This window comes from Sphingomonas sorbitolis (genome assembly GCF_036663875.1).
Classification (GTDB): domain Bacteria; phylum Pseudomonadota; class Alphaproteobacteria; order Sphingomonadales; family Sphingomonadaceae; genus Sphingomonas.
This window is the reverse complement of the sequence record NZ_JAXOJS010000004.1, coordinates 531296-587932: the sequence shown is the minus strand read 5'-3', so window position 1 is coordinate 587932 and position 56637 is coordinate 531296. Positions and strand designations below refer to the sequence as shown.

The window sequence follows — 56637 nt, the reverse complement described above, 5'->3', positions numbered from 1 at the left end:
TGGAGCAACACATGGCGCGCGTTGATGTCATTATGCCCGTGCGAAACGGGGAAGCATTTGTCGAGGACGCCATCCGATCGATGATGGTGCAGACCGAGCGCGACTGGCGGTTGATCGTCCTGAATCATGCGTCGACCGATGCGACCGGGGAGATCATTGATCGGCTGGGGGGGGAGGATCGTCGCGTACAGCGTCAAGATTGTGGTCCTGCCATGACGCTGTCGGATGTCCGCAATGCAGGCTTCGATCAGAGCGACGCACCGTTCGTCCTGCTCCACGATGCCGACGATTTGTCGGTGCCCGAGCGGATCGCGGTGCTGCTGGCCGAGATGGAGCGCCTGCCCCATCTCGTTCTCGTCGGCAGCAATTACGTCACCGTCGATACCCAGCTTAAACCGCTGGGCACGCGCAAGCTGCCAAGCGATCCGGATCGGCTTGCGGTGGCTGCGCTTTTCAGCAACCCGATCGCACAGCCCACCGTGATGCTGCGACGTCTCGCGCTCGACAAGGCCGGCGCGCGCTACGGCAAGACCTTCCTCACGCCATCCGGAGGCCCTGCGCCGATGACGGTGGCGACGCTAGTCGAGGATTATCTGATGTTCGGCCAACTCGCGATCGAGGGGCTGTGCGCCACCGTGGCGGAGCAGCTCGTGCTGTACCGCTGGCATGGCGGCAATACGAGTTCGGTCGGCTTTCAACGCCAGATGGAGCTGTCGCTGGACATCTCGCGTCACCTGATGGCGCTGGTCGCGGCAACGCGGGGCGTGGCGTATTGCGATCCGACTCCGTTCTGCAACCATGGCGCGCGACTAGAGCCCGCGTCCGGTGCGGACCTGGCCGAGCAATGGCCCCCCTTGCGCCAGGCAATTCTGGCGGCGTTCGGCGACACGCCCGGCGTCCGTCGAGAATTGGCCTTCCGCAGCGTTTTGGGGACCCGCAGCCTGCCCGCCATGCTCGCCAGGTTCGCCCGGTTCAGCCTGTCCCACCGACCCGACAGCGATGAGCTCGCAACCATCCGCGCATACGCCGCCAAGACGCTCCGTCGTCGACGAGCGGTATGACAGGTTCGAAGACCGTAGGGACGGAGCGGCGCGGTACGTCGCGGATCGAATATCTCGAGACGTTGCGGGGATTCGCCTGCCTGTTGCTGGTGGCGTTTCACGTCGTCGGCGACAGCCCGATCCGAGGGCTACGGCTGCCCGCGGACCATTGGCTGTCGATCGTCAATCATGCGCTCCACGACGTACGGATGCCGCTGTTCGCCTTTATCTCGGGGACGGTCTTCGCATCGTTCGTACCGAATGCGGGTGCCTGGCGGGGCAAGGTCATGGCGAAGGCCAGACGATTGCTCGTACCGATGGCATCGGTAAGCGCGCTGTCCTGGTGCATCCAGTCGCTCGTGCTCCACAATGCGACGCTGCCATTGTGGCAGATCTTCTTCTTCTCGTACGAACAGTTCTGGTATCTGCAGGCGACGTTCGTCCTGATGGTCGCGATCCTGACCGTCAGCCGGCTCCTGCCAGGCCGCGACCTTGCCCCCTATGCGCTGGCGCTGGTGCCGATCGGATATTTCTATCCGCTGGTATCCGGGTGGCGGCCCGACGTCTTTTCGGCCGGGAAGGCCGTGTATCTCGCGCCCTATTTCCTGCTGGGACTCTTCATGCGTCGGCGTGACCTGCTGCAGGGGATGCGGGGGCTGGATACGCTACCGGGCCGGGTATTGCTGGCGATCGGCGTGTTGGGCCTGATGCTGGTTGGCATCAACGCCGATACCGCCGGCCACAGTCTCATGGGGTCGATGCTCGGCTATACCGCCGGGCTGGCGATCTGCCTGTTGGCGGTGTCGATCCGGGCGCGGGTGTCGTGGTTGGCGTGGATTGGCGGCAAATCCTATCCGATATTCCTGTTCCACGTCCTGTTTGCGGCGGGGACGCGGATCGCGCTACAAAAGATTGCGCCCGGCATGCCGGTATTGTTCTATTTTGCCGGCGGTCTTGGTGCCGGGCTCATCGGACCGATCATCATGGGCGAGGTGCTGATCCGAAACCGCATCACCGCACTGCTGTTCTTGGGCATCCGGTCGCGCGCCGCCGGCAAACCGGGCCTGGAGATGGCGACGCCGCGCTGATCGGCCGCGTAGCGGTACTGCGCGACGGCTGCGAGGTGAGCATGGACTGTGTGGTCAGCGGTGCTGCGTGCGCAGCCGCAGCCGCAGCCGCAGCCGCAGCCGTAGCCGTAGCTGTAGCCGCGGCCGTAGCCGTAGCAGCTTAGGCTAGGGGCGGGGCGTGGGCATGCGGATGGTTGCCGGGTTGCCGACCGCGCGTGCGCCGGGCGGGACATCGCCAAGCACCACGGCATTGGCACCGATCACGGCGTCATCGCCGATCGTGACGGCGCCGAGGATGACGGCACCGGCGCCGACCTGCACGCGGTTTCCCAGCGTCGGTGCATCGAGCGGCCGCCGTTCGCTACGGTTGCCGAGCGTGACGTTCTGACGGAGCAGGCAGTCGTCGCCGATCACGCTGGAGCCATGCACGACGATTCCGCCGAAATGCTCGATCCGCAAACGCCGCCCGATCCGTGCGGTTTCCGGCAGGGAGATACCGCACCGCACCTCGACCCACTTGCCCGCAAGCTTGGTCCATATCCCCCATATCGTGCGAACGATCCCGCGCCGGCGCGCCAGACGGGGCGCCGACAGCCGATAGACCGCCAGCGCCCAGAAGCCCTGGGACAGCCAGCCCTCGCGGTGATTGCGTCGATCTTCGCGGAGCAACGCGAACGGCCCAGGGTTCGTCATTCCGGTTGCGTAGCCTCGGCTCGGACGAAAATTGCCTGGTATCGTCGGTAGGTTCGAACCGAGAACATTACGACAAAGCCTGCTGCCATTATCGAAACTGCGGCGAGATGCGAGATCCCGGTTTGCGCAATGATGTTGCCGAGTGGGATGACCAAGGTGTGACCGACGTAAGCACTCAGCGACAAGGTGCCGAAGACGCAAAGCATCTTGTAGGATCGTCGGGCCAACGTGTCTGTGCCAAGCGTGACATTCGCGGTCGCCGCAATCGGAATCAGCATGAAGAAGATGCCGATATAGGTAACCAGCATCGGATGGGCAGGGTCATAGGCCAAGTTGGTAAACCAGCGATCGACCATACCGGTCGATATGCTCATCGTAATGCCGGCGATGAACAATGCTGCGCCGGCGAACTGCATGGACCGCAGTGAGTCATGCAGAAGCTTGCTCCGTTCAAGCCATATCCCTGTTGCGAACCCGACAAGAACATACGACATCATCTCGAAGAAGCCGTATTTGTCGAGTGTCAGAGACTGTACGAGATGAAGCCACCCCGTCGTGGGCGTGCTCCAGACGCTACGAAGCAATGTCGATATCAGCAGGCATGTTGCTGCGAAAATCAGCGATATGCCAATGGCGTTCTTGCTACGCATCAGCGTGGGAAATATTTCGGGGCCCACGAAAGCTGCAATAAAATAGAATGACAATACTGTATAAAATGCCCGTTGCGGCCAGTCTCCGGCAGGAACCCCTTCCGCAGATAGGGCGAAATATTGCACGACCGCATATGCGATGATGCCCTGACCCAGAAGCCGAAGCGATCGTTTCATTTGGGCTGCGATATACCCCTTACTTTTGGCCTCTCTCGACGTGAGGTTGAAGCCAATTCGCATGCCGAAAATCAATGCGAAACCGGGGGTGCCCAAACGGAATACCGGGTTGGTCAACATACCCAGGATCGGTTTGAGGGATCCGGCGTGATCGATGAAGAAGGGGCCCCAATGCGCCGCAATGACGAGCAGAACCATGAGTCCACGCACCGCCTTGATCGACTGCCTGGTGCTGCCAGCCCAATCGGCATCGGCGACCACGGAAGCCCCTCCGTCGCTCGCGGTCAAGTGCGCGGGCCTGGTCGAGTTCGAGTTCTGCATCATGTCGATTACGTTACTACCCAAGGACTTACTCACCAATTACCGTATGTCGCCCAGAAGGAGCTGGGGACGCCTATGCTCGACCATGGTCCGTCGGGAAGTGTGCTGGAATGTCCCCATCAAGGCGCAGACGACGAACACCAGCATGATGTTTACGACAAGGTAGCCCAGCATGTTGTCGCTCGCCGAGACGACTCCGTAGCAAATGACGATAAGCATTATAAAGAGGCGTTCACCGGGATAGGTAATCCTGAAAAATGGAATTATGATGAGCGCGAGCAGGACATAGACGAACGAAAATAGGAGGAGCAGGCCGCCCTCGAATACCGTTTGGACGTAAACATTGTGGGCGCCGCTACCCGCTTTGTTGGCGAGCTCGAAAAACTGATTCGACGTCGGTGTGAACGATGCCAAGCCGTAGCCGAAGCCGATCTTCCGCTCGATCCAGGGCCAGGCAGCCTGCCATAGATACCGCCGCCAGGTTCCCGAGTCGACTTCGACGAAGTCAGATCCATCGATGTCACCATGCGCAACACTGACAAGATAAGCGTAGCTCATCTCCGGAGCGCCGTTCGCGGCATCCATGACGCGAGCCATGACGCCCGGCACAAGCATGGCCAGGGGCGGAACAAGCAGCAGCGGGATCAAATACAGCGGACGCCGGAACATGCTGTAAACGACGAGGAAAAGTGCCGTCGCACCAAAGGCGGAGCGCGTTCCGGTGAGGAGCAGCTCAACCCCTGCGATGACCAGCAAAACCCAAATCGCGTTTCGCTGCCATCCTCCCCTGACATAGGCGCTGATCTGCGCATGATAGAGGAAGCAGATGTAGATCATCAGGTAGAAGGCGAGGATGTTGGGATGCGTGAAGCTGGCTTCGAGGCGTCCGTTGGTATCGCCCAACGCGGTTTGGATCAGCCCAGTGGCAAGGGGGATCACGCCTGATAGCGCCACTCCAAACGTCAGGTTCTGCCGGCCGAAATAGGGCGCATAATAGAGCGCCAGCAACGATACCGCCGCGAACGTCAGATAATTGAACAGTGCCTGCATGGCTTCCGACGGCGCTGGCGTATGTGCCGCCGCAACCAGGGCTGCGAACAGAAATGGCGCCCAGATAGTTGCCGCCGTTCGAAAAGCCATCTGCGAGCGCCGGTCGACGAGAAATGCGTGAAGCATTACCAAACTGGCCAGCGCCACGAACGCAGCGTTGAACAGAAACCCGGGGGTGAGACTGATTGGGCCAACCTTTATCCGCCCTAGACCAAACAGATGATCTAGCGAGGGGCGAGCGATCAGCATGGGCAGCACAAGGGTGACGAACGGCGGGGTTCGTCTTTGCGGCACGGCGATCATGGAGCGATGTTCCCCCGGTTGCGGACCGGCTCTCACCTCGGTCCGACTCTAGTAAGCCCTGGCTCTTCCAGTACAGGCCATGGCGTTGCGGCGACGGCGAGATACCTCTCCATTGGCGCCGCGTTTTGCATTATCGCTGCGGGGTTTCAAGCGCTCTGCGATCCGTTCGCCGCCAGTCGCCTTCGCTTCGTAGCTAAACGTGCTTGCGACTGCCATCGCCGTGAATCATCCGCCCCGACGCCGCGGATCGCGAACAGGACGAAGAACAGCGAAAGGTTGGCGGACAGGTAATAGAGGATGTTGTCGCTCGCGAGAACGATCGCATAGGCGAGCACCAGGAGAAGCGCGAAGATCAGCTCGCCGCGTCCGAACGGGAGATTGGCCGCGTTCTGCAAGGCGGACGCGATATACGTCCACAGGAAGCCGAGCAGCAGGACGCCGCCGCCCTCGAACACGAGCTGGAGATAGGTGTTGTGCGCGAAGACCTCGCTCTCGCCGTTCGGCAGCAGCGCGAAGAACTGACTCGAATAATGCGGGAACGACGCGAGCCCGCTGCCGAGCAGGGGATGGCTCGTGACCCACGGCCATGCCGATTCCCAGAGGTAGCGACGCCATGTCCCCGAATCGACCGCGACATAGCCCGAATCGGCGATATCGCCGCGCGCGACGCTGACGAGATAGTCATAGGTGAAGACCGGCGGGCCGCTGGTCGCGTCGCTGATCCGGTCGAGTACGCCCGGCACGAGCAGCGCGAGCGGTGGCAGGATGATGAGCGGTATCAGGTAGATCGGCCGGCGCAGGGCGGCATAGAGAAACAGGAAGACGAACATCCCGGCATAGCCTGCGCGCGTGCCGGTCAGCAGCAGTGCCAGCAGGCCAAGCGCGATCGGCAGCCACAGGACCAGACGCGCGCCGGCACTTTGTAGATAGGCGCTGACCTGCGCATGAAACAGGAAGGCGACGTAGATCAGCAGGAAGAAGGCGAGGATGTTGGGATGCGGGAAGGTGCCCATGACCCGCGTGCCGGCGCCGCCGGTGGCGGCCTGGAACAAGGCGGTCAGGATCGGAATGACGCCCGACGCCGCGATCAGCATCGTCAGTCGCTCGCGGCCGATATGCGGTGCCCATGTCAGCGCCAGCAACGACACCGCCGCATAGGACAGATAGTTGAAGAGAACCTGCAGCGCCTGCGCCGGGACCGGCGATCGCGCTGCCGCGATTCCCGCCGCCACTAGCATTGGTGCCCATATGATCAGCGTCGTCACGACCGCGCGATCGGGCGTGCGGTGGACCAGGGCGGCATTGACGGCGATCGCTGCGGCGAGGCCGACGAGCAGCAGGTTGAACAGGAAGCCCGCCGACAAATTCAGCGCGCCGACCTGCATCGTGACGCTGGCAAAGATCACGTCGAGCGAGGGGCGCAACGCGATCAGCGCGAGGATTCCCCACGCAAAAGGCGGCAATCCAGTCGCGATGCCGGGCGGCGTTTTGGCGATACTATCGGAACCGGACTGGACCATATTCATCCTTTGCCACGATGGCACATTGAGATGTTCACGCTTGTACAACACCACTTGCGAGCGACCTGAGGTATTGATAGCGCGTGCGGCGGCCGCGGGCCTGAACTGGAGGTGCGGCGCATGAACGTTGGCTATTTTACTAATCAATATCCTAAGATTAGTCATACCTTCATTCGGCGTGAGATCGCCGCAGTGGAGAATCTTGGGACAACCGTCGAGCGTTGGGCGATCAGGGGCTGGGATGCCGAGATCGCGGACCCGCTCGACGCGGCAGAGCAGCAGCGTACGCGGTATCTGTTGCGAGGCGGGGCGATCCCGCTCCTGACCGCGGCGTTCCTCGAACTGCTGCGGACGCCAAAGGCGTGGTTCGCGGCGTTGCGCCTGTCGTTCCGGATGATGAAGCGGTCCGATCGTGGGCCGCTGCTCCATCTCATCACCTTTCTCGAGGGCGCGATGCTGTCGCGCGGCATGCAGGCGGCCAAGCTCGATCATCTTCACACGCATTTCGGGACCAATGCCGCGGAGATCGCGATGATCGCGTCGTGCTTGAGCGGCGTGCCGTACAGCATGACGGTGCACGGGCAGGGCGAGTTCGATGCCCCCGTCGCGCTCAAGCTGAACCTCAAGGTCGCGCGGTCCGCGTTCGTCGTGGCGATCACCAATTATTGCGCGAGCCAGCTCTACCGGTGGGCCGAGGTCGCCGATTGGGACAAGATCCATGTCGTGCACTGCGGTCTGTCGCAGGCTTTCCTGGAACAGGTGCCGACCCCCGTACCGGCGGTTCCGCATTTCGTGAACGTCGGGCGGCTGGATCAGCAAAAGGGACATTTGATCCTGGTCGAGGCGGTGGCGCGGCTGCGGGCCGCCGGGACGCCGGTCCACGTGACGCTGGTCGGCGACGGCGATGCCCGCGGGCAGCTCGAAGCGGCGATCGCGCGTCTCGGGATCGCGCAGGATGTCACGATCACCGGTTGGGCCGACGAGGCGGAGGTGCGCGCGCATATCGTTGCCGCGCGCGCGATGGTGATGCCGAGCTTCGCCGAAGGGTTGCCGATCGTGGTCATGGAAGCGCTGGCGCTTGGCCGCCCGGTCCTGGCCTCCAACGTCGCGGCGATGGCGGATCTCGTCGTCAACGGTGAAACCGGCTGGCTCTTTTCGCCAGGGTCGGTGGATGCGGTAACGCGGGCTATGGCCGATTGCATCGCAACGCCGGTCGAGACCTGCACCGCGATGGGCGAGCGCGGCCGGGCCTTGATTCGCGACCGTCACGACGCGTCACGCGAGGCGCGCAAGATCTACGATCTGATGACCGCCCATAAGACGGCCCATAAGACGGCCCTTAAGACGGAACGCCGCGCATGACGCTCTTGAGTGCGGTGCTGGTCGTGATCGCGCTGGTGCCGCTTCCGGCGAGCATGCTGCTGGCGGCACAGATGTTGGCTTCGCTGAAGCGTCGACCGGACCGCCTCCAGTCGCGGACGGGAACGGAAACAGGGGCGGCCTGTCCCGCCTTCACGGTCGTGGTGCCGGCGCATGACGAAGCTACGGTCATCGCCGCGACGATACGCTCGCTGCGGGCGCAGTTGCGCCCCGACGACCGACTGCTGGTGGTCGCCGACAATTGCACCGACGATACCGCCGCGATCGCGCGGTCCGAGGGGGCCATGGTGACCGAGCGGTTCGACGCCGAACGCCGCGGCAAGGGCTATGCGTTGGAATGGGGCGTCCGCCACGATCTGGCGCGCGCGACCGCGGTCACGATCGTCGTCGATGCGGATTGCCTGGTCAGTCCGGGGGGGCTGGAGGCACTGGCACGCGAGGCGGCGGTGAGCGGCCGGCCGGTGCAGGGTGATTACCTGCTCGAGGCGCCGGCGGGCGCAGGGCCGGGCACACGCTTCAGTGCCTTTGCGATTCGGATCAAGAACCGGGCGCGGCTCCTGGGTTCGCAGCGGCTCGGCATTCCGTGCGTTCTCACCGGCAGCGGCATGGCGGTTCCGCGCGCGGTACTCGACGACATCCACCTGGGATCGGGCGAGATCGTCGAGGATCTGTTGATGTCGGTCGACCTGGCGCTCGCTGGCGCACCGGCACGGTTCTGCCCCGACGCGCGGATCACCAGTCCGTTGCCGCTCGATCGTGCCGCGGCAGATGGTCAGCGTGCCCGGTGGGAGCGCGGGTATCTATCGGTCGCGCGCCGCTTCGCTTGGCGCCTCGTCGCCGCGGGGGTGCGGCGTCGTTCGCCCCGCCTGATCGCCATGGGTATCGACATCGCAATTCCGCCGCTCAGCCTGTTCGCGGTCGCATTGATGGGTTTGGTCGTGGTCACGCTCGCCGGCATGCTGATCGGCGCGTCACCCGCGGGCTTCGTCATTGCGGCGATCCAGCTCGCCGTGTTTCTCATCACCGTGACGACCGGCTGGCTGGTATATGGTCGAGACCTGCTCGATTTCGGCGACTTCATCGCCTTGCCGCTGAAAATTTTCGCCAAGATTCCTTTTTATGTCCGGCTCGTACGGCGCCCGCAGCAGGGCTGGGTACGGACCGCGCGCGATAGCGAGGATCGCGAACCCTAGTCAAAATCGGGTGGGCTCTGGCGCATCTTCGTCACAGGCGATCGAATAGTAAGAATGGGGCCATGGCGTTCCGGGAAAATTGCCTTAACAGGCCCCCCGCGACTGTCTGGACGGCCAGTTTTCTGGCGTGTTCGATGGCCGCATCGCGCCAATGTTTTTTACGTGCATTCAGACGATTGTCACGAAGTGTCCCATAATGCTGCATCGAGCGGTGAATCGCAGCATGCAAGTTGCCGATTTGTCGCGCCTGGAATATGACGAGCCGAAGGAATGGTGGCTAATGCATTTAATTCGCTCAATGTTATTTGCGGTATTGTTCGCGTCGGGATCGCTCGCCGTGGCGCAGCGGCCGGCCGATCCGGTGGCACCGGCGGGTAAGGTTCAGTCGTCGACGCCTGCTACGGCGACGGCGACGGCGACCTCTGCCGCCCCGCCTGTCACGGCATCGGCAACGGCCTCGGCAGGGGCATCGCCGGGTTCGACGACGGTGTCGGATAGCACGCAGGACGATTATCGACTCGGCGTGGCAGACAAGATCCGCATCATCGTTTTCAATGAGGAAACGCTGTCCGGTGAGTTTTCGGTAAGCGATTCGGGAACGTTGTCGCTGCCGCTGATCGGTGACGTCCAGGCACGCGGCCGTTCGCCGCGCGAAGTCGTCAAGGACATCACCGCCAAGCTGGCCGACGGGTATCTTCGCGAGCCTCGCGTCAGCCTCGATGTGCTGACCTACCGCCCGTTCTACATCATGGGCGAAGTGACCAAGCCTGGCGAATATCCTTACACAAACGGCCTGACCGTAATGAATTCGGTCGCGCGCGCAGAGGGTTTCACCTACCGGGCAAATAAGGGAAAAGTGTTTATCAAGCGCGCGGGAGAGACCGAAGAACGTCGCTATCCGCTGCAGGCTGATTTGCGCGTTTACCCCGGGGACACGGTACGAATTGGCGAACGCTTTTTCTAATTGAGCGGGCTTAGGGGGCGGGTAAAGAGAGGGATACGATGAAGCAGTTTTCTAGGGCGATGGTCGTTGTCGCATTGAGTGCGGTGGCGATGCCGACGGCAGCGAACGCCGTGCGTCCGGTCGTGCGTGCAGCCGAGCCGGACGCATTGGCGGTCCAGTCGGTCATCGCGGCGTTGCGCGGCGTGATGCGTGCACAGGCGGCCAGCGCCACGTCTCAGGACATCGAGGCTGCGCTCGTCTTCGCGCTCGACCAGCAACAGCAACCGGCTCCGGTGTCTCTCACCGCGCTGAACTATCTGCTGGGTAACCCCGACTATGCCCATAAGGTGCGGGCGGCGTTGGTGAACGTGCGCCTTTCGGTGCGGCGTGGACAGCGCGGTACGGCGTCGATCGCCGACGGTGGCGACCCGACGTTGATTGCGGGGCCGATCGTGACCGGCGGGAACGCCGGCGCGACGTATTCGGCACCGAACTAAAGCCAGACGGGCCCGGCCCGCTTTTGACCATCGCGGGGGCAAATGGATCCCGCCTTTGAATAGCGCGGGAGCGTATCATGATTAAACGTTACGCGGCCGCTTGTGTCGGCCTTTCTTCGCTCTGGACGGGGGTCGCCGAGGCCCAGATCTACATCAGCAACGATCCGATCGATGCTGTCGTCCCCTTGATCTACAACCGCGGTCGCAACGAGAGCGTTCTCGATCGACCCAGGCCCGAAGTGAACGCAGTCGGCGTACCGCTCGGCAGTTTTACGGTCCTGCCGCAATTTACCAGCCAGCTGGGGTATACCAGCAACGTTCTGCAGACCGCGGACAATCAAAAGTCCGACGCGTTCGTGCGGTTTCAGCCGCGCCTGCTCGCGAAGTCGAACTGGTCGCTGCACAGTCTGCAGCTCGAGGGCGCGGGCGATTTCGTCCGCTACGCCGACCAGACCGCCCGCAACGAAAACGGCTGGAGCGTGAGCAGCCGTGGTCGCTACGATGTGAACGGCGATATCGCGATCAGCGGGCAGCTCGATACCGCTCGCCGGTACGAGACGCAGTTCTCCGGCGCCTCGCTGGTCAACGTCCTGACGATCACGCCGTATCAGCGCTCGCAGGCCAAGCTGCTGGGCGACGCGCGGTTCGGCCGGATTCGTGCCGTGCTGTCCGGCGACTATACCGACTATAACTTCAAGTCGGTTCGCACGCTCGACAATGTCGAAGTGTCGCAGGACGGGCGTGACCGCAAGGTTGCGCGCGGTGCGGGCCAGTTCGAATATGGCTTGAGCCCGGACGCCGGCGTTTTCGTCCAGCTTGGTTATACCGACACGAGCTATCGCCTGCCGCTGACGTTCGACCAGCCGAGCCGCAGCTCGCACGAAGTGCGTGCACTGGCCGGCGTGACCTTCGATCTGACCGCATTGATGCGCGGTTCGTTCGGTGCAGGGTATATCACGCGCAATTTCGACAGCGCGGCGTACAAGACCGCCAAGGGCTTGACGATCGATGCCCGGCTGGAATATTTCCCCACGCCGCTGACGACGGCGACGCTGGCCGTCAACCGCACGGTTCAGGATGCGACGCTGGCTAGCGGCGGCTTCTTCAACACCACCACGGCGTTTCGTCTCGATCACGAGCTGTTGCGCACGCTGTTGCTGAATTACGCCGTGTCGTACGAAGTCGATACGTATATCGGCATACCGGGCAAGGCCAAGATCGGGCAGGTGAGCGGCGGTGCACGCTATCTCATGAACCGACTGCTGACGGGCAACCTTGATCTGACCTATGCAAACCGCAAGAGCGATTTTGTCGGCGTGAACGGTCCGCGATTGTCCGAATTCCGGGCGCTCGTCGGCGTCGCGATCCACCGCTAAATCACCGCTAATCACGTACGGAGACGTAAACTCATGGTAATGGAACGTCCGGGGGACCTGAATGGTCCTGCGATGCCGCCGAGCGGTGTCGGCGTGATTCGGTCGCTGTCTGGCGCCGTAAAGGCGATGTTCCAGCGGCGCTGGCGGACCTTTGTCGCGGTGGCGGCGACCGTGCTGGTCGTCGGCATCGCGCTCGTCATGATGATGCCCTGGCGGTATGAAGCGGTGGCGCGCGTCAAGATCGACCCGTCGGCAAACGCCGCGCTGGGTCGGATGGACGGTGAGCGCCCCGACCAGAATATCTTCGATACCGAAGTGAACGTCGTCAAGTCGCGCGACGTCGCGATCGGCGTCGTGCGCAAGCTCGGGCTCGCCAATCGGGCCGACCTGACCAAGGGCCTGCCGGAATTGCCGCGCAATCCGACCCCGGAACAAGAGCAGAAGCGGGTCGACATGATCGCTTCGCGGTTGCTGTCGAAGATCTCCGCGGACCGTGACAAGATGACGTACGTCGTCAACATCGGTTACACCGCGGCAGATCGTTTGCTCGCAGCCGAGGTCGCCAACGGCTTTGCCAGCGAGTATATCGCGTACAGCCGCGGCCAGCGAACCGGCGCGGCGTCGCGGGAAACCAGCTATCTCGATCAACGTCTGGCCGCGCTGAATCAGCAGGCTGCGTTGGCGGATGCACGGCTCGCGCAATATCGTGCGCAGGCCGGTATCGTCGGCGGCGGATCGTCGACCGTGACGGATCAGCAGATCAGCCCGCTTGCGGGTCAGCTTGCGACCGCCGAGTCCGAAGCCGCTGCAGCGCAGGCTCGCCTGGCAGTCGCCGGCAGCCAGATTGCGTCCGGCGGCATCGATGCGGTTTCGGCCGTGCTCGATTCGAAGGTCATCGCCGATCTCCGTTCGCAGCGGGCGCAGATCGTTCAGCGTCAGGGCGAGGTGCTGTCGCGGTACGGAGCGCGGCATCCCGAGAGCGTGAAGATCAAGGAGCAGCTTTCCGCGATCGACAAGCAGATCCAGGACGAGGCCAATCGCAACATCGGCGGGCTTCGCAGCGAAGCCAGTGCCGCCGCGGCGCGGGCCGGCAGCCTGCGCAGCGAAATGGGCAAGCTTCGCGGCCAGCAGTCCAGCGATACCCGCGCCTCCGCGCTCGCGGAAACCTACCAGCGTCAGGCCGACGCGGCGCATGCGGCGTATAATCGTCTGGCCGAGCAGGCGCAGACGATGAACCAGGTTGCGCGCAGTTCGCTGACGCAGGCGCAGATCATCGAGTCGGCGGTGCCGCCGTCTGCGCCCACGTCGCCGAACCGGCCGATGCTGGTGATCCTCACGATCATCGCCGCGATCGGTGCGGGCATCGTCGTGATCGGCGCACAGGAAGTGCTGGCCAAGGGACTGTACTCGATCGATGATCTGGAACAGCTTGGCCTCCCGGTGCTCGCGACGATCCCCAAGTTGCGGTCTGGTCGCGGCTCGGCAAAGCATTCGCCGGCAACGTATCTGATCGATCGTCCGATGAGTGCCTATGCCGAAGCGTTTCGCACGCTCCGGCGTTCGATCGGCCCCGCCAAGAGCGTGGCGATCGTGTCCACGCTTCCCAACGAAGGTAAGACGAGCAGCGCGCTGGCGCTGGCCCGGATCTGCGCGATGTCGAAGGAGCGCGTGCTGCTGATCGATGCCGATCTGCGTCGGGCGGGCTTGATCGAAGCAGCCGGCATCAAGCCCGAGCGTGGCTTGGTCGAGTTGCTGCGCGGCGAGGCTTCGCTTAGCGACGTGATCATCCCCGATGCCGTCCCTGGGCTGGATCTCATTCCGGTCGCGAACAGCTCGTTCATCGCCGAGGATCTGTTTGCGGGCAACGCGCTCTCCAATCTGATCGCGTCGCAGATGGATCGCTACGACCGGATCGTGATCGATACGCCGCCGCTGCTGGGTGTCGCCGACGCGCGGTCGGCGGCCAATGTGGCCGAGCGAACCGTGATCGTGGTGAAGTGGGGTGCGACGCCGGAGAATGCGGTTCGCAGCGCGCTGGCGTGGCTGAGTCATGACGGCGTCGATGTCGCGGGTGCGGTCTTCTCGATGGTCGAGATTTCGTCCGAGGCGTATGGCGGGATGTACTACTCCAAGAAATACGCCAACTATTACAATGCGGACTGACCCTTTCGGGGCACAGTCTGCGGCGATCGGTACGCGGCGGGGCGGAGGGGCGGTCCCCCTCCGGCCCTGCGACTATGATGCGCCGTATGCGAGTCACTGGATGCAGCGCGCCGCTATCGCGGTTCTGGTAGCGGCGCTGTGTCTGGCGCTGGTCAATCTTGTCACCGAACTCCGTGTCGCGGCAATGCGAACCGCACTCGATGCGCAGCAATCCGAGGCGGAGGTCGCATGGCCTTGGCTGATCGACGATCGACCCGCCGCGATGCTGGCGCCCCGCACTGCGCTGCTGCGGGGGATGCGGCGGACCTATGATGCGTTGGACGAACCTGCGCCGCGTCGCGCTGCGATGCTGGCGGACGCCGCGGTAGATCTGGCGCGGACGCGGGGCGTTCGGATCTGGTGGGCCGAAGCGGACGTGGCACAGTCGTATCGGGCGTTGCTGGCGGACGGACCGGACTCGCCTGCCGCGGTGGCGGGGCTCGTGCGGAGCTACGAATCGGCACCGTTCCTGCGCGGTGCGGCACCGTGGCGGATACGCTATGGCGCGGCCTTGTGGGCAAAGCTTTCAGCGGCCGATCATGCCCGGATCGTGGACGAGACGGTATGGCTCGCGGGTGCATCGGGGCGAACCTATGGCTATGCAACCGGACTGGTTGCCGGGACACCGGCCGAAGCGCCGGTGGCAGCGAGACTCGCCGAGATGGTGCGCTAAACCAATAGCTCGCATGATGGTGGCGCGGGGAGGGGACGAAGATCGTTTGGTTCCCGGTGCCGGCGTCCTATGACGATCGCCGAAGCTGCGCCGCGATCGATATCCGGCGGCGGCACCGTCGATCATGCCATCGTCACGGGCTGTCTTACCGAGCCACCCCAGACGGTTCCGATCAGGAACGCCGCGAGCGATGCGAAGGCCGGTATATCGAGCGTGATATCGACGCTGGCACAGGCGAGGATGACGCCGATCGCCGATATCGAGGCGCGGATCATCGGTTGTCGCCGGATGGCCGATGACCGGATCGCGGGCCAGGCGAGCAACCCCGCCGCGGTCAGGATCAACATTAGATAGGGCCATCCGCCGACCAGCAGCAGCGAGAGGAATAGGTTATGCGGCGAGTGGACGAACCATATCCGCGCCGCGTCCGTCGTCGACGAGAGCGCGTGGAGCGTGATGTCGTCGAGTCCGCCGGGGCCGACGCCCCAGGGATGTGCGAGCACGATCCTGCCGTAGAATGCCCAAATCCTGGTCCGTTCGATACCGTCGGTCGACACCGTCTGAAACCTGTCGCTGACGACATCGCCGACCAGGAACAGCATGACTGCGACGCCGATCGCGAGCGCCGCCAGCAGCAAGACGATGTACCGGGTCCGCTGTCGGGCCTGTTCTCGCAACTCCTGGTCGAATATGGTCGCGAGCAGGAGGGCCACCAGGGTTGCCGCCAGCGCCGTCCGCGAGGCGGTGATCGCACACGCGCCGATCCCCGCCAGCAGCGCGACAGGGGCGGCGATCATGATCGGCAGCGGGGCAGGATCGAGCCTTCGGGGCAGCAAGGTGAGAAATCGTCCGAGACCAAGCACCGCAAGGATGCCGAACAGACATCCGGCGGCGTTCGCGTTCAAGATCGTCCCGGTGAAGCGACCCGCGAGGAAGCCCTTGTCGTAGCCCCAGACTCGGCTCGGATCGGCTTCGTTCATCGCGAACCCGGCCGCCAGCAGGATCAGCGAGACCATGATCCAGGCATCGAGCGAGACACGCGCGCCGCCCGGTCGCCACGCCACCGCCGCCGCGGCGACAAGGACCGCAACGCCGCCGATATAGCGGACGACGCCGCCCCGATTGAGATCCGGGGCGATCCAGCCACGATGGAGCAGATCGACGCCCGGCATCGTGCCGGAGGCGAGCCACGCGGCGGCAAGACCGAGCACCGCCAGCGGCGGAGCCAGACGCCGCCAGAACGTCGACGGCGGCGCTACCAGGAGCAGGACCAGGATCGTCGCCAGGATTTCCACAGCCGCGGCGGCGGCGGCCAGCAAGGGGCCGTCGGCGGCCAGAGCCATCATCTGGCCGAACAGGACGACGGGGACGACCACTGCGGCAATGCGGGTCCGACGATCCGACCCGGAGCGCGTCATCATGCTATCCTCTTGCTTTATCGCGCTAAGGTCGGCGAATTGTTCGCGGTCATAGAGCCGAGCCTGGAATACTCCAGCGCTTTCGGCGGGCCACCAGCGTACCGGCGATGTGCCATTCCAGGATCGATTCCGATCTTGCAATGCGAGACGATCGCGCCAGTGTGAGGCCATGTCGATCCGCTGTGTATTTGGTCATCAAGCCCGTGCGAGCCAGCGCAATGCCGGGCTTTGCGTCGGTGTTTGCGATCATTGTGGGGCCACCGTCATCAGCACGGCCGGCGGGCGCTGGTGGAAGCTGTCCAGCCACTACCGCATCGTCTGGGCCGAACGCGGACGGCACGCGGTGTCACCGTATGAGGCATTGCGAAAGGCCCGCCGGCGCGCGTCGCCGCTGCATCGGTTGCGGCCATCACGCGATACATTTGGTGGCTATCACATCAACTAAATCGGTCGCGACCGGCGCGATGCGGACGCTGGCATATCACCGGCGTCGGGATCAAAAGGCGGTGAATCCCCAGATCAGCAATGCCCAGCCGGCGATCGAGACGGCGGCTATGATAGTCATGGTGGACCGCGGCGAAGGCCCCACACGGCGGACATCGGAAGCGCGGTCGGCATCGGTCGTGCCGGTCGCGACCGAATCGGGCGCAATCGGGTTTGCACCGACCGGGAGCGTAACGACGTTTTCCTCGAACGCGGCGCTGACCCGGCCGCGCGGCAGCGACGTCATGAACACGCAGCCATAGCCGGTTGCGCTGCGCCGGACGACGCGCGCCTCGACACTGCCGACGCCGGCGATGCCGATCGTGATCTGCTCGTCGGGCAGCAACGTCTCGTCGGTCTCGATACGACATCCGTCGCGCGTGAGATCGGCAATCCGAATGACCAGCTGGGCGCGATTCTCGCCACGCAACGTGCCCGAACGGCCTAGCGGCACGCGCGGTTCGCTTCGCAAGTCGGTCGTGTTTACTTTGGCCTGGGAACGCATGGCACGCATAAAGTCCTCCGGTCTCCCGACCTAATTGCGCGCGGTTAATAAAGTGTTCAGCGACACCCAAAACTGTCCCGATTTCACCGTATGTGTTGGAATGGGTTGGCAAACAACTCCGTTGACTACGCCGCCAAGGCACCTATCAACGCACCCGGATTGGGTAGTTTCCCGGTCTCGCGTGGTGGTTGGAGGGTAATTCATGAATCGTACGGCCGACGATTCCGCTATTGGCGTACACGCGAAAACCGGGATGGTGCGGGCCTCGGCACACATGGTGCGTATCCGCATTTATGCATTGCTGCTCGCGCTGGACGTGACCGCGATTATCCTCGGCGTGGTGATGGCGATACCGTTGCGTGTGACGCATGCAAATTGGTTTGGCGTGCTGATACTCCTCCTGCCGCTGTTCGTGACGATCTCGTTCAATTCGAAGGCCTATTCGGTCGATGCACTCCATTCGACCGAGACCGGTATTTGGGCGAGCCTGCAGTCGTTGTTTCTTTCCTACACGCTGTTATTTCTCACTTATTACCTGTTCAAGGTCGACCCTTTGGCGTCGCGGCTCATCATGATCTGTTCCGCGGTTGCGGCGGCGATCCTGATGTATGGTTTCCGTGAGGTCGTCGGCCAGTGGCTGATCCCGTATCTGGGCACGGCCGTCACGGCCGAGATCCTTATCGTCGACCGAGTTTCGCTCGGCGACAGGGCCAGTATCACGACTGTCGATGCGGAGGCGCTGGGGCTTCGTCCGGATCTGCAGGATCCGACGATGCTCAATAGGTTCAGCCAGGTCATTCGCGGGCTCGACCGTGCCGTCATCCTGTGTCCGCCGGACGCGCGTCGGGCTTGGGCGATGATGCTGAAGGGGGCCGGCGTCCGGGGCGAGATCATCGTCGAGGATGTCGACGAACTGCGCCCGATCGGCGTAGGCGCGCTCGATGGCCGTTTCACGCTCGGGGTATCCGCGGGGCCGCTCACGCTGCGCAACCGGGCGATGAAGCGCGCCTTCGACGTCGCGGTTTCGGCGGCTGCGTTGATCGCGATGTTCCCGGTCCTGTTGCTGATCGCGATCGCCATCAAGGTCGACAGCCCCGGCCCGATATTGTTCCGGCAGCGGCGCGTGGGACGTGGCAACGCCTTTTTCGACATCCTGAAGTTCCGCAGCATGCGCGTCGAGAGCAGCGATGCCGACGGTGCTCGCTCGACCCAGCGCGATGACAATCGCATCACTCGCGTCGGGCGGCTGATCCGAAGCACCAGCGTCGATGAGTTGCCGCAGCTGATGAACGTCCTGCTGGGCCATATGAGCATCGTCGGACCGCGACCGCATGCGCTGGGGTCGCTGGCTGGAGAGGATCTGTTCTGGGAGGTCGACGAGCGATATTGGCATCGCCATGCGCTGAAGCCCGGCATTACCGGTCTGGCGCAGGTCCGTGGGTTCCGGGGTGCGACGCATACCCGCGACGATCTCGTCCTGCGTCTTCAGGCCGATCTTGAATATGCCGATGGCTGGCGACTGAAGCGCGACCTGATCATCATATTCGCGACGTTCAAGGTGCTCGTTCACAAGAACACCTATTGAAGATAGGCGGTTGAGCGTGGGCGGTGACCGTCAGGAACGGTCGGTATCGGCCGTATCACTCGCCGCCAGCGCGATCTGCCGTTCCGACAGCGGCTGACGCCAGGCTTTCGATCCTGCGAACGCCTGTACGGAAAGCCAGGTATAGCCGCTCTTGTACCAGGGCCGCAGATAGGGCGTGCGGCTGTCGAGAACCTGATCCCCGTCGCGAGTCCGCGCTACCAGGACCGTGTGGAGACCGACCGCCGGCGCATAAACCACGGCCAGCGACAACCGGCTTTTGGGAAAGCCGGCGGTGATCAGCTCCGCCTGTTTCTCGAGGGCCATGTCCTCGCAATCGCCGGCGGCGCCGTCGTACGCGCCGCTCGCGTGCCACACTTCCTCGCGCCCGTAGATTGCCAGATCGGTAGCCTGGCGAACGATCCGGTTGACGCGTACGTTGATCTGTCGAAGCAGTTGTTGCTCGTCGATATCTGGCGACATCGGTGCCGGTGCCGGTGCCGGTGCCGGTGCCGGTGCCGGATGCGGCATCGGCGCGAGTATCGGTGTCGAATCGACCCTGTAGACGAAGGCGAGCGCCTGCGGTGGGGTGGGCGATCCGATCGTGAGCGTAAATCCCCCGAAGCGATCGTTGAGCATCGGCCCATGAACTGCGACCGAAAACCGGGGCGGCCGAAAAGCGATAGCCGGAGCGAGCACAGGCAGGACGTGGCGGGCGGCGACGATAGCGCCCGTCGCGCCGATCGAGGCACCGACCGGCGTATGAACGTCGACCGAGTCTGCGGATGCGGCGAGCGATGATGCCGCGGGGGCCCCGTCACACTCGACCGGCGTCTGCGCGCACATCGCGAGATAGCCTCTCGGTGCCTCGGCGCTGCCGCCCAGTATCAGGAAGGGAGACGGTTTCGGCGACGCAAGCGCAGGCTGCATCACGATGCACTGCGCCGTCAGGCCGTAGAGCAAATGCCGCTTCAGTCGTGCCACGCACGTTCTCCGACCAACTTAAGGGCCGAGTGCTAGCGGTCGTCTATCAATATAGTGTTCCGGCACGTGGTTAATCTCGATCAAAGTGCCCGGTAGCGCGGGTCTGGCCGTGGCATGGGTATTTCGCCGCGCTATCGCTACGGAGCCGTCGGTCCGCGTATGTCGACCGCGAGCCGGCCGAGAGGTCGCCTCAGCCGCACGGTCGGCCGTGTATTATCGTGACATCGTCGGCTGAGACGCTAGGGGGACGCGCGGGAGAATAGATGATGGCGGACAACGGATACAAAGCACGCGTCATGTCGGGCGCTTTGAGCACCGGTGCCGCGCAGGTCATCCGCATCGTCCTGACCTTTGCCAGCACGATCATCGTCGCGCGGTTGTTGTCGCCGAGCGACTACGGAACCTATGCGATGGCGGCGCCGGTCATCGGCTTTGCAATGCTGTTCCAGAATATCGGTTTTGATCATGCGATCGTGCAAGCCGACGAGGTGGACGACGTTCAGCTGTCGTCGCTTTTGTGGTTGAACGTCGGGTTGTGCGCGGTGACGTCGATCATTCTGGTCGCCATCTCGCCGCTCGTCTCCGTCTTCTATCACAATTCGGCCAGTGGCATTCTCGTTGCGGCGTCGGCGCTGTTGCTGCTCTCGACCGCGCCGAACCCGCTTTACAATGCGATGCTGAACCGATCGATGCGGTTTCACGCGCAGAGCCTGGTCGAGATCGTCAGCAGCGTCGCGGGCTTTGCCGCAACCGTCATCGCCGCGATCGTCCTGCGCTCCTATTGGGCCTTGTGGATCGGCTCGCTGCTGTCGACCATCGCCAATACCGCCATGTTCATGATCCTCGAGCGATGGCGGCCGAAATTCGTGTTTCGCTGGAGCGCGATCCGATTGATGGTCGGCTTTGGCGGCGGCGTATCGGCGGCGAACATCTCGGTGTTCGTAACCCGCAACCTCGACAACGTGCTGCTCGCGCGGTTCTGGGGGGCAGCGCCGCTAGGTCTCTATGACCGCGCCTACAAGCTGATGTTGTTCCCGCTGCAGAATTTCACCGGGCCGATGTCGCGCAACGTCCTGCCCGTGCTGGCGCGAACCCGCGACGATGGCGAGCGGTTTCGACGCGCCTTCATGCTGTTCCTCCAGGCGCTCACCGCCGTCGCAGTGCCGGGTATCCTGGTCGCCGCGGTGGCGGCAGAGGACGTGGTTCAGGTGCTGATGGGGCCGCGCTGGAGCAGCGCCGCGCCGATCTTTCGCTGGCTCGCGGCGGCCGGTGCGCTACTGATCGTCAACGACGCCGTGCTGTCGCTGTTCATCGCGACGACGCGTACCAGGGCGCTGGTCCGGTGGAGCCTGTTCTCGGCGGTAACCGTCATCATCGGGTTCGTCGCAGGGCTGCCCTGGGGGCCGCTCGGCATGGCGATCGCCTATTTCGTGGGTGAGGCGATCCGCGCGCCGGCGCTGTTCGTCGCCGCAACGCGCGGTACGTCGGTGCGAGTCCGCCATCTGTTCGGTCTACACGTGGTCACGGTGTTCGCACTGGTGGCGGATCTGGCGGTCATGGCGGTGCTACCGACGACACTGCCGGCGGTCGTCCGTCCCGGCGTGCTCCTCATCGTCAGTTACACAGCGTCGATCGCGGCCCAGTTCCTGTCCCCGTTCGGGCGCGAGCTGATGTCGATCGGGATGCGCTGGGTGGGGCAAAGCGGTCGGTCGCTGTTCGTGACGTTGCGCCGGCCGCGCTAGCGGCGCGGCGCAATCGCTGCTGGCCTCAAACGGCGGCGCGGTTCGTCGCGGCGGCGTACGCGTCGAGCGTCTGATGCGCGAGCAGGGTCGGGTCCATCCGGCTGAGGTCGGGCGTGGCGGCGCGTGGCTTTGCCGCCAACTCGACCGCTACTGCCAGCGCGGCAGCGGGCTCGCCCTCGAACACCCCCAGCCATTCCGATCCGACCACCGCCTGAAGGTCGCGCATGGTGGGGGTGTCGCGCACGACGACCGGCGTGTTCAACGACAAAGCGAGGATGGCCGCGCCCGAATGGAGCGCGGTGCCGAGGTCGTAGGGCAGCACGACCACATCGGCGAGCGCATGGAGCCCGGCGACCGCATCGTCCTCGATGCGGCGTTCGATCAGCTCGACGCCCGGCGTCTCCGCCAGCGCGTGAATCTCCTCGCGGAACGCCTGCGTTCCACGGATTTCTCCAGCGATGATGAGTCGTTCGCCCGCCGCACGCTCGCCGAACGCCCGCATCAGGCCGTCGACGTTCTTGTAACGGCGCAACTGGCCGAACGTCATGAATGTGAGCGCGCGGCCAGTGTCGCCGTCAGTATCGGCGCCGGTAGCAAGCGGGGCAGCGGGCGCTACGGGCGCAGCTGCGGGATAATAGCCGATGTAATGCGAATGCAGGATCACCCGCGCGGGCGTTTTGGCAAGTTCGGGAAACCGCGCCTGAACCGATTCGAGCGCCGAAGGGCTGAGGCTGATCACCAGATCGATCATCCGGTTGAAGCGCGCCAGGAACCAGCGGTAGAGCCGGCCCGCTTCCGGACGATCATGCGCACCGAGATCATGCGCGGTCCATACGATCCGCGCACCACGCGCCTTCGCCAGCCTGAGCAGCGAAAACTCCTTGAGGACATCGGCGATCATGGCCACCCGTCCGGCATCCCACCTGACGAGAAACTCCGGCCAGTGGATGTGGATGACATCGGGCGCCTGCGTGGCGACGGCATGGCGCGTATACGGGATGATGCGGACGGGAAGCCCCGACATCCCGTCGTAGAGCAGCTTCGTATAGGGATTCTCACCCGATGTTGCAGATGCCGCTTGGGCGATGATGCGCAATTCGCGCGGCGTCGTCGTCATTTTGGGGAGGGCCCTCGAAATCGATCGAACGATGCATTTGCATCGGCGAATGGAAGGGGATCGGACGCGTCCACTACATACGCGTCTGATTGCGCTCACTATAACGGACACGCATCGAAGGGAACAGTCGTGACGAGAAGAGTGAATTCGCGGTTCGGCCCGGCGCTTGTTCTGGCAGGCGCAAGCCTGGTGCTGACGACGTCGAGCCCGGCCCAGACGACCACGCGGCAAGCCGCCGACCAGCCGTTTGCCGATACGAGCATATGGAACACGCCGCTGGGGCGTGGTGCGGTATTCCAGTCCGATACCGCGGCCGAAACGGCGATGATCCACAGCGACGACGTGGGTTACCATAGCGGGTCCTACGCCTGGATCGCGGTCGGAGCCTTTGGCGTGTACCGCGCCAAGGAGAGCGACCCGCTCGTGCGGTGGACGTTCGAACGACGCTCGGCGACCGCGGCCTGGCCGGCGGGTGGAGCGATGACCAATGGCTCGATCGACCTGCGAACGCCGTCCTCGGTACAGTTTCTCGGTGGCAGCGACGGACATGCCGTCTTGATCGATCCGACCGGGCAGGTGGCGTATGAGGCCTGGATCGGCAAATGGGACTCGGCGCATCGGACGATCCACGCAAACTATCTGGTACGCGTCGATCTGAAGGGATCGGGCATCGCCAGCGGCGAGGGGCGATCGGAAGGGATTCGCGGCTTCGGCGGATCGCTGCTCGGCGGACTGGTGCGGTGCGAAGAATTGCGCCGCGGTGAGATCCCACATGCCGTCGCGATGGTCTTTAGCACGACGATGCTGCGCAAATCACCGACCATGGCGGGCCAGAAGGTCTGGCCGGCGAGCATGAGCGACGGCGGCGGCAAGAATAATTATACGGGACTTGTGCCGATGGGCGCGCTGATCGGGATCCGACCCGATGTCGATATCGCATCGCTGGGATTGACCCGCGAAGGTGCTGCGCTGGCTCGTGCCTACCAGCGGTTCGGCGGGTATGTCGTCGACGCGTCGGTGGGATCCGAAACTTTGGCTGTGACCGAGACCGGCTGCGACAAGGCGGCAACCAGCAATCTGTTCAAGGACGTCCGCAAGGTCAGGGACAAGCTTGTTCGCGTGCTCAACAACAGCCCAACGACCGTGGGGGGCTCGGGCAAGCGTGTCGCATCTGCTCCGCCGCCGCTAGACACATCCCGCTAGCGGCGGTTTTGCGTCGGTCACAGCAGGTATGTAATCGCTCCAGCCCAGACTGTTATACCGACGAGCACAGCGCCCAACAGGGACATGGCACCTTGAGCGGACGGAGCCTCTCGGATGACGGTCTGGTGATTATTCATACCCACTCCATTGGTAAGCCGGTATCCCGGTCTCGTTTCCATATGTGTCCCAAACGCGGACACATGAGCAAGGTTCACCATCTTGCTGGCGTTGACAAGACTTTTTTACAATTTTTTTGCAGCAGGTTAAAAGCCGATGTAGAAAGCCTCGATTGCACGCCGAGCGGTCGGGTTTCCGATGTCTCGCAGCGAGGCCTTACACGGCGTTGCGTGCACCCCCGTCAACGTTCGCGAGCACGGTGGTCCACCCGCGGGACATGCGAGTATCAGGCGCGCCGACCTAGTGTCGTTTCGCTCGCAGCGGCCGGTTTGCATAGCGTCTGCTTCGTGGACGACCCAACCGAACCGCAGTACCGCCGCTCGCGCGGTGAAAACCTGAATTTTTTACGAGGATGAGCATGGCACGTTGGTCCGCAAAGGCTGCCTCATATCTGGACTTCAGAATTGGTCAGATCCGCGAAGCATTGCTTGCGGTTCGCGCGCCGCTGCTGGCGAGGCGCCCAGGCGTTCGGCACACGCCATTGCGCGTGGCGGATGTCGAGGGGCTCTGCAATCCGAGCATTCTGCGGTGGCAGGGAAAATGGCTCGTCGCGGCGCGGCGGCCGAACTATCGCATGACCGCGCAGGGGGCCTATGTCGTGCCCGGCGGGATCGACAACCTCGCGTCGGAAACCTGGCTGGTCGAGTGCGATGACTCCCTCAACCCCGTCGCGGCCGTTCTTCTCGACGACCATGTCGCGCGGTCGACCGTGCCCGAGGCGCGGAACGGTTTGGAAGATCCACGCCTCTTCATCGATCAGGGGCGGCTCTTCGGATTATGGAGCGCGCTGCAACTCGCCCCGCAGGCTGCCGTCCCCGATCAGGAAGGCGCCGTGATGCCGGACTGGACGGGGACCCGCAACACGATGTGCATCGCCGAGATCCGCGATACGGATGTCGGCCCGCTCCAGCTGTTGCCCTCGCCGCACGGCGCTCCCCGCGAAAAAAACTGGATGCCCGTGCTGGACGCGGAGCAGCCGACGTTCCTGTACCGCCTTGAAGACATGCAGGTCTACGCGTTCGATGGCGAGCGCCTGGCGCAGCGATATCGGCGGTCGACCCGTATTCCCGCGCTGGCCAACTGGTCCGGGTCGTCGCAGATCATCGCGTGGGATGGAAACTGGCTGTGCGTGGCGCATCTGGCGGCGCGCAAATTGACGGCAAGCTTGCCGAAGATGAAGCCGCTCTATCCCCATCGGTTCGTCGTCCTGGATCCCGACTGGAATGTCGCTGGTATGTCCGAGCCGTTTTTCTTCGAAAAGCGCGGTATCGAGTTCTGCGCCGGGTTGGCCGAGCACGATGGCAGGGTCGTCATGTCCTATGGTCTCGGCGACAAGGCGAGCGCCCTCGTCTCCATGGAAAAGAGCGCAGTATTGGCGATGATCAAGCCGGTCCCGCACGCCGCGCAATAGTGATCCCGGCACGCCATGTTCGGGAAAGATCGAACGAAGGTCGTGGCTTGCACTATGGCGATCCGCTGATAGGGACGCCGACCATAGGAATAATTTGAGACGGTACGGGATGACGGGGCAGGGTGGTCTGCCCGGTCGTCGACCGTGGTGCGAGGATGACGATATAGTGCGAAGTACAACGATGCCGGTGCACGACGACAAGGCATTCCTGGGGTTCCGCTTCGCGCAGGGGAGCCACGAGGCATTGACCCGTCGGATCGAAACGCTGTCCCGACAGTCCTACGGCTTCGTCATCACGCCGAACGTCGATTTCGTGACCCGGGCCGACCAGGATCCCGCGATCAAAGCGGTGTACGACCATGCCGCCCTGCAGATCTGCGACAGCCGGGTCTTGGCAAAGCTGGCCGGGATGACCGGCGTAGCGCTCGACGTCTATCCCGGTTCGGATCTCGTCGCCGATCTGCTGGCGAACAACATGATGCATAATATCGGTATCATCGGACCCAGCCACGATGACTGGCGAACGTTGGTGGCGCGTTTTCCCAAGGCACGAACCACCTTCATCGCATCACCGGGCAGCATGGCGGTGGGGAGCGAGGCTTGGTCTGCCTGTCTGCACGACGCTGCGGATGCCGATTGGGACATCCTGCTCGTGTGTTTCGGCTCGCCCAAGCAGGAACGATTCGCCGACGCGCTGGCCGCGTTTCGGCAGCGGCCCGGCGTGGCGTTGTGCGTTGGTGCGTCGATCGATTTCCTGACCGACCGCCAGCGCAGGGCGCCGGTCTGGATGCAAAAATCCGGCGTGGAATGGTTGCATCGCCTGATGTCTAATCCTGCGCGGTTGTGGCGGCGCTATCTGATCGATTGCCCCCGGATTTTCCGTCTGGTCCTCCGCGAAAAGGCCGGCCGCCGGGCATCCGGCATTTGACCAAACACAATGCCCTTCCGATCGCGGCTGGCGATCGGAAGGGCATTGTGATGTCCCGGTGATGTGGTGGATCGGTGCCACCGAACTTTGCGACGCGATCGGATGTCCACCCTCTCGTCGCGCATCGACGGCGCCGTGGTTGCAGTCTTATCGTTTCCGCACGAACTCCGCGCGCAGCACCAGCCCCTTGATCCCCTCGTAGCGGCAGTCGATCTCCTGCGCGTCGCCCGTCAGCCGGATCGACTTGATCAGCGTGCCGCGCTTGAGCGTCTGGCCAGCGCCCTTCACGGTCAGGTCCTTGATCAGCGTCACCTGATCGCCATCCGCCAGCACGTTGCCGACCGAATCCCGCACCACGACCGCGCCGTCATCCACCGCCACCGCGGTCGTAGCACCGCCGGCGACCCATTCGCCGGTCGCTTCGTCATAGGTGTATTCGTCGCTCATCGGTCGGTCTCCGGCAGCGCCCAATCGATCGGGGTGCGCCCATGGGTTTCGAGAAAGGCGTTGGCCTTGCTGAACGGCCGCGATCCGAAGAACCCGGTTCGCGCGGCCAGCGGCGACGGGTGCGCGGACTGGATAACCAGGTGTCGCCCGCCTTTCATCACGTCGTCGACGAACGCCGCCTTCTTCTGCGCATACGCGCCCCACAGCAGGAACACGACCGGTTTTGGTTGCGCGTTCACCGCCGCGATGACGGCATCGGTAAATTGCTCCCAGCCGCGCTTCTGGTGCGACGCCGCCTCGCCCATCCGCACGCTCAGCACTGCGTTGAGCAACAGCACGCCCTGCGCGGCCCAGTGATCGAGCATGCCGTGGCGGGCGCGCGGAATGCCAAGATCCGCCTCCAGCTCCTTGTAGATATTCACCAGGCTCGGCGGTGTCCGCACGCCCTTCCGCACCGAGAAGCTGAGGCCATGCGCCTGCCCCTCGCCGTGATACGGATCCTGCCCCAGGATCACGACCCGCACCTGATCGAGCGGGGTAAGCTCCAGCGCCCGAAACCGGTCCGCCTCGTCCGGAAAAATCCGCGCGCCTGCTGCCCGCTCGGTCTCCAGGAACGCATCGAGCGCCCGCATATACGGCGCCTCGAGCTCGGCTTGGAGCGACTGCCAGCTTGCGGGGAGGGTGGGTGTCATCATCCCCGGCGCATGTCGGACAGGGCAGGGCAGTGTCAATCGCCGCTCCTGTTCCCCCGCGAAGGCGGGGGAACAGCAAGAAGGCTCGCACATCACGTCCCCCCTCATTATATGCGCCGCCATGACCGCAATCACCGTCGCCGCGCTGCAGCTGGGCTTCACGCCCAACATCGACCGCAACATCGCCAACGTATCGCGCCTCGTCCACGAGGCCGCCGCGAAGGGCGCGCAGGTGATCCTGCCGCCCGAACTGTTCGAAGGCGAGTATTTCTGCCGCGTCGAGGACGAGGGGCTCTTCGCCAACGCCGCACCCGTGGGCGAACACAAGGCGGTGCTCGCGATGCAGGCGCTCGCCGAAGCGCTCAAGGTGACGATCCCGACCAGCTTCTTCGAGGCGGACGGCCCGCATCATTACAACAGCCTGGCGATGATCGGCCCCGACGGCAACGTGCAGGGCGTCTACCGCAAGAGCCACATCCCCGACGGCCCCGGCTATGAAGAGAAGTTCTACTTCCGCCCCGGCAACACCGGCTTCAAGGTCTGGCCTCACGCGTCGGAGGCCGGGCGGACGACGCTCGGCGTCGGCGTCTGCTGGGACCAATGGTACCCGGAGACGGCGCGCGCGATGATGCTGATGGGCGCGGAAATCCTGTTCTACCCGACCGCGATCGGCAGCGAGCCGCACGACACGTCGCTCGACACCGCCCGTCTCTGGCGTCGCGCCATGGTCGGCCACGCCGTTTCGAACGTCGTGCCGATCGTCGCCGCCAACCGCGTCGGCGTCGAGCACGGCCAGACCTTTTACGGCACCAGCTTCATCGCCGACGAGCGCGGCGACATCCTCGCCGAACTAGGCCGGGACGACGAAGGTGTGATCACCGCGACGATCGACCTCGACATCGTCAAGCGCCACCGCGCCGCGTTCGGCTTCTTCCGCGACCGCCGCCCGGATCTGTACGGCCGGCTGGTTCAGGATATCTGACCCGCCCGTCATTCCAGCGAAAGCTGGAATCCAGAGTTACAATGCGCAGCGCTTACGGCTCTGGATCCTGGGTCGAGCCCAGGATGACGGAGTTTTGGGGAGGATCAGTTCAGAACCAGGCCAGCCCCGCCAGAAGCGCGCCCACCAGCGCAGCCGCCCCCGCGACCCACAGCAACCACCGCCGCCCAGTCAGCGCGGTAATCGACGCCAGCGCGATCGCCACCTGGATCGCGGTCACCGCCAGCGCCAGCTTCGTATGCGGCCGAAGCGCCTCAACCGACTCCCCGTTCGCCATCGCCGATTGCCGGTCAAGCGCCTCCGCCTGCCGCTTCAACCCAGCCCCGCGCGCCTTGTATCGCGCGATATCCGCCCGGTGCTTCGCCATCTGCGTTGCACCCAACCCGGGCGGTGCGAGATCGACCTCCATCTCCGCGATATGCCGCTTCAGATCCTCCGCCTGGTAATAGCCCCAGGCATCCGACGCCTGCGCCTTGATCAGCACCGCCTCGTTCTTGTGGAGCAGCGCATCGTTCTGCGTATGCCCGCCGAGGAAACTGGTCACCGCCGCCAGCGTCGCCAGGATCGCGGTGAACAACGCGATCCGCTGGTCGAACGCCTCCCCGCCGGCAGCGCGCTCCTCCGACAGCTGCTCATGCAACCCGCGCACCTCGAAATCATCGTCCATGCCGGTCGCTCTGGTCCTTCGCGCGTGACTGGACCCTGATGATCAAGTGACATATTCGTCAGCGCGCCATGATCCGCCCCCGCTCGATATTGCCCGTTCTCGCGCTGCTCACCGGCTGCGCGACGCCATCGGTAAAGACCTTTCCATCCAGCGATCACTTCAACGGCACGCGCTTCTTCAACCCCGATGGCGTGCAAGGCAGCACCGGCGAGCAGAAGCAGGGCCCGGTCGCACTGCTCCGCAATCTCGTAAAGCCACCCTATCGGAGCTGGCCCGAAGTCCCCGTAAACCCGACGCGGCCCCCGGCGCGCGTCGAGGGCCAGACGATGCGCGTCACCTGGATCGGCCATTCGACCGTGCTGGTGCAGACCCAGGGGCTCAACATCCTCACCGATCCGATGTGGCTCGAGCGGTCGTCGCCGGTCCAGTTCGTCGGCGTGAAGCGGGTCCGCGAACCCGGCGTGCGCCTCGCGGACCTGCCTAAGATCGACCTGATCCTCTTAAGCCACGACCACCGCGATCATCTCGATATGCGTGCGATGCGAAAACTCTGGCACCGAGACAAACCGCTGATCGTCACCGGTCTCGGCAACGACCAGATCCTCAAGCGCAACGGTGTTCATGCAGAAGCGCGAGACTGGGGCGGGCGCGTGTCACTACGCCCCGGCGTCGACGTGATCGTCGAGCGCGCGCATCACTGGAGCGAATACGACCCCGGCGACCGCGACAAGACGTTATGGGCAGGCTTCACCGTGACGCTGCCCGGCGGCAACCTGTATTTCGCGGGCGACACCGGTCCCGGCGATATGCGCTGGGCGATCGAGGCGCGCGCGGCGGGGCCGGTTCGCCTCGCGATCCTGCCGATCGGCGCGTATCATTTTGCGGGGCACGAGACCGACAATCACATTGGCCCGGACCAGGCGGTGACGGCGTTCGAACAGCTCGGCGCGGCGTATGCGATCGGCGTCCACTGGGGCACGTTCGAACTGACCTCGGAGGGGATCAACGAACCGCCCGACCACCTCCGCGCAGCGTTGGCGCGAGAACACATCGCCGCGGATCGCTTTCGTACGCCACAGGCCGGCGAGGCTTGGGTGATCGAGTAGCGCCCAATCCCCGGAGTTACACAGGCCCACCGTTTCGCACCTCCCCGGCGGAGGCCGGGGTCCAGTTGGGAAACGCCGCTAATTAGCCGCTGTGTTTCGTTACTACGGCCTCACCAACTGGACCCCGGCCTCCGCCGGGGAGGTTCGTCTTTCTACTGCGAGAGGCACTAACGTGTCGCGGCCCCGGGGTTAAGTGAGCGTTTCAGACCGTCTCGCGCAACTCCAGCGCCCGCTTGAACACCGCGTCGAACATCTCCGCAGTCAGCACGCCGGTATTCACGTTGTACCGCGAGCAGTGGAAGCTATCGATCAGGATGCGACCATCCGGCATCACATGCTCCGCGCCATGCGCGAACCGCGCCTTCGGCAACCGACCGCCCAGCATCTTGACCGCCGACTGATGCGCGATATGGCCCAGCGCGACGAACACCCGTGCGGTCGGCACCGCATCGGCCTGCGTCTCGAGGAACGGCCGACAGGTGCGGATTTCCTCCGGCGTCGGCTTGTTCTCGGGCGGCAGGCACTTCACCGCGTTGAGGATGATCGCGCCGTCCAGCGCCAGCCCGTCCTCGGCCTTCGCGCCGTACGTGCCGGTGGCCAGCCCGAACCGCCCGAGCGTCTCGTACAGGAACTGCCCCGCATAATCGCCGGTGAACGCGCGGCCCGTCCGGTTCGCGCCGTGCTTGCCGGGTGCCAGGCCGATGATGCCGAGCCACGCCGCCGGATCGCCGAACGCAGGGACCGGCGCGTTCCACCAGGTCGGGAACTCGGTCCGCAACTGCTCGCGCACCGCGACGAGGCGCGGGCAGAGCGGGCAGTCATGCGGCGGCTCGGTCTCGGGCAACGCGGCGACGGGCGCGAAGACGGTCGTGACGTCGACCTCGTCTGCCGAGTCGATCGCGGCGTCGGGAAGCTCGGTGGTGTAAGGTGTGGAATCCATCGGAGTGCGCTAGGCGGACCAAATGTCGCCTGCAACCCCGCACCCGATGATCGCGCGCACCGCAACCACCTACGCGATCGCGCTCGGCTCGAACCGACGCGGCCGCCACGGTGCCCCCGAACGCGAGATCGCCGCCGCGCTGGAGGCGCTCGGGAATGTCGTGGCCCGATCGCCGACCGTTGCCAGCGCTCCCCTCGGTCCCTCGAACCGCCGCTATGCCAACGCCGTCGCGCTGATCGAAACGCCCGAGGACCCCGCCGCGCTACTGGTCCGCCTCAAACGGGTCGAACGCGGGTTCGGCCGCCGCCCCGGCCGCCGCTGGGGCAGCCGCGTGCTCGACCTCGACATCGTTCTCTGGTCGGGCGGCGCATGGTCGTCGCGCGGACTCACCGTGCCGCACGCCGCGTTCCGCACCCGCGGCTTCGTGCTCGGCCCCCTTGCCGCGCTCGTCCCGAAATGGCGCGATCCGCTGACCCATCGGACGATCCGCCAATTGGCACAGATGGTTGACCGACGGCACCCGCGCGACTAGGTGCGCGGTCCACGATGGCGGGGGTCCGTAGCTCAGTTGGTAGAGCAAGCGACTTTTAATCGAGAGGTCCCGGGTTCGAGCCCCGGCGGACCCACCATCGACGGCACGCCGCCTGGGCGCGCGCGACGACGCCTGCCCGCGGTTCTCGCCGGCGCGTCGGTCGCTGCGGTCGGCATCGTCCTCATCCTGCTCGTTGGTCTTGCGGTCGACCATTGGCCGTTCGCGTTCGACCGGTCGATCATCCTCGGGCTGCGCGCCTGGGGTGGTCCGTCCTGGCTGCCCAAGGTCGCCGCCGACGTCACTGCGCTCGGCGGCGGAATCGTCCTGACGATCGTCGTGGTGATCGTCGCGGGCCTGCTGATCGTCCAGCGGCTCTGGCTGACCGCACTCGCGATCGTCGCGTCGAGCGTCAGCGGCAATATCATCGTCGAGCTGGTCAAGCTGCACGTCGCCCGTCCGCGTCCCGACATCGTCACGCACCTCGTCACCGTCACGCATATGAGCTTCCCGAGCGGGCATTCGGCGAACAGCGCGATCGTCTATCTGACGCTCGCCGGCCTCGCCTCGCAGGTGACGCAGGATCGCGCGACGCGGGCATACATGCTCGTCGTCGCGATCCTGATGGTTGGCGCGATCGGTTGCAGTCGCGTGTATCTCGGCGTCCACTGGCCGAGCGACGTGCTGGCCGGGTGGAGCTTCGGCACGCTGTGGGCACTCGCCTGGTGGCTGGCGACCGCGCGCGCGCGGCAGGCGATCGGCGGCGAGCGGCATGCTTTCGGCACGCCGCCCACCGATCCGGCCGTGTCCTAGCGACCCTTCTCGGCGAGCGCACGCTCCCACGCCAGCGCATCGCGGACGATGCCGTCGAGATCGGCGTGGCGCGGCGTCCAGTCGAGCGCCTTCAGGATCGCGCGATTGTCCGAGATCAGCATCGCCGGGTCGCCCGCACGACGCCCTTCGAGGCGACGTTCGATCGTGCGGTTGGTGATCTTGTCGACCGCATCGAGCACGTCGAGCACCGAGAAGCCCTTGCCATAGCCCGCGTTGAGCGTGTGGCTCTTTGCGGGTTCGGCGATCAGCACCTCCAGCGCGGCGACATGCGCGGCGGCGAGGTCGGTGACGTGGATGTAATCGCGCACGCCGGTGCCATCCGGCGTGTCGAAATCGGTGCCGTAGACGCCGACATGGCCGCGTTTGCCGGTGGCGGCCTCGACCGCAATCTTGATCAGATGCGTCGCGCCGACCGTTGATTGGCCGCTGCGCCCTTGCGGATCGGCGCCCGCAACGTTGAAGTACCGGAGCGCGGCGTAATTCATCGGGTGCGCCGCGGCGACGTCGCGCAGCATCGCCTCGGTCATCAGCTTCGACATGCCGTACGGGTTGATCGGCACGGTCGGATCGCCCTCCGCGACGGGCACCTTTTCGGGCGTGCCATAGGTCGCGGCGGTCGACGAGAAGATGAAGTGCGGCACGCCCTCGACGACCGCGCTCTCGATCAGCGCACGGCTCGCGGCGGTGTTGTTGCGGTAATATTTGAGCGGATCGCTGACCGATTCGGGGACCACGACCGAGCCGGCGAAATGCATGATTGCCTTCACATTGTGCTCGCGGATCGCCGCGCGGACCTTCGCATCGTCGGCGACGTTCGCCTCGACCAGCGCCGCACGGGGATCGACCGCCCAGTCGAATCCCGTGACGAGATTGTCGAGCACCACGACGTCGTATCCCGCGTCGAGCAATGCCAATACCGCATGGCTGCCGATGTAACCGGCGCCGCCGGTGACCATAACCTTACCGTCGATCATACGCGTCTCCTCTTTGTTGCGCGGTAGCGGCTTCCTACATTGGCGGAAAGGAGATCGTGATGACGGATTATGTAACGCTCGCCGGCGGCTGCTTCTGGTGCACCGAGGCTGTGTTCAAGGATGTGATCGGTGTGGAGAGCGCCGAGAGCGGGTATATCGGCGGGCATGTGCCTAACCCGACCTACAAGCAGGTCTGCGGTGGCGACACCGGGCATGCCGAGGCGATCCGGATCGGTTTCGACCCTGAGCAGCTGAAGCTGGGCGACCTGTTGGACATCTTCTTCGCGACGCACGACGCGACGACGCTGAACCGGCAGGGCAACGACGTTGGGACGCAGTATCGCTCGGCGATGTTCCCGGCGGATGACGCGCAGAAGGCAGAGATGGAAGCAGCTTTGGCGCGCGCGCAGGCGGATTCGCCCAAGCCGATCGTTACGACGATCGAGCCGATGGACACGTGGTATGAAGCCGAGGGCTATCACCAGGATTACTGGGAAACCTCGGGCCGTTCGAACCCGTATTGCATGGCGGTGATCCCGCCCAAGCTGCAGAAGCTGCGCAAGAGCTTTGCGGCGCGGTCGAAGGCGGAGGTTAACGCGTAAGATCGGACTAATAGCCGTTCCCCCGCGGACGCGGGGGCCCAGCTAAATACCGTAATCCAACCTGGCTCCTGGATCCCCGCCCCCGCGGGGGAACGGGAGCTAACGGTAGGCGGCGCGGCGTAAGCGGTCGTTGATTGCCTCGCCAATGCCTTCGGTCGGGATCGGCGCGATGGCGATACGGACGCTTGAGTTCGCGTCTGCGGTGTGAAGCAGGTCGAACAGCTTGGCAGCGGCCTCGATCAGGTTTCCCGAAGCGGATAGCGTCACGTCGCCCAGCACTTCACCAAACCCGATCAACCATTCGTCCGAGCCTGCCTCGGTTGCATTTAACCGAAGCAGCTTCCTCGGCGCATAATGGCTCTCAAGCTGTCCCGGCGCCGTCACCACACTCTCACTCCCCCCCGGCGAAGGCCGGGGCCCAGTTGGGGAACGGCTATGATCGGCGTTGCGCACGGTTACATCCGACGTTCCAACTGGGCCCCGGCCTCCGCCGGGGAGGTGTTTTGCAATGAGCGCCGCCGTCACCGGCCCCGGTCGCAGCACCATCCGCCCCGCTACGATCGTCGACTCTAATCCAGCCTCGGTAGCTCCGTCGTCAAGGATCAACGACACGTTCTCCCCGAGACTCCCCGCCACATGAGCGGCGCAAGTCGGGCTAATCCCTCCACTCGCATTCGCCGAAGGCGCCGCCAAAGGCCGCCCCGACTCCGCGATCAACCCCTGCATAGCCCGATGCCGAGGCACCCGGATCGCGATCGTGTCGAGCCCCGCAATTACTAGCGAAGCGATCCCCGAATCCCCCCGCACCGGCAGCACCAACGTCAACGGCCCCGGCCAGAATGCCGCCGCGAGCGCCCGCGCATCCGCATCGAACACCGCGATACGCTCCGCCGCCGCCAGATCCGCCACATGCACGATCAGCGGATTGAAACTCGGGCGGCCCTTCGCGGCATAAATCCGCGCCACTGCCTTGGCATTGGTCGCGTCCGCCGCGAGCCCGTACACCGTCTCCGTGGGCACCGCGACGATTCCCCCGTCGCGAACCAGCGCGGCGGCCTCGGCGATCGCGGCCGTGCCGTACGGTAAAATCCGGGGGTGTGGACGGGTCATCCTGAGGGCCTATAGCGGGTCCAAACCGTAGCGATAAGAGGATGCGATGGCCTTCACTCCAGCAACCACCGAACAGCGTTTCGTGCTCGATCATGTCGTGCGGATCGGCGAAATCGCCGCGACCGAACGCTATGCAGCCGCCAGCGACGATGTCGTCGACGCGGTCCTCGAAGGCGTCGGCCAACTTGCGGCCGGCGAATGGGCGCCGCTCAACCGCGCTGGCGATACCGTCGGCGCGAAATGGACCCCGGACGGCGTGGTCATGCCCGAAGGCTTCGCGCAGGCGTACAAGGACTATGTCGAGGGCGGCTGGGGCACGATCGGCGTCGAGGAGGAATGGGGCGGGCAGGGCCTGCCGTTCGCGATCCAGACCGCGGTGCTCGACACGCTCGGCTCGGCCAATATGGGTTTCGCGCTGTGCCCGACGCTGACCGTCGGCGCGATCGAGGCGTTGCAGCATCACGGCAGCCCCGAGCAGCAGGCGCTGTACCTGCCGCATCTCGCGACCGGCGAATGGACCGGCACGATGAACCTCACCGAGCCGCAGGCCGGCTCCGACGTCGGCGCTCTCCGTGCGACCGCCACCCCGCTGGGCCCCGATAAGTTTGGTGGGGACAAGTGGAGCATCAAGGGCACCAAGATCTACATCTCGTTCGGCGACCACGACATGGCGCCGAACATCGTCCACCTCGTCCTTGCGCGGACGCCGGGTGCGCCAGCGGGGACGAAGGGCATCTCGCTCTTCCTCGTCCCCAAGTACCGCCTCCAGGAAGACGGCACGCCGGGCGACTTCAACGACGTCCGCGTCGTCTCGATCGAGCACAAGATGGGCCTCCACGCGTCGCCGACCTGCGTGCTGAGCTTCGGCGACAACGACGACTGCATCGGCGAACTGATCGGCGCGGAGCTCGGCGGCATCCGCGCGATGTTCACGATGATGAACAACGCGCGGTTGAACGTCGGCCTCCAGGGCGTCCAGGTCGCCGAAGGCGCCACCCAAGGCGCGGTCGCCTATGCGCTCGACCGCGTGCAGTCGGCGCGCGCCGGTTCGCCGAACAAGGAGTCGGTCAAGATCGTCGAGCATCCCGACGTCCGTCGCATGCTGATGCGGATGAAGGCGCAGACCCAGGCGGCGCGCGCGCTCGTCTACTACGCCGCAGGGCAGGTCGACCGCGCCAATCTCGGCGACCACGCCGCGCGCAACCGCCTCGAACTCGTCACGCCGCTCGCCAAGGCGCACGGCACCGATCTCGGCAACGAAGTCGCGTCGCTCGGCATCCAGGTTTACGGCGGCATGGGCTATGTCGAGGAAACCGGCGCCGCGCAGTATTTCCGCGATGCCCGCATCACGCCGATCTACGAGGGCACCAACGGCATCCAGGCGGCAGATCTCGTCGGTCGGAAACTCGGCCTCGACAATGGCGGCGCGTTCGCCGCGCTGATCGCCGACATTCGTGCGGAAGCGAAGGACGAGCGGCTGTTGGCGCTGGTCGACGCGTGCGAAGCGATCGGGCGCAAACTCGCCACCGCGGATGCCGACGACAAGCTCGCCGCGAGCTACCCCTTCCTCACCATGCTGTCGGTCGCGACCTGCGGCTGGCTGATGGAGCGGCAGGGCGAGGTCGCCGGCAGCGACGATTTCGGCCGGATGAAGATCGCGGCGGTGCGCTTCTACCTCGACCAGATCGTCCCCGAGGCGATGGGGCTCAACGCTGCGGCGAACGCCAGCGCGGCGGTGCTCTACTCGATCGAGCCGGAATTGTTCGCGGCTTGATCTAGCGGCCCGCACCCCACCCCACGTCATCCTGACGAAAGTCAGGATCCAGAGCCAAAAGCGGCTGCGTCCACGGCTCTGGATCCTGGGTCGAGCCCAGGATGACGGGATGAGGTGAGGCCAGCATCCCGCCCGTTCCTTGTACGCCATTTGCAGGGCTACTCGACGGCTGCTCGGGACGAACGGTATGGGGTGAGGGAATCATGGGAAACCCTGTCAGATGTTCGACCTCGACGCCTATCTCCACCGCATCGCCATGCCCGCGCGGCCGACGCTCGACTCGATCGGTCTCGGCCGCCTGCAACTCGCGCATCGGCAAACCATCCCGTTCGAGGATCTCGACGTCGTCCTAGGTCGCGGCCTCGCGATCGACAGCGCGTCGGTCTTCGCGAAACTCGTGACCGCACGCCGCGGCGGCTATTGTTTCGAGCACAACCGGCTGTTCCTCGACGCGCTGGCCGAGCTCGGCTTCACTGCCCGCCCGCTGCTCGCGCGCGTGTGGTATGCCGCGACCGACGTGCCGCCGCCGCTTACCCACACCTTCGCGCTGGTGACGATCGACGGGCAGGACTGGATCGCCGACACCGGCTTCGGCGGCAGCTACACGCCCGTCCTCCCGCTCGCCGACGGCACCGAGGCGACCGCACCCGACGGCGCACGCTTCCGCCTCGAGGCGACCGAAAACGGCTGGATGCTGCTCCGCGACGGTGATCCGATGACCACCGACGGCCGTGGGGCAGGCGAGGGGTTCCAGCCGCAATATAGCTTCACGCTCGCGCAAGTGTTCGACGCGGATCTCGCGCTGTCGAACCACTGGACCTCGACCGCGCCGTCCAGCCGTTTCACGCACACGCCGATCGCCAGCATCGTCCTGCCCAACGGCTTCGCCTCGCTGATCGGGCGCAATTACCGGCGGCGCTCGGGGACCGACACCAGCGTCGGCGAGGTCACCGACCCGCGCGTGTACCGGATCCGCATGAGCCTGTTGTTCGGGATCGACCTGAGCGTCGAGGACGTCGCCGCGCTGGGGATTTTTTGAGGCCTGGTTGGGCTTCTATCCCATTGCCGTTCGTGCTGAGTAGCGACTGAGTAGCTCCGTCAGGAGCGTATCGAGGGCGTGTATCGAAGCATGGGTTCCGCGCCGCGCGCCAACCTGTCCTTCGATACGTCCTCTCGATACGGCGCTTCGCGCTTACTAGATGACTACTCAGGACGAACGGAGGTGGGGGATCACGAACGGGAGAGCGCTAAGACGAGCTCGTAAGAGTGAGGGCAAACGCAGGGAGAAGGGCATCGCTCGCGAGCATTCAGGCCCGCTCACGCTCCAGCAGGTCATGCGCATCCAGCCCCAGCAAATCGATATGCCCCAAAATCCTAGGCCACTGCGTCGTCACGAAATTCTCGCGCTCGGCCACGCGCAGCGCTTCCGCCGCGCCCGGCATCACGAACATCCCGACGCCGCGCCGCACCTCGACATAGCCGTCGTCCTGGAAGCTCTGATATGCCTTGGCGACCGTCAGCGGGTTCGCACCCTGCTCCGCGGCGAATGCGCGGACCGATGGCAACTGATCCCCCGCACGATAGTCGCCACGCAGGATTCCCGCGGCGATCGTGCTGCGGAGGCGGATGTATACGGGGCTGTCGTCGCTGCTGAGCGCTGTCATAGTGGCTTAATACAGTAATTGCGTAGGAAGTCGAGTCCTCAGGAACCCCAATGGCTTACCAGCCGTGCCATATCCGGGCGGGGCCGTTCGTCGAGCGCGCGCGACGGCGTGCCGATGAACATGAAGCCCGCGATCCGCTCCGACGCCGACCCGAACGCATCACGCACCGTGTCCGAGAATGCCGCCCAGCCGGTCAGCCAGCCGCCCGCGAACCCCTCGGCATGGACCGCATGAAGCAGGTTCATGCACGCCGCGCCCGCCGACAGCTCCTGCTCCCACAGCGGAATCTTGCTCTCCTTCGGCGACGACAGGACGACGACCAAGGTCGGCGCCTGATGCGCGAACTGGTCGAGCGACTCCAGCTCGAGCCGCGACGCGTCGGGACGCTCGGCGAGATACGCGTCGGTGATCAGCGCCGACAGCGCCTTGCGGTGCTCGTCGCCGACTACCACGAACCGCCACGGCGCCAGCTTGCCATGATCGGGCGTCCGCGCCGCGATCTCCAGGATCGTCGCCAGCTGGTAGGAATCGGGGCCGGGCGCGATCAAATCGCGTGGCTTGCCCGAACGACGGGTGGCGAGCAGCGAGAGCGGCGTTGAGCGATCGTTGAGCATGCTCCGGCAGATAGGCCCTGATGTGCGATATTTACAGTCCGGGCTTTGTCGTTAAGTTGCGCGCGATCGAGCGCCCGTCAGCGGCGCACCAAGGAGCTTCATCACCACATGGCCAACCCCCACGCGACCAGGGGCAGCGGCGTTCCTGCCGATGCGAAGACGTTTTTCGGGCACCCGCGCGGGCTGTTCATGCTGTTCTTCGTCGAGCTGTGGGAGCGGTTTTCGTTCTACGGCATGCGCGCGATCCTGGTGCTGTATCTCACCAAGCATTTCCTGTTTGGCGACGAGCCGTCCTACGCGATCTACGGCGCCTATACCTCTATGGTATACATCACGCCGATCATCGGCGGCTATCTGTCCGACCGCTTCCTGGGGCCACGCAAAGCGGTGCTCGCGGGCGGCATCTTCATCACGCTCGGCCATCTGCTGCTGGCGATCGTCGAGGCGCCGCAGGGCGTGCATGGCGCTGCCCTCAACGGCTTCTATCTCGGCCTCGCCTTCATCATCGTCGGCACCGGCTTCCTGAAGGCGAACATCTCTGTGCTCGTCGGCAAGCTCTACGCGCGAGAGGACATGCGGCGCGATGGGGCGTTCTCGATCTTCTACATGGGCATCAACACTGGCGCGTTCGTCGGCCCGATCGCGGTCGGCATCCTCGGCGAGACGGTCGGCTGGTCGTACGGTTTCGGCGCAGCTGGCATCGGCATGGCGCTCGGGCTGGTCATGTTCATCCTGTTCCAGCGCGAGTTGCACGGTGTCGGCGAAGCGCCCGACGCCGCCGTGCTCGCATCGAAGCCGGTTGCCGGGCTGTCGATCGAATGGCTGATCTATCTCGGCGGGATTGTCGGCGTCGCCGTCTCGTGGTGGCTGGTGCGCAGCCAGGGCGTCGTCGGCACCGCGCTGATCGTCGCGTCGCTCGTCACCGTCGGCTATATCCTGTGGACCGCGGTCGCGAAACTGCCGCGCGTCGACCGCGACCGCATCTTCGCGGCGCTGTTCCTGATCGCGCTGGCGCCGCTGTTCTGGGCGCTGTTCGAGCAGACCGGCTCGTCGCTCAACGTCTACACCGACCAGTCGGTCGACCGCGTCGTGTTCGGCTGGACTATCCCGGCGTCGGTGTTCCAGTCGGTCAATCCGTTCTTCATCATCACGCTGGCCCCGGTGTTCGCGGCGATCTGGACCAAACTTGGCAAGGCCGGGCGCGAGCCGAGCGCACCGTTCAAGTTCGGCATCGGCCTGATTCTGGTCGGTGCAGGCTTCTTCGTGCTGACGCTCGGCGCGCCGGCACAGGGCCTCACCCCGGCGATCTTCGTCGTGCTGCTCTACATGCTGCACTCGATGGCCGAGCTCTGCTTCTCGCCGATCGGGCTGTCGTCGATGACGCGGCTCTCGGTGCCGAGCATGACCGGGCTGATGATGGGAACGTGGTTCCTGGCGACTGCAGGCGGCAATTTCCTCGCCGGCCTGATCGCCCAGGCGACCGGCGGCGAGGGGGCCGGCGTCGGGCGGGTGCTCGAAGTGTACGGTCGGATCGGCTGGTTCGCGATCGGCGTCGGGGTGGTCGTGCTGGTGCTCGCGCCGTTCGTCACCAAGCTGATGCATCTCGACCAGCTGGGTGCGGTGGATCACGCGATGGCCGGCCAGAACGAACTCGGCGAGCCGAGTGCGGCGGGCATAGACACCCGCGGCGAACAGGTGCCGCGAGGCTGACGCAAAATTCCCCTCCCGCTCGCGGGAGGGGTTAGGGGAGGGCGCGACGTACGTACTGGCGTCCGGCCTTTGAGGCACGCCCCTCCCCCGACCCCTCCCGCAAGCGGGAGGGGAGAAGTCAGATCCGCGTCATCGACAGCGCCTTCTCGCCGTACCGCGGCCCGGCCGTCCCGCCCCGCGGCGCCGCCGCATCCAGCTTCGCCAGATCGTCAGCCGACAGCGTAATGTCCGCCGCCTTCATGCTGTCCTCTAGCGTGACCCGACGCTTTGACCCCGGTATCGGCACGATGTCGTCGCCCTGCGCCAGCAACCACGCAAGCGCGACCTGCGCAGGCGAGGCCCCATGCGTATCGGCGATCGACTTCACTACCGCGACCATCTCCATATTCTTGGCGAAGTTCTCTTCCGAATAGCGCGGGTCATTCCGCCGGTAATCGCCCTCGGGCAGATCCGACCGCGCGGTAATCTGCCCCGTCAGGAAGCCCCGCCCGAGCGGCGAATACGGCACGAACCCGATCCCCAGCTCGCGACACAGCGGCAGGATCGCGTCCTCGACGTCCCGCTCCCAAAGCGAATATTCGCTCTGCAACGCCGCGATCGGATGCGTCGCCGCCGCCCGCCGGATCGTATCGAGCCCAGCTTCCGACAGCCCGAGATGCCGCACCTTGCCCTCGCGAACGAGGTCCGCCATCGCGCCGACCGTATCCTCGATCGGCACGCCCGGATCGACGCGGTGCTGGTACAACAGGTCGATCGTCTCGACCCGGAGCCGCTTCAACGATCCCTCGCACGCGCGCCGCACGTTGGCCGGCGTCGAGTCCACCCCGGTCATCCCGTTCTCGTCGTAGCGGAAGCCGAACTTGGTCGCGATCACGACGCCGTCGCGCTTGCCCCGGATCGCCTTGCCGACCAGTTCCTCGTTGACCAGCGGGCCATAGATCTCGGCGGTATCGAACAGCGTCACGCCCAGCTCGATCGCGCGGTGGATCGTCGCGATGCTCTCGTCGGCGTTCGCCTCGCCGTACATGCCCTTGCCGATGCCGGCCATCGGCATGCAGCCGAGACCCAGCGCGGAAACCTCGAAATCAGGGCCGAGCGTGCGATACTTCATGCGGAATCTCCTGAGCGGCGTTCCCGTGATCGGACCGCGCTGCGACGGAGATGGTAACGGCGGTGTCCATCGTCACGTTCCCGACGGTCCGAAACAGGTCGGGTATGGTCTCCACCGCGATGAGCAGACCCAGCACCTCGAGCGGGATGCCCATCGCCAGCGCCACCGGCGCGACCGAGGCAACGAAGCTGATCGTGCCGGGCAGCGAGATCGACCCCATCGTGGTGATCGCCGCGGTCGCCACGCCCGCCGCCATCTGCCCCGGCCCGATCGGCAGCCCCAGCCAGTGCGCGACGTACAGCGCGACGGCCAGGTTCATCGCCGGGCTGGTCGCGCGGAACACCGCGACCGACAGCGGCAGGACGATCCCGGCGGTGGCGGGCGACGCGCCGAGATCGGTCGAGGCCTTCAACATCGCCGGCAGCGAGGCGAGCGACGACTGCGTGCTGATCGCCACCGCCTGCGCCGGCGCGACCGCACGCGCGAACCGACCGAAGCCGACCCGCCCGCCGATCATCCCGATCGGATAAGCGGACAGCAGGACGATGAACCCGATCGCCGAGACACAGATGATATAGTGCAGCAGCGCGCCGAAAGCCGCAGTCCCGGTGCGTGCGCCAACGCCGTAGGCCAGCGCGAAGATGCCGATCGGCGCCAGCTTCAGCACCCATGTGATGATGATCAACAGCGCGTCGACGACCGCCTGGAAGAAGCCGGTCAGCACGCGGCGGCGATCGTCGGGCAGCTTCGTCACGGCAAAGGCGAACGTCAGCGCGAAGACGGTGAGCGGCAGGAACGAGTCGCTGGATGCGGCCGCGACGATGTTGGTCGGTACGATCGTGTCGAAGAACGCGCCGATCCCCGGCACCGGACCGACCGGCGCGGCGCCCGTCAATGCAGCGCGCAGCGCGGCACCGAGCGCGTGCGGCAACGGGAAGGCCTCCAGGATCAACGGCATGACCAGTGCGGACATGATCGTCGTGCTCCACAGGATGACGACGATCATCACCATCGCGCGCACCGTGATCCGCCCGGCGCGCGCCGCCTCGGTGGTCGCGCCGATGCCGGTCACGAGCAGCCCGACGACGAGCGGCACGATCACCATCTGCAACCCGTGCAGCCACGCCGACCCGATCGGCTGGGTCACCGCCGTCGCCGCGATCGCGTTCGCCGGCGACCACGCCGCCGCGGCGATTCCCATCGCGATGCCGCCGATCAGCGCGGCGAGAATCCGTGTAGTCTGCGACATGCTCGCCCTTCGTGGTCTACCGCGCTATCAACGGCATAGAACCCCGATACCGGACGGAAAGCACGCGCGATGGCAAGAAAATATTTCGGCACCGACGGCATTCGTGGTGCCACCAACGTCTCGCCGATGACCGCGGCAATGGCGATGAAGGTCGGCATGGCCGCCGGCGCGTATTTCCAGCGCGGCGATCACCGCCACCGCGTCGTGATCGGCAAGGACACGCGGCTGTCCGGCTATATGCTAGAATCGGCACTGGTCGCGGGCTTCACCAGCGTTGGCATGGACGTGGTCATGGTCGGACCGATGCCGACGCCGGCGGTGGCTATGCTGACCCAGTCGATGCGCGCCGACATCGGCGTGATGATCTCCGCCAGCCACAACCCCTATGCGGACAACGGCATCAAGCTGTTCGGCCCCGACGGCTACAAGCTGTCGGACGAGGCCGAGGCGGCGATCGAGGCGCTGATCGACGGCGAGATACCGCTCGTCCCCTCGGGCCAGATCGGCCGCGCGCGGCGGATCGAGGACGCGCAGGGGCGTTACATCCACTTCGCCAAGTCGACCTTCCCCGAGAATCTCCGCCTCGACGGGATGCGCGTGGTGCTCGATTGCGCGAACGGTGCCGCCTACAAGGTCGCACCGTCGGCCTTGTGGGAACTCGGCGCCGACGTCGTCGCGATCGGCGTCACCCCCAACGGCACCAACATCAACGACGGCGTCGGCTCGACCGCCCCGCAGGCGCTTGCCGAGACGGTGGTCGCCAGCGGCGCCGACATCGGCATCGCGCTCGACGGCGACGCCGACCGGCTGATCGTGGTCGACGAGACCGGCACGATCGTCGACGGCGACCAGTTGATGGCGACGATCGCCGCCAGTTGGGCACGCCAGGGCCGGCTCGCGGGTGGTGGGCTGGTCGCCACCGTAATGTCCAACCTCGGCCTCGAACGCCATCTCGCCGCGCAAGGGTTGGGTCTCGTCCGCACCGCGGTCGGCGACCGCCACGTGCTCGAGAAGATGCGCTCCAGCGGCTATAATGTCGGCGGCGAGCAGTCGGGCCACATCATCCTCAGCGACTATGCGACCACCGGCGACGGTCTGGTCGCGGCGCTCCAGATCCTGGCCGAGGTCAAGCGCTCGGGCGCCCCGGCCAGCGAAGTGCTCCACCGCTTCGAGCCCCTGCCGCAGCTCCTCAAGAACGTCCGCTTCGCCGGCGGCAAGCCGCTCGACCACGACGCGGTCAAGGCGGTGATCGCCGAAGCCGAAGCCGAACTCGCCGGCAAGGGACGGCTCGTCATCCGCCCCTCGGGCACCGAACCCGTGATCCGCGTGATGGCCGAAGGCGACGATCTCGCGCAGGTCGAACAGGTCGTCGACCGGATCTGCGACGCCGTACGAAAGGCCGCCGCCTGATGCTCGAGATGCGCCCCAGCTGCGAACGCTGCACCACCGAGCTTCCAGCGGATGCGCCGGGTGCGTTCATCTGCTCGTTCGAATGCACCTTCTGCGCGGAGTGTGCGGACGCGCTCGACGAGCGGTGTCCGAACTGCGGTGGCGAACTGCTCGACCGGCCGACAAGGCTGAACGAGGCGCCGCCGCAAAAACCGGCAGCGGGCAGGCGGCACTAGGCGCCGTTCGATTAGGCGCCACCTAGCTCCTTTCGGCCACCTCAACCCCTTCTACCACCCCGGCGAAGGCCGGGGCCCAAATGGGGGACGGTGCTAACCAAGGGCATCGCTCCGTTACTTCGCCCTTCCCGATTGGGCCCCGGCCTCCGCCGGGGTGGTTAAAGGGGGCATACCCCTGTCCTACATCTCACCAGGTATGACATAGCCCAGCATATGACCGCCAACCGCGCCAAACCCCGCTCAGCGACCCCAAACGGCGCCCAAACGAAACCGTGCGAGCGTCTGCACTTTCTATACTTCACTTTTCCCGCGGCTCTCCAATGACCGCCAGAATCCTCATAATAGCCGGCTCGGATTCCGGCGGCGGCGCAGGCATCCAGGCGGATATCAAGACCGTCACGATGCTGGGCGGCCACGCGATGACCGCCGTCACCGCGATCACCGCCCAGAACACGCTCGGCGTGCAAGCGGTCCACCAGATCCCGACCGACTTCGTCCTCGCGCAGATAGATTCGGTCGTCTCGGACATCGGCGTAGACGCAGTAAAGATCGGCATGATCGGCTCGGCCGAAACCGCCAACGCGGTCGCCGCATATCTCGAACGCATTTCCCCCCTCCCTGAAAGGGAGAGGCCGGGGGTGGGTAGGCCGCTGCGCGAGCGCGACACCAGCCCCAAGCCAACCCACCCCCAACCCCTCCCTTCCAGGGAGGGGAGCAGACTCCCCATCATCTTCGACCCCGTGATGATCGCCACCTCCGGCTCCGTTCTCGCAGACAGCGACACGATCGCCGCCTTCACCCGCCTCATGCGGATCGCCACGCTAGTAACCCCCAACCTCCCCGAACTCGCAGCCCTCGGCGGCGAGACCGCAATCCGCGCACTAGGCCCCGCCGTCCTCATGAAAGGCGGTCACGCCGAAGGCCCAGACATCACCGACCGCCTCATCACCAACGCCGGCGAAACCCGCTGGACCAACCCCCGCATCGAAACCCGCCACGCCCACGGCACCGGCTGCACGCTCGCCAGCGGCATTGCGACCGGCCTCGCCCAAGGCCTGCCGCTCGACGCCGCCATCGCGCGCGCCATCGCGTTCGTCCGCGCCGCGCTTGCCAACGCACCGGGGCTAGGCGCAGGCCACGGCCCAATGGGGCACGCCCTCGGCAACAGCCCGTTCGACCAGTTGAAAGACTACCAATGCCCGGCATGAAACACGAAAAGCTCTGCGTCGGCCCCGTCGCCGGTGTCGACGAAGCCGGCCGCGGCCCCCTCGCCGGACCGGTCGTCGCCGCTGCCGTGATCCTACCGGCAAAAGGCGTGCCGCGCGGTATCGACGATTCGAAGAAGCTGTCCGCCTCCGAACGCGAACGGCTCTGCGCGCGTCTCAAGGGCTGCGCGATCGTCGGCATCGGCATCGTCCAGCCGGAAGAGATCGACACGCTCAACATCTACTGGGCGACGATGAAGGCAATGACCCTCGCGGTCGACGCGCTGGCGGTCGAACTCGGCCAGGCCCCCGGCCACGTCCTGGTCGACGGCAACCGCTTGCCCCGCTGGACCTACCCCGCCACGCCGCTGGTCGGCGGCGATGCGAAATCGCTGTCGATCGCCGCCGCCTCGATCGTCGCCAAGCACACGCGCGACCTCATCATGATCGCCGCCGCCGACGTGCATCCCGAATATAACTGGCATTCGAACAAGGGTTACGGCTGCGCGCACCATATGAAGGCGCTCCGCGATCACGGCCCCACGCCGATTCACCGCCGCAGTTTCGCGCCGGTCGCGGCCGCCTATCAGGCTCGCGGCGATCTTTTCGCAAAGGAAACGACCAGCTGAGTCTTTCGCGCCACACCCCAAGGGCTTGAGCCGCGCGTCTCCCACGACTCAACATCTGGGCGCAGGCGACTCGATTGGTCGCATCCACCGAATCCCGACACGACGCCGTTAACGATTGTTTGCTTGACGGAGTCGGACAATTTCGACGCTATGGCCACCGACAAGGGGCGGGAATCATGGGTTTGATCGACACGATCGCACGGCCGCGTGCGAAGAAGACAGTGGAGCCGGCGGTTCAGTCGGTCCTCCCGCTCGACCAGATTTTACGCGGCGACTGCATCGAGCACATGAAGGCGCTACCGTCGAACTCGATCGACATGATCTTCGCCGACCCGCCCTACAACCTCCAGCTCGGCGGCGAACTCTATCGTCCCGACGGCAGCCACGTCGACGCGGTCACCGACGACTGGGACAAGTTCGACACCTTCGCCGCATACGACCGCTTCACCCGCGCCTGGCTCAAGGAAGCACGCCGCATCCTCAAGGACGACGGCGCGCTCTGGGTCATCGGCAGCTACCACAACATCTTCCGCGTCGGCGCGGCGGTGCAGGATCTCGGCTACTGGATCCTCAACGACATCGTCTGGCGCAAGACCAACCCGATGCCGAACTTCCGCGGCACCCGCTTCACCAACGCGCACGAGACGTTGATCTGGGCATCGAAGGGCGAGAAGGCGAAATACCACTTCAACTACCGCGCGATGAAGACGCTCAACGACGAGCTCCAGATGCGCAGCGACTGGGAATTCCCGACCTGCGGCGGCGCCGAGCGGCTGAAGAAGAACGGTACCAAGGTGCATCCGACGCAAAAGCCCGAGGCATTGCTCTACCGCATCTTGCTGGCCTGCACGAAGCCCGGCGACGTGGTGCTCGATCCGTTTTTCGGCACCGGCACCACCGGCGCGGTCGCCAAGCGCCTCGGTCGCAGCTGGATCGGCATCGACCGCGAGGGCGACTATATCGAAGCCGCACAGGAGCGGATCGAGGCCGCGCTGCCGCTCGATGAATCGGCGATCCGCACGATGATGAGCCCCCGCACGCAGCCCAAGGTCGCGTTCGGCGTTCTCGTGGAGAACGCCTATCTCGTCCCTGGCGCGGTGCTGACCGACTCGAAGCGCCGCTGGCGCGCGACGATCCGCGCGGATGGCTCGCTGCTGAGCGACTGCGGCACGATCGGCTCGATCCACAAGCTCGGCTCGACCCTCCAGAACGCCCCCGCCTGCAACGGCTGGAGCTTCTGGCACTACGAAAGCGACAAGGGGCTGAAACCGATCGATGACCTCCGCCAGACGTACCTCCTGGCGACCACGGTCTGAGCCACGCGGACGCGTCTGTCCCGTCCAACCAAGCCTGTCTCGTCCAACCAAGCCCGTCGCCCCAGCGAAAGCTGGGGTCTCCCGCGACGACGCGCCACGGATGCGGCGGGAGATCCCAGCTTTCGCTGGGATGACGGGTAAGGGGCTGAAATTACGGTTGGGGGGCTAGGATGACGGGTGGGAAGCTCCGATGACGGGTGAGGGAAGACGTGACGGTTAGCGAGCGCAACGTCTTTCGCGGAGTGGATGGACTGGAGTAGATCACGCCGATGACCAGTCTCCACCTCCGCCCCGTCCAGTTCGTCGACACCCCGATCGGCTACGAAGATGGCAGCGTCGTGCGCCTCGCGGGCGGGATGCAGTGGTTCGCGGCCTACGAAGTGATCGAAGGCCGCAACCGCCGCACGATCCCTACAGCCGATGTCGCTACGCTCGGCGAGCGCGCCGCGCACCTCCACGCCGTCATCACCGCCCCCCGCGCCGCCCTCCAGCTCGGCGAACGCACGCTCCGCTTCGACCAGCCGATCGTCGCCGGCATCCTCAACGTCACCCCCGACAGCTTCTCCGACGGCGGCAAGCACGTCGACGATCCCGCCGCAGCGGCTGCAGCCGGCATCGACATGGCCGCAGCCGGCGCGACGCTGATCGACGTCGGCGGTGAATCCACCCGCCCCGGCGCCGCCGCGGTCTGGGAAGGCGACGAGATCGCGCGCCTGGTCCCCGTCGTCGAACGCCTCGCGCGCGCCGGCGCGATCGTCTCGGTCGATACGCGCAAGGCGGCGGTCATGGAGGCGACGCTCGCCGCCGGCGCGCACATCGTCAACGACGTCGCCGCGCTTCTGTGGGACGACCGCGCGCTCGACGTGGTCGCGAAAAGCCGCTGCCCGGTCGTGCTGATGCACTCGCCCGACCCCAAGAAAGGCGGACACGGCGACGGCGGCTACACCAACGTCCTGACCGAGGTATTCGACTGGCTCGAAACCCGCATCGCCGCGGTCGTTGCGGGCGGCGTCGAGCGATCGCGGATCATCGTCGACCCCGGCATCGGCTTCGGCAAGACGCTCGCCGAGAACCTCGCGCTGCTCAACGGTCTGGCGATCTTCCACGGCCTGGGCTGCCCGATCATGCTCGGCGCGAGCCGCAAACGGCTGATCGGCGCACTTTCGAACGAAGCGCCCGTCGACCAGCGCCTCGCCGGTTCGCTCGCGCTGGCGCTGAAAGGGGCAGAGGCCGGCGTCCAGATCCTCCGCGTCCACGACGTCGCCGAAACCGTACAGGCGATCAAGATCTGGCGTGGCCTGCGCGATCAGTCGCTCGTCGGGGGCTGATCGTCGACGGTAACTGGCGCTGCATTGCAGCGAAACGCCTCTTCGCGCATTAAAAGCGCATTAAACAAGGGAGCTTTCGTTTGATCGTCACTGCAACACCGCGCCTCAGTCAGATCCTGAGCGAGGTTTGGCGCCCGCTGCTCGGCCTCTTCGTCTGGGACGTGATCGTCACGATCACCTATTATGTCCTGCCGTTCCACGCGCCGGCCTTGCCGCTGACCCTCTTCGGTACCGCGCTCGCGCTGTTCCTCGGCTTCCGCGATAACTCGGCGTATCAGCGCTGGTGGGAAAGCCGCGGACTTTGGGGCCTGATGATCAACGCCTCGCGCAACCTCGCGCGGATGGCGCGCAACATGCTGCCCGAACCCGAGGGCCACGACATGAAGCGGACCATCGTCCTCCGCCAAATCGCGTATGTGAACGCGCTGCGCTGCCAGTTGCGCAAGCAGCCCGCCCCGCCCGAGGTGCTGCGATTCCTGTCGAAGGAGGAGGCGTCGTTTGCGCTTGAGCGTACGAACATCGCCAACGGCCTGCTCGATGGCACTGGTCGCCGGATCGACATCGCGCGTCGCAACGGCTGGATCGATACCATCCAGCAAACGCAGTTCGAGGCGATCCTGGTCGACATCGCCAACGCGCAGGGCGGCATGGAGCGGATCAAGAACACGCCGCTGCCCAATCAGTATCGCTTCTTCCCAAGCCTGTTCACGCGACTGTTCTGCGTACTGCTGCCGATCGGCCTGGTCGAGACGCTCGGCTATGCGACCCCGGTCGGTTCGACGATCGCCGGGCTGATGTTCCTCGCCGTCCTGCAGATCGGCGACGATCTGGTCGATCCGTTCGCGGACACAATCCATGACGTGCCGCTCAACGCGATGTGCCGGACGATCGAGATCGACCTGCTCCAGGCGATCGGCGATCCCGCACCCGAGCCGTTGACGCCCGACAAGGGTGTGCTCTGGTAACGTAAACCGCGGCAGACGGCTGTCATAGCAGCCGTCAGGTCGACTGCATGTAAAATGACTTGTCCAAAGGCGAACTACAGCCCAGTTTGACGCATGGCGAAATCGCAGCAAATCGAACGGAGCGGCGGCGGGAGTTATCCCGCCGCCGAAGTGTCGGTCCACATCGGAACCCGTGTGACATTCGATGCCCGTATGACGACTGTCGGACTGCTTTCGGTCGGTGTGCTCGTTTCCGGTATTCTTCTGTCGACCGCAGTCGTCGTCTTGGCAGCGGGCCAGAACCGGCGAAAACGGACCTGACGCGGATAATGCTAGCCAAAGCTTTATCCTCCCCGGCGCCGTTTGGGTGATGCCGCACGCTGGCGTTGTTCGGGCCTTCCGATGGCCAGCTTTCGTCCTCATGGCCGTTTCGGGATGTGGCGGATCAGCCGCCGTCGAGCAGCCAACCTTACGAACCGAGGTGACCAACGAAGTATGGGCGCTTCGCCGGCTCGACGGCAAATCTGTGCACCGCGCCCGCCCCGAAACGGCAACCATTCAGTTCCTGGCCGATCACGGCGTCGTGGGAACATCCGTCTGTAACGATGTCGGCGGCAACGAGCTCAAGTGGTTTTCGGGCCCCTCCGGCAAGGCAGGCGCGGTCAAACGCGATCGGACCGAAGCGACGATTACTACGGTTGTCGGATGCCTAGACGGGCGCGCAACCGAGGTCGCCGATCGTTTCTGGCGAAAAATGCACATAGCGAATGCATGGTCGCTGCAAGCGAGGACGTTGCACATCAAGTTTTCGGACGGGGGCGTTGCAGAACTGGTGCCAGCAGGAAAATCTGACTCGAAACGTAAAATCGGCTGCACAAACGGCGATTCGAGCAATCTCGATTGTCCAAGCCTGGGATAGGCTATTCCGACGGCAGGGCGGTCGCCATCCCGTTTTGCCTCATGCGGCGTTGTCGATCCCTAGGTCGCTGAGCTTGCGATACAGCGTCGAGCGGCCGATGCCGAGGCGGCGGGCGACTTCGGTCATGCGGCCGCGGTAATGGCCGATAGCCAGGCGGATAACGTCGGCCTCGATCTCTTCCAGGGCGCGTAAATTGCCGTCGGGGCGGAACAGCGTGACGCCGCCGCCGCCCGCTGCAACTGCGGCAGGGCCGCGTTGGCGGTTGCCGAGCGCGGCGATCTGCGGGAAATCCTCTTCGGTCAGCGCGGCGCCTTCGCACAGTACGGCAGCGCGGAAGAGTGCGTTCTGCAATTGGCGGACGTTGCCAGGCCAGTCGTATTGGACGAGGAGCTTCAGTGCGGCGTCGGTGATCCCGAGCGGCCGTAGCCCCGGTTGCTCGGCGATCCGCGCGAGGAGGTGACGGGCCAGCGCGGGAATGTCGCCGGTGCGTTCGCGAAGCGGCGGAATCGTCACCTGTACCGCGTTCAGCCGGTAATACAGATCCTCACGAAAGCGCCCCGCCTCGACCTCGTCGAGCAGCCGCTGGTTGGTCGCGGCGATTACGCGGACATCGACATCGCGCGCATGCCGTGCGCCGATCGGCTGGACTTCGCCGGTGTGGAGCAGATGGAGCAGCTTGGCCTGCGCCTCGAGCGGCATCTCGCCGATCTCGTCGAGGAACAAGGTGCCGCCATCGGCATCGTGGAAGCGGCCGATCCTGCGCTCGAACGCGCCGGTGAACGCGCCTTCCTCATGGCCGAACAGCTCCGATTCGATCAGATTGGCGGGCATCGCCGCGCAATTGACGGTGATGATCGGTTTCTTGGCGCGCGGCGAGGCGGCGTGGATCGCCTCGGCGACGACCGCCTTGCCGACCCCGCTCTCGCCCTCGACCAGCACCGCGACGCGCGCGCGCGCCGCCTTGGCTGCAATCGCCAGCGCAGCGCGGAAGTCGGGGGAGGAGCCGACGATCTCGTCGAACGCGAGCAGCGCGGGAATCTTTTCGGTGAGCGGGCGCAGTTCGCCCGCCGCGGTGCCGGCGACGGCGGCCTCGAGCGCGGCGAGCACGCGGTCGGGGGCGAGCGGCTTGACCAGGAAGTCGGTGGCGCCCGCGCGCATCGCCGAGACCGCGTGCGCAACCGAGCCATTGGCGGTGAGCATCAGGATCGGCAGCGCGGGGCGACGTTCGCGCAGTTCGGCGATCAGCGCGGTCGCGTCGCCATCGGGGGCGGAATGATCGAGCAGGATCGCATCGAGCTGCATCCCGTCCTGCGTGCCGAGCGTGGCGATCGCCATCTCGCCATCGGTCGCGAACACCGCACGCCAGCCGCCACGGGCGGCAAGCGTCGCCACCAACCGGCGCTGTGCAGGCTCGTCGTCGATCAATAATACTAGGCGCTGGCCGTTGCGCGTCATGGCGAATCCTGTCCCGTTCCGGCACGTGCAATAGCGCAGGCTAGTAAAGAGCGCCTTAAATGTCGCGCTTGGCGATCCCGGATGTGCGGGTTAAGGTCGGTGCCATAGAGGATGGCGCTCCGCAGATTGGGGCCAAAAGACAGGGGCACGAACCATGGCCGGCAACGGAGACATGAAGGCGCACGTTGCGACCTATTCGAGCGTGACGGGGATGATGAAATGGGGCTCGGTCGGGTGCGCGCTGGTCGTCGCGCTCGTCATCTGGTTGATTTCGTAACATCATGAAGATCGCCGTCCTGAAAGAGCAAGCGGACGGCGAGCGGCGGGTCGCCGCGACGCCGGAAACAGTGAAGAAGTTCATCGCGCTGGGGGCGGTGCTGGCGGTGGAGGCCGGGGCGGGCGAGACCGCGTCGATCGCGGATGCTGGCTATGCCGATGCGGGTGCGTCGGTCGGCGACCGTGCGGCGACGCTGGCGGGGGCGGATATCGTGCTCGGCGTGCAGGCGGCGGATCCCGCGACGTTCGTCGGCGTATCGTCGGGGGCGTGGGTGGTCGCCAGTTTCAATCCGTTCGGCGAGCGAGACCGGGTCGAAGCCTATGCCGCGGCCGGGTACGAGGCGCTGGCGATGGAGTTCATGCCGCGCATCACGCGCGCGCAGTCGATGGATATCCTGTCGTCGCAGTCGAACCTGTCGGGCTACAAGGCGGTGCTCGACGCGGCGGCCGAATATGGCCGCGCGTTTCCGATGATGATGACTGCGGCGGGGACGATCTCCGCCGCGAAGGCATTCGTGATGGGCGTCGGTGTCGCCGGACTCCAGGCGATCGCGACGGCACGACGGCTGGGCGCTCAGGTGTCGGCGACCGATGTCCGCGCCGCAACCCGCGAGCAGATCCAGTCGCTTGGGGCGAAACCGATCTTCGTCGAATCGGTCGCTGGGATCGAGGGCGAAGGGACGGGCGGATACGCCGGCGAGATGAGCCCCGAATACCAGGCGGCGCAGGCCGAATTGGTGTCGGGCCATATCGCCAAGCAGGACATTGTCATCACCACCGCGCTGATCCCCGGGCGTCCGGCGCCGCGGCTGATTTCGGCGGCACAGGTGGCCAGCATGAAGCCGGGCTCGGTGATCGTCGATCTCGCGGTCGAGCAGGGCGGCAATGTCGAGGGCTCGGTCGCGGGTGAAGTGGTTGTGGTGAACGGCGTCAAGATCGTCGGCCACCGCAACGTGCCGTCGCGGTTGGCGGCAGACGCCAGCGCGCTGTTCTCACGCAATCTGTTCAACTTCCTCGACGCCTTCTGGGATAAGGATGCGGGCAAACCCGTTCTCGACGCGGAAATCGGCGATGCGGTGCGGCTGACGCAGGGCGGCAAGATCGTGAACCCGCGGTTGCTGGCGTGATCCTCTATCCTCCCCTTGCAGGGGAGGTGGCGCGCCTTGGCGCGACGGAGGGGTATCGCCGCTCGCTATTGTGCGCACCATTACGACGGGCGACACCCCTCCGTCAGGCTGGCGCCTGCCACCTCCCCTTACAGGGGAGGATTTAGACTTGCTCCAGGGGACCGGATCGATTGGAGCGCTGGCCAAGCAGCTTCGCGCGGCGATGTCTCCGCCTGAGATCGCATTGTGGGTTGCATTGCGGGAGCGACCGGCCGGTTTGAAGTTTCGGAAGCAGCATCCCTCGGGTCCGTACGTTGCGGACTTCTACTGTCATGTCGCGCGGCAGATCATCGAGGTTGACGGGCAGGCGCACGATTATGGTGATCGCCCAGCGCGCGACGCTGCACGCGATCGCTGGTTCGAAGGACGTGGCATCGCCGTTTTGCGCATTCCAGCCGTCGAGATTTTCCACGATTGCGACGGGATGGTTCGAGGTATCGTGGCGGTTGCCGCCGAGCGGCTTGCCGCACAGGAGGAATAGAATGGACTTTATCGCGATCCTGTCGATCTTCGTGCTGGCGTGTTTCGTCGGGTATTTCGTGGTGTGGGCGGTGACGCCGGCGCTGCACACGCCGCTGATGGCGGTGACCAACGCGATCTCGAGCGTGATCATCGTCGGCGCGCTTATCGCCGCCGCGGCGCCGACGGTCCTGGGGGCGATCGGTGCCGGGTCGGGCGTCGCGAAGGCGCTCGGGCTGCTCGCGGTGGTGCTGGCGAGCATCAACATCTTCGGCGGCTTTGCAGTCACCGCGCGGATGCTGGCGATGTACAAGAAGAAGGAACGGCCGGTCGCGAAGCCTTAAGGCCGTCACCCCAGCGAACGCTGGGGTCTCGTGCCGCAGGGACGCGTGCGACTACCGGGAGATACCAGCGTTCGCTGGCATGACGGCAAGGGGATGGAATGGAACACGCACTGACGGTCAGCCCCTGGGCATCGCTCGCCTATCTGGTCGCGGGGGTGTGCTTCATCCTCGCGCTGCGCGGACTGTCGAGCCCGGCGTCGAGCCAGCGCGGCAACCGCTTCGGCATCATCGGCATGACGATCGCGGTCGTGACGACGCTGGTGACGCATGTGCCCGTCGTTCAGCATCTTCTCGTTTCGGACGCCGGGCCTACGATGGCCGTGCGCACCATCGATTGGGTCACGGTCGTCGAAATCCTCGCGGCGATCGGCGTAGGCGCTGCGATCGGCCTTGTCACCGCACGCCGCATCGCGATGACTGCGATGCCGCAGCTCGTCGCCGCCTTCCATTCGCTCGTCGGCCTCGCTGCGGTGCTGGTCGGCGTAGCCGCGTACCTCAACCCGCAGGCGTTCGGCATCTCCGACCTCGTCATCCCGCTGATCGGCCAGCCCTTCGCGGTCATCCACCCGGTCAGCCGGATCGAACTCGGGCTCGGCGTGGCGATCGGTGCGATCACCTTCTCGGGCTCCGTCATCGCGTTCCTCAAGCTCAACGGCAACATGGGCGGCAAGCCGATCATGCTGCCCGGCCGCCATGTCATCAACATCGCGCTGCTCGCCGCCATCCTCGGCCTGATCGCGTATTTCGTCACCGATCAGTCGGCGTGGATCTTCTGGACGATCACGGTCTTGAGCTTCGTCATCGGCTTCCTCCTGATCGTCCCGATCGGCGGCGCGGACATGCCGGTCGTGGTCAGCATGCTCAATTCCTATTCGGGCTGGGCGGCGGCGGCGATGGGCTTCACGCTCCACAACAGCGCGATGATCATCACCGGCGCGCTGGTCGGCAGCTCGGGCGCGATCCTCAGCTACATCATGTGCCGCGCGATGAACCGCAGCTTCATCAGCGTGATCGCGGGCGGCTTCGGCCAGTCGTCGGATGCCGGCGGTCCGGCTGCGGCCAGCGATCGCCCATGGAAGCGTGGCTCGGCGGAGGATGCCGCGTTCCTCATGAGCCAGGCGGAGCAAGTGATCATCGTCCCCGGCTACGGCATGGCGGTCGCGCAAGCGCAGCACGTCCTGCGCGAGATGGGCGACAAGCTGAAGGCCGAAGGCGTCCGCGTGAAATACGCGATCCACCCCGTCGCGGGGCGCATGCCGGGGCACATGAACGTCCTGCTGGCGGAGGCGAACGTGCCGTATGACGACGTGTTC

Annotated in this window: 55 protein-coding genes, 1 tRNA gene and 1 pseudogene (1 of these 57 running past the window's edge); 38 read left to right on the top strand and 19 right to left on the bottom strand. The window is 65.2% G+C overall.

Annotation, left to right across the window (positions count from 1 at the left end):
* Positions 1–11 precede the first annotated feature (11 nt).
* Both U1763_RS14815 and U1763_RS14810 read left to right on the top strand, forming a co-directional pair.
* Positions 12–1061 carry a glycosyltransferase family 2 protein gene (locus U1763_RS14815; RefSeq protein ID WP_332755794.1) on the top strand — a complete coding sequence of 350 codons (1050 nt, stop codon included), beginning with the start codon at positions 12–14 and terminating at the stop codon, positions 1059–1061.
* Positions 1058–2128: an acyltransferase family protein gene (locus tag U1763_RS14810; RefSeq protein ID WP_332755793.1), complete on the top strand. Its 1071-nt coding sequence runs from the start codon at positions 1058–1060 to the stop codon at positions 2126–2128. Before U1763_RS14815 ends, U1763_RS14810 begins: the two co-directional genes overlap by 4 nt.
* A 144-nt stretch (positions 2129–2272) precedes the next feature.
* On the opposite strand, the gene U1763_RS14805 is transcribed toward U1763_RS14810, so the two are convergent.
* The 4 genes from U1763_RS14805 to U1763_RS14790 all read right to left on the bottom strand — a co-directional run bounded on the left by U1763_RS14805 (position 2273) and on the right by U1763_RS14790 (position 6821).
* Positions 2273–2800, bottom strand: a complete 528-nt coding sequence (locus tag U1763_RS14805; protein WP_332755792.1) for a serine O-acetyltransferase — start codon at positions 2798–2800, stop codon at positions 2273–2275.
* A complete protein-coding gene (locus tag U1763_RS14800) occupies positions 2797–3888 on the bottom strand; it encodes an acyltransferase family protein (protein WP_277983830.1) in 1092 nt (363 codons plus the stop codon). The genes U1763_RS14805 and U1763_RS14800 overlap by 4 nt, the downstream gene beginning before the upstream one ends.
* A 99-nt stretch (positions 3889–3987) precedes the next feature.
* Positions 3988–5301, bottom strand: coding sequence for an O-antigen ligase family protein (locus U1763_RS14795; RefSeq protein WP_277983829.1), 1314 nt, complete (start codon positions 5299–5301; stop codon positions 3988–3990).
* Positions 5302–5447: 146 nt separating this feature from the next.
* Positions 5448–6821, bottom strand: coding sequence for an O-antigen ligase family protein (locus U1763_RS14790; protein ID WP_332755791.1), 1374 nt, complete (start codon positions 6819–6821; stop codon positions 5448–5450).
* A 120-nt stretch (positions 6822–6941) separates the two neighbouring features.
* Between U1763_RS14790 and U1763_RS14785 the strand changes: the two genes are divergently transcribed.
* The 7 genes from U1763_RS14785 to U1763_RS14755 all read left to right on the top strand — a co-directional run bounded on the left by U1763_RS14785 (position 6942) and on the right by U1763_RS14755 (position 15085).
* Entirely contained in the window at positions 6942–8183 is a 1242-nt protein-coding gene (locus U1763_RS14785) for a glycosyltransferase family 4 protein (RefSeq protein ID WP_332755790.1), read from the top strand.
* On the top strand, positions 8180–9394 hold the full coding sequence (locus tag U1763_RS14780) for a glycosyltransferase family 2 protein (RefSeq protein WP_332755789.1): 1215 nt from the start codon (positions 8180–8182) through the stop codon (positions 9392–9394). The genes U1763_RS14785 and U1763_RS14780 overlap by 4 nt, the downstream gene beginning before the upstream one ends.
* A 127-nt stretch (positions 9395–9521) precedes the next feature.
* On the top strand, positions 9522–10358 hold the full coding sequence (locus tag U1763_RS14775; RefSeq protein ID WP_332755788.1) for a polysaccharide biosynthesis/export family protein: 837 nt from the start codon (positions 9522–9524) through the stop codon (positions 10356–10358).
* 38 nt (positions 10359–10396) lie between these two features.
* Positions 10397–10834 (top strand): hypothetical protein, encoded by a 438-nt coding sequence (locus U1763_RS14770; RefSeq protein WP_332755787.1) that lies wholly within the window; start codon positions 10397–10399, stop codon positions 10832–10834.
* 77 nt (positions 10835–10911) lie between these two features.
* On the top strand, positions 10912–12210 hold the full coding sequence (locus U1763_RS14765; RefSeq protein WP_332755786.1) for an outer membrane beta-barrel protein: 1299 nt from the start codon (positions 10912–10914) through the stop codon (positions 12208–12210).
* Between the two features lie 39 nt (positions 12211–12249).
* Positions 12250–14373 carry a GumC family protein gene (locus U1763_RS14760; RefSeq protein ID WP_332755785.1) on the top strand — a complete coding sequence of 708 codons (2124 nt, stop codon included), beginning with the start codon at positions 12250–12252 and terminating at the stop codon, positions 14371–14373.
* Between the two features lie 100 nt (positions 14374–14473).
* Positions 14474–15085: a hypothetical protein gene (locus tag U1763_RS14755; RefSeq protein WP_332755784.1), complete on the top strand. Its 612-nt coding sequence runs from the start codon at positions 14474–14476 to the stop codon at positions 15083–15085.
* A gap of 122 nt (positions 15086–15207) precedes the next feature.
* Here U1763_RS14755 and U1763_RS14750 read toward each other — a convergent pair whose 3' ends face one another.
* A complete protein-coding gene (locus U1763_RS14750; protein WP_332755783.1) occupies positions 15208–16503 on the bottom strand; it encodes an O-antigen ligase family protein in 1296 nt (431 codons plus the stop codon).
* Between the two features lie 169 nt (positions 16504–16672).
* On the opposite strand from U1763_RS14750, the gene U1763_RS14745 reads away from it, so the two are divergent.
* Entirely contained in the window at positions 16673–16948 is a 276-nt protein-coding gene (locus tag U1763_RS14745; protein WP_332755782.1) for a hypothetical protein, read from the top strand.
* A gap of 51 nt (positions 16949–16999) precedes the next feature.
* Here the strand turns inward: U1763_RS14745 and U1763_RS14740 are convergent, their stop codons facing one another.
* A complete protein-coding gene (locus tag U1763_RS14740) occupies positions 17000–17458 on the bottom strand; it encodes a PilZ domain-containing protein (RefSeq protein WP_332755781.1) in 459 nt (152 codons plus the stop codon).
* Positions 17459–17693: 235 nt separating this feature from the next.
* Between U1763_RS14740 and U1763_RS14735 the strand changes: the two genes are divergently transcribed.
* Entirely contained in the window at positions 17694–19076 is a 1383-nt protein-coding gene (locus tag U1763_RS14735; RefSeq protein ID WP_332755780.1) for a sugar transferase, read from the top strand.
* A gap of 30 nt (positions 19077–19106) precedes the next feature.
* On the opposite strand, the gene U1763_RS14730 is transcribed toward U1763_RS14735, so the two are convergent.
* Positions 19107–20057 (bottom strand): transglutaminase-like cysteine peptidase, encoded by a 951-nt coding sequence (locus tag U1763_RS14730; RefSeq protein WP_332755779.1) that lies wholly within the window; start codon positions 20055–20057, stop codon positions 19107–19109.
* A 266-nt stretch (positions 20058–20323) separates the two neighbouring features.
* Here U1763_RS14730 and U1763_RS14725 point away from each other — a divergent pair, with 266 nt between their 5' ends.
* Positions 20324–21799 carry a lipopolysaccharide biosynthesis protein gene (locus tag U1763_RS14725; protein ID WP_332755778.1) on the top strand — a complete coding sequence of 492 codons (1476 nt, stop codon included), beginning with the start codon at positions 20324–20326 and terminating at the stop codon, positions 21797–21799.
* 25 nt (positions 21800–21824) lie between these two features.
* Here U1763_RS14725 and U1763_RS14720 read toward each other — a convergent pair whose 3' ends face one another.
* Entirely contained in the window at positions 21825–22916 is a 1092-nt protein-coding gene (locus tag U1763_RS14720) for a glycosyltransferase (protein WP_332755777.1), read from the bottom strand.
* 129 nt (positions 22917–23045) lie between these two features.
* Between U1763_RS14720 and U1763_RS14715 the strand changes: the two genes are divergently transcribed.
* The 3 genes from U1763_RS14715 (at position 23046) to U1763_RS14705 (ending at position 26635) form a co-directional block, all read left to right on the top strand.
* Entirely contained in the window at positions 23046–24119 is a 1074-nt protein-coding gene (locus tag U1763_RS14715) for a hypothetical protein (protein ID WP_332755776.1), read from the top strand.
* Between the two features lie 775 nt (positions 24120–24894).
* Complete coding sequence (locus U1763_RS14710; protein WP_332755775.1) at positions 24895–25707, top strand: hypothetical protein; 813 nt, start codon at positions 24895–24897, stop codon at positions 25705–25707.
* Positions 25708–25888: 181 nt separating this feature from the next.
* Positions 25889–26635: a WecB/TagA/CpsF family glycosyltransferase gene (locus tag U1763_RS14705; protein ID WP_332755774.1), complete on the top strand. Its 747-nt coding sequence runs from the start codon at positions 25889–25891 to the stop codon at positions 26633–26635.
* Positions 26636–26782: 147 nt separating this feature from the next.
* On the opposite strand, the gene U1763_RS14700 is transcribed toward U1763_RS14705, so the two are convergent.
* Together U1763_RS14700 and ung are read right to left on the bottom strand one after the other, a co-directional pair.
* Entirely contained in the window at positions 26783–27082 is a 300-nt protein-coding gene (locus U1763_RS14700; RefSeq protein ID WP_132742413.1) for an alkylphosphonate utilization protein, read from the bottom strand.
* Complete coding sequence (gene ung / locus U1763_RS14695) at positions 27079–27774, bottom strand: uracil-DNA glycosylase (protein ID WP_332755815.1); 696 nt, start codon at positions 27772–27774, stop codon at positions 27079–27081. Before ung ends, U1763_RS14700 begins: the two co-directional genes overlap by 4 nt.
* A 121-nt stretch (positions 27775–27895) precedes the next feature.
* Between ung and aguB the strand changes: the two genes are divergently transcribed.
* Positions 27896–28756 (top strand): N-carbamoylputrescine amidase, encoded by an 861-nt coding sequence (gene aguB, locus U1763_RS14690; RefSeq protein ID WP_332755773.1) that lies wholly within the window; start codon positions 27896–27898, stop codon positions 28754–28756.
* 109 nt (positions 28757–28865) lie between these two features.
* On the opposite strand, the gene U1763_RS14685 is transcribed toward aguB, so the two are convergent.
* Complete coding sequence (locus tag U1763_RS14685) at positions 28866–29441, bottom strand: DUF4337 domain-containing protein (protein WP_332755772.1); 576 nt, start codon at positions 29439–29441, stop codon at positions 28866–28868.
* 68 nt (positions 29442–29509) lie between these two features.
* On the opposite strand from U1763_RS14685, the gene U1763_RS14680 reads away from it, so the two are divergent.
* The gene (locus U1763_RS14680; protein WP_332755771.1) at positions 29510–30547 is read left to right on the top strand and encodes an MBL fold metallo-hydrolase; all 1038 of its coding nucleotides are present in this window, start codon (positions 29510–29512) and stop codon (positions 30545–30547) included.
* 202 nt (positions 30548–30749) lie between these two features.
* On the opposite strand, the gene U1763_RS14675 is transcribed toward U1763_RS14680, so the two are convergent.
* Positions 30750–31487, bottom strand: coding sequence for a uracil-DNA glycosylase (locus U1763_RS14675; protein ID WP_332755770.1), 738 nt, complete (start codon positions 31485–31487; stop codon positions 30750–30752).
* A gap of 22 nt (positions 31488–31509) precedes the next feature.
* Between U1763_RS14675 and folK the strand changes: the two genes are divergently transcribed.
* The 3 genes from folK to U1763_RS14660 all read left to right on the top strand — a co-directional run bounded on the left by folK (position 31510) and on the right by U1763_RS14660 (position 32829).
* The gene (gene folK, locus U1763_RS14670) at positions 31510–32019 is read left to right on the top strand and encodes a 2-amino-4-hydroxy-6-hydroxymethyldihydropteridine diphosphokinase (RefSeq protein ID WP_332755769.1); all 510 of its coding nucleotides are present in this window, start codon (positions 31510–31512) and stop codon (positions 32017–32019) included.
* A gap of 21 nt (positions 32020–32040) precedes the next feature.
* A tRNA-Lys gene (locus U1763_RS14665) sits at positions 32041–32116 on the top strand.
* 239 nt (positions 32117–32355) lie between these two features.
* The gene (locus U1763_RS14660) at positions 32356–32829 is read left to right on the top strand and encodes a phosphatase PAP2 family protein (RefSeq protein ID WP_332755768.1); all 474 of its coding nucleotides are present in this window, start codon (positions 32356–32358) and stop codon (positions 32827–32829) included.
* Here U1763_RS14660 and galE read toward each other — a convergent pair.
* On the bottom strand, positions 32826–33824 hold the full coding sequence (galE, locus tag U1763_RS14655) for a UDP-glucose 4-epimerase GalE (RefSeq protein WP_332755767.1): 999 nt from the start codon (positions 33822–33824) through the stop codon (positions 32826–32828). The genes U1763_RS14660 and galE overlap by 4 nt on opposite strands.
* A gap of 59 nt (positions 33825–33883) precedes the next feature.
* Between galE and msrA the strand changes: the two genes are divergently transcribed.
* Positions 33884–34426 (top strand): peptide-methionine (S)-S-oxide reductase MsrA, encoded by a 543-nt coding sequence (gene msrA / locus U1763_RS14650; RefSeq protein WP_332755766.1) that lies wholly within the window; start codon positions 33884–33886, stop codon positions 34424–34426.
* 99 nt (positions 34427–34525) lie between these two features.
* Here the strand turns inward: msrA and U1763_RS14645 are convergent, their stop codons facing one another.
* Entirely contained in the window at positions 34526–35536 is a 1011-nt protein-coding gene (locus tag U1763_RS14645) for an L-threonylcarbamoyladenylate synthase (protein WP_332755765.1), read from the bottom strand.
* Positions 35537–35582: 46 nt separating this feature from the next.
* Between U1763_RS14645 and U1763_RS14640 the strand changes: the two genes are divergently transcribed.
* A complete protein-coding gene (locus U1763_RS14640) occupies positions 35583–37310 on the top strand; it encodes an acyl-CoA dehydrogenase family protein (protein WP_332755764.1) in 1728 nt (575 codons plus the stop codon).
* Positions 37311–37530: 220 nt separating this feature from the next.
* Entirely contained in the window at positions 37531–38349 is an 819-nt protein-coding gene (locus U1763_RS14635) for an arylamine N-acetyltransferase family protein (protein WP_132742404.1), read from the top strand.
* 268 nt (positions 38350–38617) lie between these two features.
* Here the strand turns inward: U1763_RS14635 and U1763_RS14630 are convergent, their stop codons facing one another.
* Together U1763_RS14630 and U1763_RS14625 are read right to left on the bottom strand one after the other, a co-directional pair.
* A complete protein-coding gene (locus tag U1763_RS14630; protein WP_056053547.1) occupies positions 38618–38974 on the bottom strand; it encodes a GntR family transcriptional regulator in 357 nt (118 codons plus the stop codon).
* Between the two features lie 38 nt (positions 38975–39012).
* Positions 39013–39588: a nitroreductase family protein gene (locus tag U1763_RS14625; protein WP_277983801.1), complete on the bottom strand. Its 576-nt coding sequence runs from the start codon at positions 39586–39588 to the stop codon at positions 39013–39015.
* A 108-nt stretch (positions 39589–39696) separates the two neighbouring features.
* Here U1763_RS14625 and U1763_RS14620 point away from each other — a divergent pair, with 108 nt between their 5' ends.
* The gene (locus tag U1763_RS14620; RefSeq protein WP_332755763.1) at positions 39697–41298 is read left to right on the top strand and encodes a peptide MFS transporter; all 1602 of its coding nucleotides are present in this window, start codon (positions 39697–39699) and stop codon (positions 41296–41298) included.
* 118 nt (positions 41299–41416) lie between these two features.
* Here U1763_RS14620 and U1763_RS14615 read toward each other — a convergent pair whose 3' ends face one another.
* Both U1763_RS14615 and U1763_RS14610 read right to left on the bottom strand, forming a co-directional pair.
* Positions 41417–42409 carry an aldo/keto reductase gene (locus tag U1763_RS14615; protein ID WP_332755762.1) on the bottom strand — a complete coding sequence of 331 codons (993 nt, stop codon included), beginning with the start codon at positions 42407–42409 and terminating at the stop codon, positions 41417–41419.
* The gene (locus tag U1763_RS14610; RefSeq protein ID WP_332755761.1) at positions 42384–43658 is read right to left on the bottom strand and encodes a dicarboxylate/amino acid:cation symporter; all 1275 of its coding nucleotides are present in this window, start codon (positions 43656–43658) and stop codon (positions 42384–42386) included. The genes U1763_RS14615 and U1763_RS14610 overlap by 26 nt, the downstream gene beginning before the upstream one ends.
* A gap of 69 nt (positions 43659–43727) precedes the next feature.
* Between U1763_RS14610 and glmM the strand changes: the two genes are divergently transcribed.
* The 9 genes from glmM (at position 43728) to U1763_RS14565 (ending at position 51624) form a co-directional block, all read left to right on the top strand.
* Entirely contained in the window at positions 43728–45068 is a 1341-nt protein-coding gene (gene glmM / locus U1763_RS14605; RefSeq protein WP_060526021.1) for a phosphoglucosamine mutase, read from the top strand.
* Positions 45068–45283 (top strand): DUF1272 domain-containing protein, encoded by a 216-nt coding sequence (locus U1763_RS14600; RefSeq protein WP_332755760.1) that lies wholly within the window; start codon positions 45068–45070, stop codon positions 45281–45283. The genes glmM and U1763_RS14600 overlap by 1 nt, the downstream gene beginning before the upstream one ends.
* A gap of 320 nt (positions 45284–45603) precedes the next feature.
* Positions 45604–46491 carry a bifunctional hydroxymethylpyrimidine kinase/phosphomethylpyrimidine kinase gene (thiD, locus tag U1763_RS14595; RefSeq protein ID WP_332755759.1) on the top strand — a complete coding sequence of 296 codons (888 nt, stop codon included), beginning with the start codon at positions 45604–45606 and terminating at the stop codon, positions 46489–46491.
* Positions 46479–47117, top strand: coding sequence for a ribonuclease HII (rnhB, locus tag U1763_RS14590; RefSeq protein WP_332755758.1), 639 nt, complete (start codon positions 46479–46481; stop codon positions 47115–47117). The genes thiD and rnhB overlap by 13 nt, the downstream gene beginning before the upstream one ends.
* 176 nt (positions 47118–47293) lie before the next feature.
* Entirely contained in the window at positions 47294–48433 is a 1140-nt protein-coding gene (locus tag U1763_RS14585) for a site-specific DNA-methyltransferase (RefSeq protein WP_332755757.1), read from the top strand.
* Positions 48434–48702: 269 nt separating this feature from the next.
* Positions 48703–49761 carry a dihydropteroate synthase gene (gene folP, locus U1763_RS14580; RefSeq protein ID WP_332755756.1) on the top strand — a complete coding sequence of 353 codons (1059 nt, stop codon included), beginning with the start codon at positions 48703–48705 and terminating at the stop codon, positions 49759–49761.
* An 80-nt stretch (positions 49762–49841) separates the two neighbouring features.
* On the top strand, positions 49842–50726 hold the full coding sequence (locus U1763_RS14575) for a bestrophin family protein (RefSeq protein ID WP_132742392.1): 885 nt from the start codon (positions 49842–49844) through the stop codon (positions 50724–50726).
* A 93-nt stretch (positions 50727–50819) separates the two neighbouring features.
* Entirely contained in the window at positions 50820–51026 is a 207-nt protein-coding gene (locus U1763_RS14570) for a hypothetical protein (protein ID WP_332755755.1), read from the top strand.
* A gap of 160 nt (positions 51027–51186) precedes the next feature.
* Positions 51187–51624 (top strand): META domain-containing protein, encoded by a 438-nt coding sequence (locus U1763_RS14565; protein WP_165886682.1) that lies wholly within the window; start codon positions 51187–51189, stop codon positions 51622–51624.
* 39 nt (positions 51625–51663) lie between these two features.
* Here U1763_RS14565 and U1763_RS14560 read toward each other — a convergent pair whose 3' ends face one another.
* Positions 51664–53079: a sigma-54-dependent transcriptional regulator gene (locus U1763_RS14560; protein WP_332755754.1), complete on the bottom strand. Its 1416-nt coding sequence runs from the start codon at positions 53077–53079 to the stop codon at positions 51664–51666.
* A gap of 151 nt (positions 53080–53230) precedes the next feature.
* Between U1763_RS14560 and U1763_RS14555 the strand changes: the two are divergent.
* From U1763_RS14555 to U1763_RS14535, 5 genes and pseudogenes are all read left to right on the top strand, one after another.
* Positions 53231–53356: pseudogene (locus U1763_RS14555) on the top strand (aa3-type cytochrome c oxidase subunit IV); the annotation flags it as partial.
* 4 nt (positions 53357–53360) lie between these two features.
* On the top strand, positions 53361–54482 hold the full coding sequence (locus U1763_RS14550; RefSeq protein WP_332755753.1) for an NAD(P) transhydrogenase subunit alpha: 1122 nt from the start codon (positions 53361–53363) through the stop codon (positions 54480–54482).
* Positions 54483–54630: 148 nt separating this feature from the next.
* Positions 54631–55002, top strand: coding sequence for an endonuclease domain-containing protein (locus U1763_RS14545; protein ID WP_243693195.1), 372 nt, complete (start codon positions 54631–54633; stop codon positions 55000–55002).
* 1 nt (position 55003) lies between these two features.
* Positions 55004–55324, top strand: a complete 321-nt coding sequence (locus tag U1763_RS14540) for a proton-translocating transhydrogenase family protein (protein WP_132742385.1) — start codon at positions 55004–55006, stop codon at positions 55322–55324.
* Positions 55325–55422: 98 nt separating this feature from the next.
* On the top strand, positions 55423–56637 hold the 5' portion of the coding sequence (locus U1763_RS14535) for an NAD(P)(+) transhydrogenase (Re/Si-specific) subunit beta (RefSeq protein WP_332755752.1). Its footprint extends 285 nt past the window's final position; only the first 1215 of its 1500 coding nucleotides appear in the window; its start codon is at positions 55423–55425; its stop codon lies off the right edge, out of view.

Excerpts from the sequence above, each read along its gene's own strand:
- folP (WP_332755756.1), top strand. The coding sequence starts at position 48,703 with ATGACCAGTCTCCACCTCCGCCCCGTCCAGTTCGTCGACACCCCGATC.
- U1763_RS14700 (WP_132742413.1), bottom strand. The coding sequence starts at position 27,082 with ATGAGCGACGAATACACCTATGACGAAGCGACCGGCGAATGGGTCGCC.
- U1763_RS14615 (WP_332755762.1), bottom strand. The coding sequence starts at position 42,409 with ATGAAGTATCGCACGCTCGGCCCTGATTTCGAGGTTTCCGCGCTGGGT.
- msrA (WP_332755766.1), top strand. The coding sequence starts at position 33,884 with ATGACGGATTATGTAACGCTCGCCGGCGGCTGCTTCTGGTGCACCGAG.
- U1763_RS14630 (WP_056053547.1), bottom strand. The coding sequence starts at position 38,974 with ATGACAGCGCTCAGCAGCGACGACAGCCCCGTATACATCCGCCTCCGC.
- U1763_RS14620 (WP_332755763.1), top strand. The coding sequence starts at position 39,697 with ATGGCCAACCCCCACGCGACCAGGGGCAGCGGCGTTCCTGCCGATGCG.
- U1763_RS14750 (WP_332755783.1), bottom strand. The coding sequence starts at position 16,503 with ATGACGCGCTCCGGGTCGGATCGTCGGACCCGCATTGCCGCAGTGGTC.
- U1763_RS14685 (WP_332755772.1), bottom strand. The coding sequence starts at position 29,441 with ATGGACGATGATTTCGAGGTGCGCGGGTTGCATGAGCAGCTGTCGGAG.
- U1763_RS14610 (WP_332755761.1), bottom strand. The coding sequence starts at position 43,658 with ATGTCGCAGACTACACGGATTCTCGCCGCGCTGATCGGCGGCATCGCG.
- U1763_RS14805 (WP_332755792.1), bottom strand. The coding sequence starts at position 2,800 with ATGACGAACCCTGGGCCGTTCGCGTTGCTCCGCGAAGATCGACGCAAT.
- U1763_RS14725 (WP_332755778.1), top strand. The coding sequence starts at position 20,324 with ATGGCGGACAACGGATACAAAGCACGCGTCATGTCGGGCGCTTTGAGC.
- U1763_RS14765 (WP_332755786.1), top strand. The coding sequence starts at position 10,912 with ATGATTAAACGTTACGCGGCCGCTTGTGTCGGCCTTTCTTCGCTCTGG.
- U1763_RS14780 (WP_332755789.1), top strand. The coding sequence starts at position 8,180 with ATGACGCTCTTGAGTGCGGTGCTGGTCGTGATCGCGCTGGTGCCGCTT.
- U1763_RS14760 (WP_332755785.1), top strand. The coding sequence starts at position 12,250 with ATGGAACGTCCGGGGGACCTGAATGGTCCTGCGATGCCGCCGAGCGGT.
- U1763_RS14640 (WP_332755764.1), top strand. The coding sequence starts at position 35,583 with ATGGCCTTCACTCCAGCAACCACCGAACAGCGTTTCGTGCTCGATCAT.
- U1763_RS14645 (WP_332755765.1), bottom strand. The coding sequence starts at position 35,536 with ATGACCCGTCCACACCCCCGGATTTTACCGTACGGCACGGCCGCGATC.
- thiD (WP_332755759.1), top strand. The coding sequence starts at position 45,604 with ATGACCGCCAGAATCCTCATAATAGCCGGCTCGGATTCCGGCGGCGGC.
- aguB (WP_332755773.1), top strand. The coding sequence starts at position 27,896 with ATGACCGCAATCACCGTCGCCGCGCTGCAGCTGGGCTTCACGCCCAAC.
- U1763_RS14570 (WP_332755755.1), top strand. The coding sequence starts at position 50,820 with ATGGCGAAATCGCAGCAAATCGAACGGAGCGGCGGCGGGAGTTATCCC.
- U1763_RS14540 (WP_132742385.1), top strand. The coding sequence starts at position 55,004 with ATGGACTTTATCGCGATCCTGTCGATCTTCGTGCTGGCGTGTTTCGTC.
- U1763_RS14675 (WP_332755770.1), bottom strand. The coding sequence starts at position 31,487 with ATGGATTCCACACCTTACACCACCGAGCTTCCCGACGCCGCGATCGAC.
- U1763_RS14770 (WP_332755787.1), top strand. The coding sequence starts at position 10,397 with ATGAAGCAGTTTTCTAGGGCGATGGTCGTTGTCGCATTGAGTGCGGTG.
- U1763_RS14635 (WP_132742404.1), top strand. The coding sequence starts at position 37,531 with ATGTTCGACCTCGACGCCTATCTCCACCGCATCGCCATGCCCGCGCGG.
- ung (WP_332755815.1), bottom strand. The coding sequence starts at position 27,774 with ATGACACCCACCCTCCCCGCAAGCTGGCAGTCGCTCCAAGCCGAGCTC.
- U1763_RS14560 (WP_332755754.1), bottom strand. The coding sequence starts at position 53,079 with ATGACGCGCAACGGCCAGCGCCTAGTATTATTGATCGACGACGAGCCT.
- U1763_RS14785 (WP_332755790.1), top strand. The coding sequence starts at position 6,942 with ATGAACGTTGGCTATTTTACTAATCAATATCCTAAGATTAGTCATACC.
- U1763_RS14720 (WP_332755777.1), bottom strand. The coding sequence starts at position 22,916 with ATGACGACGACGCCGCGCGAATTGCGCATCATCGCCCAAGCGGCATCT.
- U1763_RS14735 (WP_332755780.1), top strand. The coding sequence starts at position 17,694 with ATGAATCGTACGGCCGACGATTCCGCTATTGGCGTACACGCGAAAACC.
- U1763_RS14705 (WP_332755774.1), top strand. The coding sequence starts at position 25,889 with ATGCCGGTGCACGACGACAAGGCATTCCTGGGGTTCCGCTTCGCGCAG.
- U1763_RS14585 (WP_332755757.1), top strand. The coding sequence starts at position 47,294 with ATGGGTTTGATCGACACGATCGCACGGCCGCGTGCGAAGAAGACAGTG.
- U1763_RS14795 (WP_277983829.1), bottom strand. The coding sequence starts at position 5,301 with ATGATCGCCGTGCCGCAAAGACGAACCCCGCCGTTCGTCACCCTTGTG.
- folK (WP_332755769.1), top strand. The coding sequence starts at position 31,510 with ATGTCGCCTGCAACCCCGCACCCGATGATCGCGCGCACCGCAACCACC.
- U1763_RS14600 (WP_332755760.1), top strand. The coding sequence starts at position 45,068 with ATGCTCGAGATGCGCCCCAGCTGCGAACGCTGCACCACCGAGCTTCCA.
- U1763_RS14790 (WP_332755791.1), bottom strand. The coding sequence starts at position 6,821 with ATGGTCCAGTCCGGTTCCGATAGTATCGCCAAAACGCCGCCCGGCATC.
- U1763_RS14745 (WP_332755782.1), top strand. The coding sequence starts at position 16,673 with ATGTCGATCCGCTGTGTATTTGGTCATCAAGCCCGTGCGAGCCAGCGC.
- glmM (WP_060526021.1), top strand. The coding sequence starts at position 43,728 with ATGGCAAGAAAATATTTCGGCACCGACGGCATTCGTGGTGCCACCAAC.
- U1763_RS14680 (WP_332755771.1), top strand. The coding sequence starts at position 29,510 with ATGATCCGCCCCCGCTCGATATTGCCCGTTCTCGCGCTGCTCACCGGC.
- U1763_RS14550 (WP_332755753.1), top strand. The coding sequence starts at position 53,361 with ATGAAGATCGCCGTCCTGAAAGAGCAAGCGGACGGCGAGCGGCGGGTC.
- galE (WP_332755767.1), bottom strand. The coding sequence starts at position 33,824 with ATGATCGACGGTAAGGTTATGGTCACCGGCGGCGCCGGTTACATCGGC.
- U1763_RS14625 (WP_277983801.1), bottom strand. The coding sequence starts at position 39,588 with ATGCTCAACGATCGCTCAACGCCGCTCTCGCTGCTCGCCACCCGTCGT.
- U1763_RS14815 (WP_332755794.1), top strand. The coding sequence starts at position 12 with ATGGCGCGCGTTGATGTCATTATGCCCGTGCGAAACGGGGAAGCATTT.
- U1763_RS14755 (WP_332755784.1), top strand. The coding sequence starts at position 14,474 with ATGCAGCGCGCCGCTATCGCGGTTCTGGTAGCGGCGCTGTGTCTGGCG.
- rnhB (WP_332755758.1), top strand. The coding sequence starts at position 46,479 with ATGCCCGGCATGAAACACGAAAAGCTCTGCGTCGGCCCCGTCGCCGGT.
- U1763_RS14810 (WP_332755793.1), top strand. The coding sequence starts at position 1,058 with ATGACAGGTTCGAAGACCGTAGGGACGGAGCGGCGCGGTACGTCGCGG.